Origin of the sequence: Cupriavidus sp. NPDC089707, assembly GCF_044748965.1 — a bacterium.
Classification (GTDB): Bacteria; Pseudomonadota; Gammaproteobacteria; order Burkholderiales; family Burkholderiaceae; genus Cupriavidus.
On the sequence record NZ_JBIVHB010000005.1, the window covers coordinates 144,732 to 201,108 of the forward strand.

Annotated in this window: 46 protein-coding genes and 1 pseudogene (1 of these 47 running past the window's edge); 37 read left to right on the forward strand and 10 right to left on the reverse strand. The window is 66.4% G+C overall.

Going from position 1 to position 56,377, the window contains the following annotated elements:
- On the forward strand, positions 1–796 hold the 3' portion of the coding sequence (dinB, locus tag ACIP1U_RS10765) for a DNA polymerase IV (RefSeq protein ID WP_400314586.1). It extends 293 nt beyond the left edge of the window; only the last 796 of its 1,089 coding nucleotides appear in the window; its start codon lies beyond the left edge, outside the window; the stop codon is at positions 794–796.
- A gap of 77 nt (positions 797–873) precedes the next feature.
- Here the strand turns inward: dinB and ACIP1U_RS10770 are convergent, their stop codons facing one another.
- On the reverse strand, positions 874–1,869 hold the full coding sequence (locus ACIP1U_RS10770) for a DUF2272 domain-containing protein (protein WP_400314588.1): 996 nt from the start codon (positions 1,867–1,869) through the stop codon (positions 874–876).
- Positions 1,870–2,119: 250 nt separating this feature from the next.
- Positions 2,120–2,398: an HU family DNA-binding protein gene (locus ACIP1U_RS10775; RefSeq protein ID WP_012354324.1), complete on the reverse strand. Its 279-nt coding sequence runs from the start codon at positions 2,396–2,398 to the stop codon at positions 2,120–2,122.
- A 1,024-nt stretch (positions 2,399–3,422) separates the two neighbouring features.
- Here ACIP1U_RS10775 and ACIP1U_RS10780 point away from each other — a divergent pair.
- On the forward strand, positions 3,423–3,926 hold the full coding sequence (locus ACIP1U_RS10780; RefSeq protein WP_400314590.1) for an SET domain-containing protein: 504 nt from the start codon (positions 3,423–3,425) through the stop codon (positions 3,924–3,926).
- Between the two features lie 13 nt (positions 3,927–3,939).
- Here the strand turns inward: ACIP1U_RS10780 and ACIP1U_RS10785 are convergent, their stop codons facing one another.
- The 4 genes from ACIP1U_RS10785 to phhA form a co-directional block, all read right to left on the reverse strand.
- Positions 3,940–5,610: a sensor histidine kinase gene (locus ACIP1U_RS10785; protein WP_400314592.1), complete on the reverse strand. Its 1,671-nt coding sequence runs from the start codon at positions 5,608–5,610 to the stop codon at positions 3,940–3,942.
- Positions 5,611–5,693: 83 nt separating this feature from the next.
- Positions 5,694–6,398: a response regulator transcription factor gene (locus ACIP1U_RS10790; RefSeq protein WP_400314593.1), complete on the reverse strand. Its 705-nt coding sequence runs from the start codon at positions 6,396–6,398 to the stop codon at positions 5,694–5,696.
- Between the two features lie 149 nt (positions 6,399–6,547).
- Positions 6,548–6,853, reverse strand: coding sequence for a 4a-hydroxytetrahydrobiopterin dehydratase (locus tag ACIP1U_RS10795; protein ID WP_029046489.1), 306 nt, complete (start codon positions 6,851–6,853; stop codon positions 6,548–6,550).
- Between the two features lie 144 nt (positions 6,854–6,997).
- A complete protein-coding gene (gene phhA / locus ACIP1U_RS10800; protein ID WP_400314595.1) occupies positions 6,998–7,933 on the reverse strand; it encodes a phenylalanine 4-monooxygenase in 936 nt (311 codons plus the stop codon).
- A gap of 170 nt (positions 7,934–8,103) precedes the next feature.
- On the opposite strand from phhA, the gene ACIP1U_RS10805 reads away from it, so the two are divergent.
- The 5 genes from ACIP1U_RS10805 to ACIP1U_RS10825 all read left to right on the forward strand — a co-directional run bounded on the left by ACIP1U_RS10805 (position 8,104) and on the right by ACIP1U_RS10825 (position 18,800).
- The gene (locus ACIP1U_RS10805) at positions 8,104–8,589 is read left to right on the forward strand and encodes an Lrp/AsnC family transcriptional regulator (protein WP_400314597.1); all 486 of its coding nucleotides are present in this window, start codon (positions 8,104–8,106) and stop codon (positions 8,587–8,589) included.
- A 131-nt stretch (positions 8,590–8,720) separates the two neighbouring features.
- Positions 8,721–14,822 carry an alpha-2-macroglobulin family protein gene (locus ACIP1U_RS10810; protein ID WP_400314598.1) on the forward strand — a complete coding sequence of 2,034 codons (6,102 nt, stop codon included), beginning with the start codon at positions 8,721–8,723 and terminating at the stop codon, positions 14,820–14,822.
- Positions 14,819–15,523, forward strand: a complete 705-nt coding sequence (locus ACIP1U_RS10815; RefSeq protein WP_400314599.1) for a lysoplasmalogenase — start codon at positions 14,819–14,821, stop codon at positions 15,521–15,523. Before ACIP1U_RS10810 ends, ACIP1U_RS10815 begins: the two co-directional genes overlap by 4 nt.
- A complete protein-coding gene (gene pbpC, locus ACIP1U_RS10820) occupies positions 15,523–17,787 on the forward strand; it encodes a penicillin-binding protein 1C (RefSeq protein WP_400314843.1) in 2,265 nt (754 codons plus the stop codon). Before ACIP1U_RS10815 ends, pbpC begins: the two co-directional genes overlap by 1 nt.
- A 59-nt stretch (positions 17,788–17,846) precedes the next feature.
- On the forward strand, positions 17,847–18,800 hold the full coding sequence (locus ACIP1U_RS10825; RefSeq protein WP_400314601.1) for a delta(1)-pyrroline-2-carboxylate reductase family protein: 954 nt from the start codon (positions 17,847–17,849) through the stop codon (positions 18,798–18,800).
- Positions 18,801–18,810: 10 nt separating this feature from the next.
- Here ACIP1U_RS10825 and ACIP1U_RS10830 read toward each other — a convergent pair whose 3' ends face one another.
- Positions 18,811–19,428, reverse strand: coding sequence for a TetR/AcrR family transcriptional regulator (locus ACIP1U_RS10830; RefSeq protein ID WP_400314602.1), 618 nt, complete (start codon positions 19,426–19,428; stop codon positions 18,811–18,813).
- Positions 19,429–19,584: 156 nt separating this feature from the next.
- On the opposite strand from ACIP1U_RS10830, the gene ACIP1U_RS10835 reads away from it, so the two are divergent.
- A complete protein-coding gene (locus ACIP1U_RS10835) occupies positions 19,585–21,555 on the forward strand; it encodes an alkyl/aryl-sulfatase (RefSeq protein WP_400314604.1) in 1,971 nt (656 codons plus the stop codon).
- 277 nt (positions 21,556–21,832) lie between these two features.
- Positions 21,833–22,561 carry an OmpW family protein gene (locus ACIP1U_RS10840; protein ID WP_400314606.1) on the forward strand — a complete coding sequence of 243 codons (729 nt, stop codon included), beginning with the start codon at positions 21,833–21,835 and terminating at the stop codon, positions 22,559–22,561.
- A 64-nt stretch (positions 22,562–22,625) separates the two neighbouring features.
- Here the strand turns inward: ACIP1U_RS10840 and ACIP1U_RS10845 are convergent, their stop codons facing one another.
- Positions 22,626–22,826 carry a heavy-metal-associated domain-containing protein gene (locus ACIP1U_RS10845; protein ID WP_400314607.1) on the reverse strand — a complete coding sequence of 67 codons (201 nt, stop codon included), beginning with the start codon at positions 22,824–22,826 and terminating at the stop codon, positions 22,626–22,628.
- A 186-nt stretch (positions 22,827–23,012) separates the two neighbouring features.
- Between ACIP1U_RS10845 and ACIP1U_RS10850 the strand changes: the two genes are divergently transcribed.
- From ACIP1U_RS10850 to ACIP1U_RS10860, 3 genes are all read left to right on the forward strand, one after another.
- Entirely contained in the window at positions 23,013–25,511 is a 2,499-nt protein-coding gene (locus ACIP1U_RS10850) for a heavy metal translocating P-type ATPase (protein WP_400314608.1), read from the forward strand.
- Positions 25,508–25,948: a Cu(I)-responsive transcriptional regulator gene (gene cueR, locus ACIP1U_RS10855; protein ID WP_400314610.1), complete on the forward strand. Its 441-nt coding sequence runs from the start codon at positions 25,508–25,510 to the stop codon at positions 25,946–25,948. Before ACIP1U_RS10850 ends, cueR begins: the two co-directional genes overlap by 4 nt.
- A gap of 80 nt (positions 25,949–26,028) precedes the next feature.
- Positions 26,029–27,006: a lysophospholipase gene (locus ACIP1U_RS10860; protein WP_400314612.1), complete on the forward strand. Its 978-nt coding sequence runs from the start codon at positions 26,029–26,031 to the stop codon at positions 27,004–27,006.
- Here the strand turns inward: ACIP1U_RS10860 and ACIP1U_RS10865 are convergent.
- Positions 27,003–27,890 carry a LysR family transcriptional regulator gene (locus ACIP1U_RS10865; protein ID WP_400314614.1) on the reverse strand — a complete coding sequence of 296 codons (888 nt, stop codon included), beginning with the start codon at positions 27,888–27,890 and terminating at the stop codon, positions 27,003–27,005. The two genes, ACIP1U_RS10860 and ACIP1U_RS10865, sit on opposite strands and share 4 nt — an antisense overlap.
- 194 nt (positions 27,891–28,084) lie before the next feature.
- Here ACIP1U_RS10865 and ACIP1U_RS10870 point away from each other — a divergent pair, with 194 nt between their 5' ends.
- From ACIP1U_RS10870 to ACIP1U_RS10930, 13 genes are all read left to right on the forward strand, one after another.
- The gene (locus ACIP1U_RS10870) at positions 28,085–29,653 is read left to right on the forward strand and encodes a CoA-acylating methylmalonate-semialdehyde dehydrogenase (protein ID WP_400314845.1); all 1,569 of its coding nucleotides are present in this window, start codon (positions 28,085–28,087) and stop codon (positions 29,651–29,653) included.
- Positions 29,654–30,443: 790 nt separating this feature from the next.
- Positions 30,444–32,108, forward strand: a complete 1,665-nt coding sequence (locus tag ACIP1U_RS10875) for a GMC family oxidoreductase (protein WP_400314847.1) — start codon at positions 30,444–30,446, stop codon at positions 32,106–32,108.
- 369 nt (positions 32,109–32,477) lie between these two features.
- On the forward strand, positions 32,478–33,254 hold the full coding sequence (locus ACIP1U_RS10880) for an ABC transporter ATP-binding protein (RefSeq protein WP_400314615.1): 777 nt from the start codon (positions 32,478–32,480) through the stop codon (positions 33,252–33,254).
- Positions 33,255–33,270: 16 nt separating this feature from the next.
- Positions 33,271–34,002: an ABC transporter ATP-binding protein gene (locus ACIP1U_RS10885; RefSeq protein WP_400314617.1), complete on the forward strand. Its 732-nt coding sequence runs from the start codon at positions 33,271–33,273 to the stop codon at positions 34,000–34,002.
- Positions 34,003–34,090: 88 nt separating this feature from the next.
- The gene (locus ACIP1U_RS10890; protein WP_400314618.1) at positions 34,091–35,299 is read left to right on the forward strand and encodes an ABC transporter substrate-binding protein; all 1,209 of its coding nucleotides are present in this window, start codon (positions 34,091–34,093) and stop codon (positions 35,297–35,299) included.
- Positions 35,300–35,524: 225 nt separating this feature from the next.
- The gene (locus tag ACIP1U_RS10895; protein WP_400314620.1) at positions 35,525–36,409 is read left to right on the forward strand and encodes a branched-chain amino acid ABC transporter permease; all 885 of its coding nucleotides are present in this window, start codon (positions 35,525–35,527) and stop codon (positions 36,407–36,409) included.
- A complete protein-coding gene (locus tag ACIP1U_RS10900; RefSeq protein WP_400314622.1) occupies positions 36,409–37,455 on the forward strand; it encodes a branched-chain amino acid ABC transporter permease in 1,047 nt (348 codons plus the stop codon). The genes ACIP1U_RS10895 and ACIP1U_RS10900 overlap by 1 nt, the downstream gene beginning before the upstream one ends.
- A 339-nt stretch (positions 37,456–37,794) precedes the next feature.
- Positions 37,795–38,349 carry a hypothetical protein gene (locus tag ACIP1U_RS10905; RefSeq protein ID WP_400314624.1) on the forward strand — a complete coding sequence of 185 codons (555 nt, stop codon included), beginning with the start codon at positions 37,795–37,797 and terminating at the stop codon, positions 38,347–38,349.
- Positions 38,350–38,410: 61 nt separating this feature from the next.
- On the forward strand, positions 38,411–39,169 hold the full coding sequence (locus tag ACIP1U_RS10910; protein ID WP_400314849.1) for a sulfite exporter TauE/SafE family protein: 759 nt from the start codon (positions 38,411–38,413) through the stop codon (positions 39,167–39,169).
- Between the two features lie 319 nt (positions 39,170–39,488).
- Positions 39,489–40,637, forward strand: a complete 1,149-nt coding sequence (locus ACIP1U_RS10915; RefSeq protein ID WP_400314625.1) for an ABC transporter substrate-binding protein — start codon at positions 39,489–39,491, stop codon at positions 40,635–40,637.
- A gap of 226 nt (positions 40,638–40,863) precedes the next feature.
- Positions 40,864–41,916 (forward strand): branched-chain amino acid ABC transporter permease, encoded by a 1,053-nt coding sequence (locus ACIP1U_RS10920; protein ID WP_400314627.1) that lies wholly within the window; start codon positions 40,864–40,866, stop codon positions 41,914–41,916.
- A 3-nt stretch (positions 41,917–41,919) separates the two neighbouring features.
- Positions 41,920–43,764 carry an ATP-binding cassette domain-containing protein gene (locus ACIP1U_RS10925; RefSeq protein WP_400314629.1) on the forward strand — a complete coding sequence of 615 codons (1,845 nt, stop codon included), beginning with the start codon at positions 41,920–41,922 and terminating at the stop codon, positions 43,762–43,764.
- 21 nt (positions 43,765–43,785) lie between these two features.
- Entirely contained in the window at positions 43,786–44,529 is a 744-nt protein-coding gene (locus ACIP1U_RS10930; protein ID WP_400314630.1) for an ABC transporter ATP-binding protein, read from the forward strand.
- Positions 44,530–44,784: 255 nt separating this feature from the next.
- Here the strand turns inward: ACIP1U_RS10930 and ACIP1U_RS10935 are convergent, their stop codons facing one another.
- Complete coding sequence (locus ACIP1U_RS10935; protein WP_400314632.1) at positions 44,785–45,723, reverse strand: LysR substrate-binding domain-containing protein; 939 nt, start codon at positions 45,721–45,723, stop codon at positions 44,785–44,787.
- Positions 45,724–45,902: 179 nt separating this feature from the next.
- Between ACIP1U_RS10935 and ACIP1U_RS10940 the strand changes: the two genes are divergently transcribed.
- The 12 genes and pseudogenes from ACIP1U_RS10940 to ACIP1U_RS10995 form a co-directional block, all read left to right on the forward strand.
- Positions 45,903–46,898 carry a tripartite tricarboxylate transporter substrate binding protein BugE gene (locus ACIP1U_RS10940; RefSeq protein ID WP_400314633.1) on the forward strand — a complete coding sequence of 332 codons (996 nt, stop codon included), beginning with the start codon at positions 45,903–45,905 and terminating at the stop codon, positions 46,896–46,898.
- Positions 46,899–46,901: 3 nt separating this feature from the next.
- Positions 46,902–47,771, forward strand: a complete 870-nt coding sequence (locus ACIP1U_RS10945; RefSeq protein ID WP_400314635.1) for an N-formylglutamate amidohydrolase — start codon at positions 46,902–46,904, stop codon at positions 47,769–47,771.
- 218 nt (positions 47,772–47,989) lie between these two features.
- On the forward strand, positions 47,990–49,948 hold the full coding sequence (mnmG, locus tag ACIP1U_RS10950; RefSeq protein WP_400314637.1) for a tRNA uridine-5-carboxymethylaminomethyl(34) synthesis enzyme MnmG: 1,959 nt from the start codon (positions 47,990–47,992) through the stop codon (positions 49,946–49,948).
- A gap of 21 nt (positions 49,949–49,969) precedes the next feature.
- Entirely contained in the window at positions 49,970–50,671 is a 702-nt protein-coding gene (gene rsmG / locus ACIP1U_RS10955) for a 16S rRNA (guanine(527)-N(7))-methyltransferase RsmG (RefSeq protein ID WP_400314639.1), read from the forward strand.
- Positions 50,672–50,756: 85 nt separating this feature from the next.
- Positions 50,757–51,530, forward strand: a complete 774-nt coding sequence (locus ACIP1U_RS10960; protein WP_400314641.1) for a ParA family protein — start codon at positions 50,757–50,759, stop codon at positions 51,528–51,530.
- A 20-nt stretch (positions 51,531–51,550) separates the two neighbouring features.
- Complete coding sequence (locus tag ACIP1U_RS10965; RefSeq protein ID WP_400314642.1) at positions 51,551–52,465, forward strand: ParB/RepB/Spo0J family partition protein; 915 nt, start codon at positions 51,551–51,553, stop codon at positions 52,463–52,465.
- Positions 52,466–52,786: 321 nt separating this feature from the next.
- Positions 52,787–53,290, forward strand: a complete 504-nt coding sequence (locus ACIP1U_RS10970; RefSeq protein ID WP_400314644.1) for an ATP synthase subunit I — start codon at positions 52,787–52,789, stop codon at positions 53,288–53,290.
- Positions 53,291–53,533: 243 nt separating this feature from the next.
- On the forward strand, positions 53,534–54,400 hold the full coding sequence (gene atpB, locus ACIP1U_RS10975; RefSeq protein ID WP_400314645.1) for a F0F1 ATP synthase subunit A: 867 nt from the start codon (positions 53,534–53,536) through the stop codon (positions 54,398–54,400).
- Between the two features lie 78 nt (positions 54,401–54,478).
- Positions 54,479–54,745 carry a F0F1 ATP synthase subunit C gene (atpE, locus tag ACIP1U_RS10980; protein ID WP_400314647.1) on the forward strand — a complete coding sequence of 89 codons (267 nt, stop codon included), beginning with the start codon at positions 54,479–54,481 and terminating at the stop codon, positions 54,743–54,745.
- Positions 54,746–54,844: 99 nt separating this feature from the next.
- Entirely contained in the window at positions 54,845–55,315 is a 471-nt protein-coding gene (locus ACIP1U_RS10985) for a F0F1 ATP synthase subunit B (RefSeq protein ID WP_116383842.1), read from the forward strand.
- Positions 55,316–55,317: 2 nt separating this feature from the next.
- The gene (locus ACIP1U_RS10990) at positions 55,318–55,863 is read left to right on the forward strand and encodes a F0F1 ATP synthase subunit delta (protein WP_400314648.1); all 546 of its coding nucleotides are present in this window, start codon (positions 55,318–55,320) and stop codon (positions 55,861–55,863) included.
- A 38-nt stretch (positions 55,864–55,901) separates the two neighbouring features.
- Positions 55,902–56,377, forward strand: a pseudogene (locus tag ACIP1U_RS10995) (F0F1 ATP synthase subunit alpha); the annotation flags it as partial.

Genomic DNA, 56,377 nt, shown 5'->3' on the forward strand with positions numbered 1-56,377 from the left:
TGCGATCTACCGCGAATACACCGAGCTGGTCGAACCGCTGTCGCTGGACGAGGCCTACCTCGACGTCAGCCTGTGCACGCGCCACGCCGGCAGCGCGACCCGCATTGCCGAAGAAATCCGCCAGCGCGTGCGCGACCAGGTCGGCGTGACCGTTTCCGCCGGCGTCGGGCCGAGCAAATTCGTCGCCAAGATCGCCAGCGACTGGAACAAGCCCGACGGGCTGTTCGTAGTCCGCCCGGCGGCGGTTGATGCCTTCGTCGCCGCGCTGCCGGTCGACCGCATCCACGGGGTCGGCAAGGTCACCGCCGCCAAGCTGCGGGGGCTGGGCGCGCAGACCTGCGGCGACCTGCGGCCGTGGTCGCCGGACCGGCTGCACCGCGAATTCGGCGCGTTTGGGACGCGGCTCTACAAGCTGTGCCGCGGCGTGGACGACCGCGAGGTCACGCCCGAGCGCGAGCGCAAGTCGATCAGCGTGGAAGAGACCTATGCCGACGACCTGCCCGACCTGCAGGCGTGCCTGGCCGAACTGGAGCCGCTGATCGCCATGCTCGAGGCGCGCATTGCCCGCGCGCAGGCGCACGGCACCATCGACAAGCTGACGGTCAAGCTGCGCTTTTCGGATTTCCGCCAGACCACGGTGGAATGCCGCGGCCATGCGCCCGACCGCGCTGTCTATGCGCGCCTGCTCGCAGAAGGCCACGCCCGGCGCGGGCTACCGGTGCGGTTGCTGGGGGTAGGGGTGGCGACCAGCGACCGGAATCAGTCGCAGCTCGAGCTGTTTGAGCTGTTCGAGTAACGCCAAACTATTCATTCGAATAATCATCGAGCGAATTTTCACCTACGAATGATTATTCACACCAATAAGCGTACCGCCTATTGCAGGTTGTTCCGCATCACCAGCAGCCAGGGCATATGCGAATTGGTTACGCCATCGATCCGCCCCGAATCGCCCAGTTCGATTTCCTCTATCGATACCGATTGCTGGACATTGCCGCCAATGGCACGCACCACCCGCGCCGCCGGATCGACGGCCACCACGATGTCGCAATGCATCGGCGTGGTGCCGAAGCCGATCTCGGCCACATCCTCCAGGTAGCGGTCGCGTCCGCGTCCGGAACAGACGATGTCGCCCGGGCGGGGCATGGCCGGAACGGGTTCGATGCGGAAGGCGGGACGGGCAAGGATGCCGTCGCGCGCATCGACCACGTACATCGAATGTGACTGGCCGGTCAGGAACTGCTGCTCATCCAGCCCGGCCTTGCGCAACACCCAGGAGATAAACACCGCCGACCAGGCCCACGCGCCTTGCGTGACCTGCCCGCAGCTGGGGGTTTCGCCGACGATGCCCCAGTAACGCCGGGCCAGCGTGCAGCCCGTCGGCGTGGCCTCCATGCCGGTGCCGTCCGGAAAGGTCATGCAATCGGCGCGCGGCCACTTGACGTTGTGGTTGTCGGTGTCGGCGCTGGTGCCGCTGGCGGGCGCTCCGGTATTGGCTTTGTCGTCGGGTTGCACCTCCGGCGGTTCCGGCAAGGCCGGGGGCAGTTCGGGCGCCGGCACCGGGCTGTAGGTGACGCAAGCGCTGTCGTCGCGGCCGAGGCGCACCACCTGCCCGCCCCAGCGTGCCCACTCCTGCGTGGCGATCTCGACGATGCGCTCGCGCGGTGTGGCGCCGGGCGTGGTGACCGGCCGCTCGTTGTCGGGCAGCGGGCGTGCCTGCGGGCGCGCGGGTTCGCTGACGGTGGTGCAGGCGCTCAGCAGCGCCAGCGCCGCGGCGGCGCAGATTGCTTGTGGAGAAACCTGTGGAATCCGCTGTGGAAAGCGCTGTGCATAACGCTGTGGAGATCTGCGGCGCAATGGACGGGCGAACATGAAAGCCCCACATGGCTCGGCGCCCTATCCGGCCCTGCATCGGCCTTGGCTGGACGCCCGTTGGAAGACCTGGCGCGCAACCGCTTCGGCAATGGCTTCGGCGATGCGGCGGATACTGCAGAAAACGTCGATCCCTGCTGTGGATAACGTCCCCCGCCTGGCGCTCACCTGCGCCCTGGTCGAAGCTTGCGGCCGGCGGCGGCATGGCGGGGTCAAACAAACACGGGCCGTGCAGTGCAGCCCGTCAGGCTCACTGGTTGACAGCGTCCTTGAACTTCTGGCCGGCCTTGAACTTCACGGTCTTGGCGGCTTCCACCTTGATTTCTTCGCCGGTACGCGGGTTGCGCGCCATGCGCTCGCCACGCTCGCCCTTGCTGAACGTGCCAAAGCCGATAAGGCTCAGCGTATCGCCCTTTGCCACGGCGTCCATGATGGCCGACAGGGTCACGTTCAGTGCCTGTTCTGCCTTGGCCTTGGTCAGACCGTCCACACCGGCTGCGATAGCGTCGATCAGTTCGGTTTTCGTCATGCTTCACTCCGTATCGAGTTGATAAAACACAGGCGTCCCGGTTGGCGGCAGCCAGGCTGGCACCGCCCCGGCAAAGACGCCGCGGGCCACATGATACCGTGTCGGACAAGGCGCACCGGGAACAGATTGTTACCTGCAGTTTTCCGCAAGGCCGCATCAGGCCGTGGCTGGCGGCAAATCGACGCGTCGACAAGGCAGGTTTCGAGCCCTGCCGTTGCGGCGCAAACGCCTCGCATCGAGCGCAGGGACGGCCACATGGCGCTGCACAGGCGTGCAGCTATGCCGCCACCTCAAGGGTAGCCCTGGGGGTCGGTATAACGCCATGAAGCGCTGCAAAGGCGTTTACAGGCCCTCTGGGATAGCAACAGCTGGCCGGGGGAGCCTCCTGCACGTAAACGCGCCTCCATGCGCGCAGGAGCCCACAGTTCAACTGCACTATGTTGCATCCGCCGGAGATCAGGGTCAGCACCTTGGCAGGCTCGGTATTCGGCTCGTGCATGCCTGGATCCGGTCGTCCAGCCACGTGTATACGGCAACCCTCCCGAGCGCCGGTATACGTCGGACTCTTGCCGCTGCCCTGTGCCTGTCTTTCGGTTTACATCTTTCTTTCATGTATACAGATAGTAGTAGTAGGTAAACATCGCCTCCATCTGTGGAAAACCACGTAAACGTCTTTGCCGTCAACGGTTTACGTATACGAGAAGTGGCCGTATCCGGTGTTGGTCGCAGTGGATGAATCAGCCTTAGGGATGAGGTCTTGCGGTAAACGCCTACGACTTATGCCTGAGGCATCCCCATGCCAGCCCCAGGCAGCCCACATCGAATCCGCGTGCTTTTCCACAGAAGGAGGCCGGGTTATCCACATGCGCGAGGCTTGCGTGATCAGGTCGTATACCCGCCAGGGCGCGTGCCGTGTAGGTGCGGCTAACCCCGGGGGTTGCGTATACGTGCCGCAGCCGCGCCGGTATCATGCGCGATCGCGGCGGAATGGCCCGCGCAGGCAATGACACGCACGGAAAGGCAAATGGCGGACAAGGCAAAGCACAAGGCAGCGGGCAAGAAGACAGCGAGCGACCGGATCGAGGTGCGCCAGTCAGGCGTGCACGGCAAGGGCGTATACGCGATCGCGTCCATCGCCGAAGGCGAGCGCGTGATCGAGTACAAGGGCGAGCACATCTCTTGGAAGAAGGCACTGGAGCGCCACCCGCACGATCCCAGCGATCCCAACCACACCTTCTACTTCAGCCTGGACGATGGCAGCGTCATCGATGCCAAGTTCGGCGGCAACCGCGCGCGCTGGATCAACCATGCCTGCGAGCCCAATTGCGAGGCGCGCGAGAAGAAGGGCCGCGTCTTCATCCACGCGCTGCGCGATATCTCCGAGGGCGAAGAGTTGTTCTATGACTATGGCCTGGTGATCGAGGCGCGCTATACGGCCAAGCTGAAGAAGGAATTCGAGTGCCGCTGTGGCAGCGCGCGATGCCGCGGCACCATGCTGGCGCCGAAGGACAAGAAAAAGAAGAAGTAAGGCTGGAGGCCGTTCAGCCGGCCGAATGGGTCGACCCGGCCGACCCGGCCGGCTCGCACGGGATCCGGATCACGAAGCGCATCACCGGCCGGCGCTCCGGCGTGCCCTCGGTGCCCTGCAGGCTGGCCGGCTGCCGTGGCACGTCCTCGATATGGATGGTGCCCTGGTGCAGGGTCACGATCTCGTGCACGATCGCCAGTCCGAGGCCGGCGCCGCCGCTCTGGGCCGCACGGTCACCGCGGAAGAAGCGCTTGAACACCTCTTCGCGCCGCTGCGGCGGGATGCCGGGCCCGTTGTCTTCGATCATCACCACCGCCATGCCGCGGTGACCCATGGCCTCGCCGCCGGCGCGCACGGTGATGCGGCCGCCGGCCGGCACATACTTCACCGCATTGTCGATCAGGTTGGACAGCGCCTCGCGCATCAGCAGGCGGTTGCCGCGCACGACCGCGGGCGTGCTGCCGGTGAAGGTTGGCCCGGGCAGGATCTCGAAACCCAGGTCGATGCGCCGCGCGAGCGCCTGCGGCACCCATTCGGCGCCGGTCTCGAAGGCAAGCTCGGCCAGGTCGAAGTGCTCCACCGGCCCCAGCCGCTCCAGCGACAGCCCAGGCTCGGCGCGCGCCAGCGACAGCAGCTGGTTCGACAGGCGCACCGCGCGGTCGGCGGCGGTCTGGACTTCGCGCAGGGCATGCCGGGCGACATCCGGCGAATCGGCTTCCATGGCGCGGTCGGCATGCAGCTTGACCGCGGTCAGCGGCGTGCGCAGCTGGTGCGCGGCATCGGCGATGAACTTGCGCTGCGCGTCGAGGGCGTCGCGCAGCCGCGCCAGCAGCGCGTTCAGGCCGCGGATCAGCGGCGCCACCTCGGCCGGCACCTGGGTTTCGTCCAGCGCCGCCAGCGAGCGCGCGGTCTGCCGGTTGAGCTTGTCGGCCAGGATCTGCAGTGGCACCAGCTCTTCCTTGAGCACGTGCGACAGGATCAGGCTGCCGACCAGCAGCAGCAGGATCAGCGGCACCGACACCGACAGCAGGATCTCGTTGGCGGCGGTTTCGCGCCGGTCCAGCAGCTCGGCCACCTCGACCACGATGGGCCCGCGCGCGGGCTTGCCGGCCTCGCTGGTGCCGAGCTCGTCCACCGCGGCGCTGGGCAGCATCACCGGCAGCCGCACCGCGCGCACCTGGCGCCCGCTGAACCAGGCGTAGAACAGCCGGGCATCATGCAGCGTGGTCTGGCCGGTGCCGTAACCGAGCCAGGTGTCCATGCCGCCGATCAGGCCATCGGGCCCGTGGATGCGCCAGTAGATGCGGTCGGTGCCCTCGGCCTCGACCAGCGTCTGCGCGATCATCGGGATATCCTGCTCCAGCCGCGGGCCGGCGATGCGGATCTGCTGGGCAATGTTGTTGGCCACGCCGTACAGCGCGCGGTCGAATACCTGCGTGGTGTAGTGCGCCGCCAGCCAATAGGACAGCGAGCCGCTGGTCAGCACCAGCGCGAACAGCGGCGTCGCCAGCGCGCGCAGCAGGTGTACGCGCAGGCTGATGTTGGAGCCGGGGCGGGTGGCCTGGCGCGTCGGCGCGGCGCCTGCGTTGTCAGTCGCGGCGGAGGATGGGAGCACGTTCCGCGTTGCGATGCGGGACGAAGTGCGCCAGGAAATCCGGGAGGAGGTGCGGGTGCGGGGCCACATTGCCAGCTGGGGCAGAAACAGGGCCGAGGATCAGGGCCGGGGATCAAGGCCGTTCGCGGGCGGCGCAAGCGGCAGGAACGCTTTCATTGGCCGGCGCGGATCTGCAGCAGGTAGCCGAAGCCGCGCACGGTCACGATCTCGACATCGCTGTCATCGAGCTTCTTGCGCACGCGGTGCACGTAGACCTCGATGGCGGTGTCGCCCACGGTATCGCCGCCTTCGCCGGCGGGGTGGGCAAAGGTGGCCAGGTGGTCCTGCAACTGCGCCTTGCTGACCACGCGGCCCTGGCGCTGCAGCAGCAGTTCTAGCACCGCGAACTCGCGCGGCGACAGTTCCAGCGGCCGGGCGTCGATGAACATGCGGCGGTCGTTGCCGGACAGGCGCAGGCGCCCCAGGCGCACGTCGCGCTCGGGCGCGGCCTCGCCGTGCTGGCTGCGGCGCAGCAGCACACGCACGCGCGCTTCCAGCTCGGGCAGGGCGAAGGGCTTGATCAGGTAGTCGTCGGCACCGGCGTTCAGGCCCGAGAGCTTGTCTTCCAGCTCGTCGCGCGCGGTCAGGATGATGACCGGGGTGGTGCGGTTGCGGGCGCGGTAGCGCGCCAGCAGGGTCATGCCGTCGATCCCGGGCAGGCCCAGGTCGAGGATGACCAGGTCGTGCTGCTCGCGCAGCAGGTGTTCGGTGGCATAGACGCCGTCGTGGACGACGCGTACCTGGTGGCCGGCGCGGGACAGGCCGGCTTCGACGCCGCTGGCAATCTGGCGGTCGTCCTCGATCAGCAAGATACGCATGGCGGCTCGGGCAGGAGGTTGGGCATGGCTGGAGAAGGGCCCATGCAGCACACGCTGGTGCGGGCCTGCCGCAGATTGTACTAGGCGCGGACGGCTGCTTCCTTACGCTTTGCCTACATCCGCCCGGATATCTGCTGCCGCGCCGGGTCTCAGTCCGGCACTACCAGCGCCGCGGCGGCGCGCTCGATAAAGTGGGCCAGGTCGATGTCGCGCTGCGTGAGGCCGTTGGCGTCGTGGGTCGACAGCGTGATGTCGACGCGGTTGTAGACGTTGAACCACTCGGGATGGTGGTCGGCCTTGTCTGCCTGGATCGCCACGCGTGTCATGAAGCCGAAGGCGGCGTTGAAGTCGTGGAAAGTAAAGCGCTTGAAGATCGCGTCGCGGTCCTGGACGGTGGTCCAGCCGGGCAGTTCAGCTAGCAGCGTGGCTCGGGCTTGCGGGGACAGAGGGGTCATGGTGGGCTCGATCTGGGTCTTGGGAAATCGGCAAGCAGCGTCCGGGGACGCCGCCAAAGCGGACAGCCGGCCCGCCCGCGCCGTGGCGGCGGGCATGCCGGCATTGTTTCACAAAGCGGGAAGCGGGGGCAGGCGCCCTTGGCGTCAGATGTCGTCGGTGTTGGCCCAGCCTTCGCGGGTGCCGACATGGATCACCTTATCGCCCGGCACCACGTCGCCGGCGCCCAGCGTGGGCTGCGCACGCAGTTCCTGGTACAGCGGGGCGAAGTCCGGCCGGGTCGCGTCGAACAGTTGCTCGAAGCTGTCGATCACGAAGTAGGTCTTCTGGAAGGTGTCGATGCGATAGCGCGTGCGCATGATGCGGCGCACGTCAAAGCCGATCCGGTTGGGGCTGGCCGAATCCAGGCTGTAGATCGATTCGCCCTGGCTCGACAAGATGCCCGCGCCGTAGATGCGCAGCCCTTGCCCGGTACGGATCAGGCCGAACTCCACCGTGTACCAGTACAGGCGCGACAGCATGTCGAGCGCGCCCATCCCGGCCGCCTTCAGGCCGCCCTTGCCGTAGGCCTCCATGTAGTCGGCAAAGACCGGGTTGATCAGCAGCGGCACGTGGCCGAACACGTCGTGGAAGCAGTCCGGCTCCTGCAGGTAGTCCAGCTGCTCTGGCTTGCGCATCCACCAGCTGGCCGGGAAACGGCGGTTGGCCAGGTGCTCGAAGAACACCTCGTCCGGCACCAGCCCGGGCACGGCAACAACCTGCCAGCCGGTGGCGCGCATCAGGGTTTCGTTGAGCTGGCCGAAATCCGGCACGCGATCCTTTTCCATGCCCAGCGTGGCCAGGCCTTGCAGGAATTCGTCGCTGACCCGGCCCTGCAGCATCGACGCCTGGCGCTCGTACAGCTTGCGCCAGATGGCGTGGTCGGTGCTGGTGTAGCGGTGCACCGGCTGCTCGATGGTGAAGTCAGGGCGCAGCGACTGGCCGGACAGCAGGCCTTCGTCGAACTGTTCCCGCAGCTTGTCGGTGAGGGTGCCCTGGAAGGCGGCGGGGGCTTCGGTGGGGGCCATGGCGGGTGTGGACATGGGTTTGTGTCTCCTGTTATGCGTGATCGCTGCGGCGCCGTGCAGCTTGAATGCGGATTCACTGCGTAGTTTAGTGAGGGTATGCCGCATATACACCGCAAAATCAGCTTGTCTTGGACCAATCGTGCGTGTAGCGTGCGTGATGCGACTAATCAATGCGGAATTTGTGTATGACTGCCATAAGCGCCTCTCTCGATCCTTTCGATCTGGCACTTCTGGCCGCTCTGCAGGCAGACGGCCGCTCCACCCACCAGCAGCTGGCCGAGCGCGTGCACCTGTCGCCGAGCCAGGTCGGGCGCCGCCTGGCGCGGCTGGAAGCCGACGGCGTCATCACCGGCTACCGCGTCAGCCTGTCAACCCAGGCGCTGGGGCTGGGCGTGCTGGTCTTTATCAGCGTCAAGCTGGCGCACCACGGCGACACCATCGTCGAGCGCTTTCGCGAGGAAATCCTGCTGCTGGAAGAGGTGCAGGAGTGCTATTCGGTGGCGGGCGAGGCCGATTACCTGATCCGCGTGGTCGTGCCGGACCTGCCCACATTGGCGGAATTCACCATGAAGCGGCTGATGCGGGTGCCCGGCGTGGAGAGCGTGCGTTCCAATATCGTGCTGACCGCGATCAAGTGCGAGGGGGCGCTGCCGTTGTCGCACTTGCGCTGAGTCGGCACTGATTCCGCGTTGAATCTTTTCCCGGGGCGCCTTGTGGGATTGCGTGCCAGTCTTGCACTCCTGTGGCGTGCGTGTCACCCTCGCCGGGTGCCAGAAAGTGGCGGAAAAGGGAGGATGGCAGGATGAAGGGAATCGTCGCCGGAGCCGATCGGAACCTTGGCAGGAGGCAGCCAGCGCGCGCATCAAGTGCTGCGGCATTGGCGCTCGGCGCCGCGCTCGTGCTGCTCGCCGGCGTCCAGCCCGCCGATGCCGCCCAAGTCACCCGCTTTTCACCGGAAGGTACAGTGGGGCAGGTCAGGCAGGTGGCGATCCGCTTTGACGAGGCCATGGTGCCGATGGGCGATGTACAGGCCGCCGCGCCCGCCGCGGTGTCCTGCACCGGCGCCAGTACCAGCGGCCAGGCTCGCTGGGTGGATGCCAGGAACTGGGTCTACGATTTCGCCAGCGATCTGCCGCCCGGGGTGCGCTGCAGCGTGCGCATGCGCGCCGGGCTGAAAAGCGTCGCCGGCACCGCCTATGCCGGCAAGCCGGAATATCGCTTCGAAACCGGCGGCCCGACCGTGATCGCCAGCCGGCCGTCCGGCGGCGAGATCGAGGAAGACCAGGTCTTCGCGCTGCGCTTCAACGGCCCGGCCACGCCGGCGTCGGTACGCGAGCACGCCTGGTGCCAGGCGCAAGGGCTGGGCGAGCGCATTCCGGTGCGGTTGCTCACTGGCAAGGAACGCGACGACCTGCTCGAGGCAATCCACTGGAGCAAGCTGGCCAAGCCGGCGCCCGATGCTGTCCATCTGCTTGCCTGCCAGCAACGGTTGCCGGCCGCGGCGCGCGTGCAACTGGTGCTGGGCGCGGGCATCGCCACACCGTCGGGGGTGGCCACGCGCGACGAGCGCCGCTTCGACTACACCGTGCGCGAACCCTTTACCGCTAGCTTCAGCTGCGAGCGCGAGCACGCGCAATCGCCATGCACGCCGCTGCGGCCGATGTCGGTCACGTTCTCGGCCCCGGTGCCGCGCAAGCAGGCCGAGCACGTGGTGCTGAAGACGCCGTCCGGCCCGCGCGCGCCGCAATTCGATCCCGACCTGGCGCCGGACGCCAGCGTCAGCGCATTGACCTTTGCCGCGCCGTTCGCCGAGAGGGCGCAATTCACCATCGAGGTACCGAAGGACCTGAAGGACGACAGCGGCCGCACGCTGTCCAATGCCGACCTGTTCCCGCTCAAGGTTGCCACGGCGTCCATGCCGCCGCTGGCCAAGTTCGCCGCCGCGCCGTTCGGCGTGGTGGAGCGCTTCGGCGAACTGCCGCGCGGCAAGTCGCCGGCGGATTATCCGCCGCTGTTGCCGGTGACGCTGCGCAATGTCGAGGCCGATCTTGCCGTGCGTGGCATCCAGGCGCGTGCCGGCACGGTAATGAAGCTGCGCGTGGACGACGATGCTGCGGTGATGCAATGGCTGGGCCTGGTGCGCCGCATGCATGAGTCCAGCTATACCCGCGGCGAGCTCGACGCGGTGCTGGCGGGCCGCTCGCCCTACCGCGTGAACAATCCGCGCAACGCGGTGTCGATCGAGACGCGCTCGGTGTCGTTGCTCGAGCGCGCGCCCGGCGTGCAGAAGCTGGCCGTACCCAAACCATCGGGCGACGGCCCGCGGCCGTTCGAAGTGGTCGGCATCCCGCTACCCGAACCAGGCTTCCATGTGGTCGAGATTGCTTCGCCGATGCTGGGCGAGGCACTGCTAGGCAAGCGCGCGCCGATGTATGTGCGCACCGCTGCGCTGGTGACCAACCTGGGCGTGCATTTCAAGCTGGGACGCAGCCTGGGCAATGAGGACGACGGCAGCCGCAGCGGCCTGGCGTGGGTCACGGCGCTCGACGACGGCAAGCCAGTGGCCGACGCCGCCGTCGCGGTGCGCGACTGCAGCGGGCGCCTGCTGGGCGAGGGCCGCACCGACGCGAGCGGCGTGGTGCGCTTTGCCAGACTGGAAGCCGTGCCGGAATCGAATTGCGACCAGAACGGGCTGTCCGGCTATTTCGTGTCGGCGCGCATCGCCGCCGGACATCCGCAGGCGCGTGGCAAGGCCGACATGGCCTTCGTGATGTCGGACTGGAACCGCGGCATCGAGACCTGGCGCTTCAATGTGCCCACTGATACCAGCATCGCGCCGACGGTGCGCGCGCATACCGTCTTCGACCGTACCTTGCTGCGCGCCGGCGAGACCGTGTCGATGAAGCACCTGATCCGCGCCGAGACCGCGCAGGGCTTTGCCTTGCCGCCGGCCAGCCGCCCGCTGCCGACGCGCATGGTGATCCGCCACGACGGCAGCGGCCAGACCTACGAAGTGCCGCTGCAGTGGCGCCAGACCGCCACGGGCGGGCGCAGCGCGGAAAGCACGTTCCAGGTGCCGCCCGCGGCCAAGCTCGGCGTCTATACCGTCGAGCTGGAAACACAGCAAACGCAGCAGACGCAGCAGGGTGGGGGCGCGAACGGCCGCAACGAAGGCTCGCGTACCTATCCCAGCGGCAGCTTCCGCGTGGAAGCGTTCCGGCTGCCGGTGCTTGCCGGCACGCTGCAACTGGCCGGCAAGGCCGGCGCCGCGATCGCGCCGGCCGAGCTGCCGGTCGGCGTGGAAATCCACTATCTGTCGGGTGGCGGCGCGGCCGGCTTGCCGGTGCGCGTATCGGCGCTGCTGCGCGACAAGAGCGTCAGCTTCCCCGGCTATGACGAGTTCTCGTTCAACCCCCCGCGTCCGCAGCGCGAAAGCGCCAGCGGCGACGAGGAAATGGATGACGCGGACCAGGCGGACAATGCCGACAGCCAGAAACTGGTGGCGGACAAGCTGCCGCTGACGCTGGACAAGAACGGCAACGGCACCGTCACGCTGCGCAAGCTGCCCAAGATCGACGCGCCGCGCGACCTGGTGCTCGAGGCCGGCTTTGCCGACCCCAACGGCGAGATCCAGACGCTGCGCCAGACCGTGCCGCTGTGGCCGGCCGGCGTGGTGGTCGGCATCCGTACCGAAGGCTGGGTCTCGGTGAAGCAGAAGCTGGCGGTGCACGGCGTGGTGCTGGATCTCAACGGCAAGCCGATCGCCGATGCCCCGGTCAAGCTCAATGCGCGCGCGCGCATCACCACCTCGGCGCGCAAGCGCGTGGTCGGCGGCTTCTACCGCTATGACAACCGCACCGAGACGCGCGAGCTTGGCACCGTGTGCGAGACCCGCACCGATGCGAAGGGCCGCGCGCGCTGCGAGGTGGCGCTGGAACAGGCCGGCCAGGTCGAACTGGTGGCAAGCGCGCGCGACAAGGAGGGACGCACCGCGCAGGCTGCTTCGACGGTATGGGTCACGCGCCAGGGCGAACTGTGGTTCGGCGGCGAGAACCACGATCGCATCGACCTGCTGCCGGAGAAGAAGTCCTACGCGCCGGGAGACACCGCGGTGTTCCAGGTGCGCATGCCGTTCCGCCACGCCACCGCGCTGGTGGCGGTGGAGCGCGAGGGCATTTACCAGACCCAGGTGGTCGAGCTGCATGGCAGCGATCCCACAGTGCGCGTGCAGGTCAAGCCGGAGTGGGGGCCTAATGTCTACGTCTCGGTGCTGGCGCTGCGCGGGCGATTGCATGAAGTGCCGTGGTATTCGTTCTTTACCTGGGGCTGGCGCCAGCCGGGCGAGTGGTGGCGCGCCTTCCGCAGCGAAGGCCGCGAATACGCCGCGCCGACGGCACTGGTCGACCTGTCCAAGCCGGCCTTCCGGCTGGGGCTGGCCGAGATCAGGGTGGGCAATGCCGGCCATCGGCTCGATGTCACGGTGACCCCCGACAAGACCACCTATCCGGTGCGCGGCAAGGCGCGCGTGGCGATCCAGGTCAGCTTGCCCGACGGCAAGCCAGCCGCCAACGGCGAAATCGCGCTGGCCGCGGTCGACCAGGCATTGCTGGAGTTGATGCCCAACACCAGCTGGGACCTGCTTGACGCCATGCTGCAGCGGCGCGGCTATGGCGTGGAAACGTCGACCGCGCAGATGGAAATCATTGGGCGCCGGCACTACGGGCGCAAGGCGGTGCCCGCCGGCGGTGGCGGTGGCAAGAGCCCGACGCGGGAACTGTTCGACACGCTGCTGCTGTGGAACCCGCGCGTGCAGCTCGATGCCGAAGGCCGCGCCAGCCTGGAGGTGCCGCTCAACGATTCGCTGACCAGCTTCCGCATCGTCGCCGTGGCCGACCTGGGCGTGGGCCGCTTTGGCACAGGCAGTGCCACCATTGCCGCCACGCAGGACCTGCAGGTGATCTCCGGCCTGCCGCTGCTGGTGCGCGAGGATGACCGCTACCGCGCCATGTTCACGCTGCGCAATACCACCAAGCGCGCCATGACGGTGCAGGCGAGCGCGCGCGCCACGCTGCTCGGCAGCGACGGCACGCTGCCCGCGCAGACCGTGCAGATTCCCGCGGGTGAAGCGCGCGAGATTGGCTGGGACGTGACCGCGCCCACGCTGCTGGCGTATGCGCGCAGCGGCACCGTGATGTGGGAAGTGCAGGCGAGCGAGCAGGGCGGCGGCAACGCCGGCGACCGCATCAAGGTCTCGCAGCAGATCGTCCCCGCTGTGCCGGTGACGGTGCAGCAGGCCACGCTGGCGCAGGTGGCGCCGTCGCTGTCGGTGCCGGTCAAGGCGCCGCCGGGGGCGCTGGCGGATCCTGCCGGCAAGGTGCGCGGCGGGCTGCAGGTGAACTTCCAGTCGTCGCTGGCGGGCGGCATGCCGGGCGTGCGCGAATGGTTCCGAAACTATTCGTTCACGTGCCTGGAGCAGCGTGCGTCTAAGGCGATCGGCCTGAACGACACGGCCGCGTGGGAGGCGCTGATGACGCAGTTGCCGTCGTACCTCGACGCCAACGGGCTGGTTTCGTACTTCCCGCTGGCTTCGGATAGCGACTACGGCAGCGAGGTGCTGACCGCTTACCTGCTGGCGGTGACCGACGAGGCCGCGCGCGCCGGGTTGGCGCTACGCATTCCCGACGCGCAGCGCGCGCAGATGGAGCGCGGACTGACCGACTTCGTCGAAGGCCGCATCCGCCGCGACAGCTGGTCGCCGGTGGGTGGCACGCAATACCTGGAGGCGCGCAAGCTGGCCGCGCTCGAAGCGCTGTCGCGTACCGGCCACGCGCAGGCACGTATGCTGGATGCGATCCAGGTCCTGCCGGCGCAGTGGCCGACCTCGGCGCTGCTCGACTGGACGCTGCTGCTGACGCGCATGGCCGATATCCCGCAGCGCGAGCAGCGGCTGGCCGAGGCGCAGCAACTGCTGCGCTCGCGCCTGATGGTGCAAGGCACGCGGCTGGCGTTCTCTACCGAGCGCAACGACAACTGGTGGTGGATGATGGCCGGCGGCGATACCAACGCCGCGCGGCTGCTGGCGCTGGCCGCTGAACTGCCGGGCTGGAAGGAAGATGCGCCGCAGCTGGCCACTGGCCTGATCGGCCGGCAGGTGCGCGGTGCCTGGGGCACCACCACCGCCAACGCGTGGGGCATGCTGGCGGTGACGCGCTTTGCGCAGGTGTTCGAGAAGACGCCGGTGGCGGGCAGCACGCGCGTCTCGGTAAGCAACGCTGCCGATACCACGCGCAGCTTCGACTGGGCGCGCGCGCAGCGCAACGACGGCGTGGCGCAGGGCAGCGTCGACCTGCCGTGGCCGGCAGGCGCCGACGGCGTGGCAGGCGGCACGCTGCAGGTCGAGCAGGCCGGCGCCGGCCGTCCGTGGGCGACGGTGCAGGCGCTGGCCGCGGTGCCGGTCACCGCGCCGCTGGCCGCGGGCTACCGCATCAAGCGCACCGTGACGCCGCAGGAACAGGCGGCGTCGGGCAAGTGGTCGCGCGGCGACGTGTACCGCGTCAAGCTCGAGATCGATGCGCAGGCCGACATGACCTGGGTGGTGGTCAGCGACCCGGTGCCCGCCGGCGCCACCATCCTCGGCAGCGGCCTGGGCCGCGATTCGCAGATCGCCACGCGCGGCGAGCGGCGCCAGGGCGTGGCCTGGCCGGCCTACACCGAACGCACGCCACAGGCGTATCGCGAGTATTTCGGCTACCTGCCCAAGGGCATGGTGTCGGTCGAGTACACGGTGCGGCTGAACAACGCCGGCGAGTTCTCGCTGCCGCCGTCGCGCGTTGAGGCGATGTATGCGCCCGATGTGTACGGCGTGGCGCCGAACGCGCGGCTAGTGGTCGGGGCACGCCCATGAGCTGGATCGCGCTGAGCATGCCGGCGCGGGTGCGCGAGTGGTGGCTCGCGGGCGCGCTGGCGGGCGTGATCTATGGCGCCTTGCTGGTGCAGGTGTCGATGGAGCTGCCAGAAGGCGCGCCATTGACCGGGCAGATCGCCATGCAGCCGCTGTGGAAGACCGCGATGGCGCTGCTGCTGGCGCGTGCCGCGTGGTTCCACCGGCCGCTGCCGGAACGGCGCTGGCTGGTGACGGCGCTGGTGTGCTCGGCCATCGGCGATTTCCTGCTGGCGGTGCCCGCGCTGTCGTTTTCGTTCGTGGGCGGGCTGGGTGCCTTCCTGCTCGCGCACCTTGCCTACCTGCGGCTGCTGGTGCCGCTGGCCGGCGACCTGCGCCCGCACCGGCTGATCGCATGCGGCGCCATGCTCGGCGTGGCCGGGACCATGCTGGGCCGCTTCTGGCCCAATCTCGGTACGCTGGCGGCGCCCGTGTCGCTGTACGTGGGCGTGCTTGCGGCGATGGCGTGCAGCGCGCTGGTGGCGCGGCTGCCGACGCCGCTGGCGGCGCTGGGCGCGCTGTGCTTTGCCGCATCGGACATGATGATCGGCATCGCGCGTTTCCTGGTGCCGTTCGAGACTTTCGCGCTGGGGATCTGGTGGACCTATGCCGCGGCGCAGGTGCTGCTGGTGGCGGGTATCGTGTCGGGACGGTCTCAGTCATGATGCGGCGCACCGCGCGACTGGCCTGGCTGGCGCTATTGCCGCTGCCGCCGCTGCTATGGAGCGGCCACGCAGCAGCGTTGCCGACCTTCACGCAGGTGCGCGACGACTGGCGCAGCGCCGACGTGGTCGTGCTGGACCGCCACGGCGAGGTCGTCGGGCGGGTACGCGACGACTTCCACGCGCGCCGCGGCGACTGGGTCACGCTGGCGCAGGCTTCGCCGGCATTGCGCACGGCCATCGTGCTGTCGGAAGACAAGCGCTTCTATGCGCATAGCGGCGTCGACTGGCAGGGCGTGGCCGCGGCGGCATGGGCCAACCTGTGGAATACGCGCACGCGCGGTGCCTCGACGCTGACCATGCAGCTGGCCGGACTGCTGGACGATGACCTGCGCCGGCCCGGCGCGGCGGCGCAGGGGCGCAGCTTTACGCAGAAGGTCGGCCAGGCGGCGGGCGCGGCGATGCTCGAGCGCAGCTGGAGCAAGGACCAGATCCTTGAGGCGTACCTGAACCTGGTGCCGTTCCGCGGCGAACTGGTCGGGCTGTCGGCGATGTCGCAGGTGTTGTTCGGCAAGTATCCGGAAGGGCTCGATGCGCGCGAATCGGCGCTGGCGGTGGCGCTGGTGCGCGCGCCCAATGCGCCGGCCGTGCAGGTGGCGCGCCGGGCCTGCGGCATCCTGCGCGAAATGCAGCTGCCGCGCCAATGTGAAGGGCTGGAAGGCTTCGCACAGCTGGCACTGCTGCGCACCGGGCCGGTGGCGCAGCGTAACGCCACGGCGTTGGCGCCCGCCACGGTGCAGCAGCTCGCCCCGCAGCTTGCCCCGCATCTCGCACGCCGCCTGGTCAGCGACGCGCGCGCGCAGCTGGCGCCGGGCGCGCTCATGCCCGCGCGCATCGTATCCACGCTCGATGGCCGCCTGCAGCGCGTGGCGGTAGCAAGCCTCGACCGGCACCTGCGCGAGCTGGCCGGGCGCCATGTCGAGGATGGCGCGGTGGTGGTGATCGACAACGCCAGCGGCGACGTGCTCGCCTATGTGGGTTCGTCCGGCGCGCTGTCATCGGCCGCGCAGGTCGACCACGCCGCCGCACTGCGGCAGGCCGGCTCGACGCTCAAGCCCTTCCTGTATGCGCAGGCGCTGGAGGAACGGCGCCTGACCGCGGCGTCGCTGCTCGACGACCGGCCGGTGAACCTGCCGGTGGGCGGCGGACTTTATGTGCCGCAGAACTACGACCACCGCTACGCCGGCTGGGTCAGCACGCGGGCGGCGCTGGCGGCATCGCTGAACGTGCCGGCGGTGCGTACGCTGGTGATGGTGACCCCGCACCGCTTCCACAAGCGGCTGGTGGCGCTGGGCCTGCCGCTGACCGAGGCGGGCGACTACTACGGCTACAGCCTGGCGCTGGGCAGCGCGGACGTGTCATTGCTGGCGCTGACCAATGCCTACCGCGCGCTCGCCGACGGCGGGCGCTATGCGCCGCCGCGGCTGCGCGAAGGTGCACCTGTTGCTGCGCCCGTCGCGGTCATGCAGCCGGCCGCGAGCTACGTGATTGGCGATATCCTCGCCGACCGTCACGCCCGGGCCCGCACCTTCGGCCTCGACAGCCCGCTGACCACGCGCTTCTGGACCGCGGTCAAGACCGGCACCAGCAAGGATATGCGCGACAACTGGTGCATCGGCTGGTCGCAGCGCTACACCGTGGGCGTGTGGGTCGGCAACGCCAGCGGCGCGGCCATGCGCGACGTTTCCGGGGTGTCCGGCGCGGCGCCGGTGTGGCATGAAGTCATGGAAGCGCTGCACCGCGCGCAAGGCAGCCGCGCGCCGGAGATGCCCGCGGGCGTGCAGCGCGTGGCCCTGAATTTCGATGATGGCCTCGAGCCCGCGCGGGAGGAGGTGTTTCTCGCCGGGACGGCCATCACGCGCGTCAGCGTTGGCAAGCCCGCGGCGGCGGGCGGCGCCGCGCCGGCGATCGCCAACCCGGCCAATGGCACCGTGTTCGCGCTCGACCCCGACATGCCGCCGGCGTCGCAGCGCGTGTGGTTCCAGGCGGAAGGCATCGCCGGCCAGTCCGCGCGCGCGGTTAGCTGGCGCATGGATGGCAAGCCGCTCGGCCGCGGCGCCGAGGTGGCGTGGCTGCCATGGCCGGGCCGCCATCAGGTGGAACTGCTCGACGCGGCGGGCAAGGTGGTGGACCGGATCGGCATCGAGGTGCGCGGCGCATCGGTGCGGGCGCCTTCCTCCGCGCCTTCCGAGGCTGCCAGGCGCTGACATCGCTGCGCGGGCCGTCCCGCATAATGACCGCTTCACCATCCAGCCGGAGCGCCCGCATGTCCCTGCTTCCTCTCGATGCCGCCAGCACCGCGGCCCGCCTGCCATATCCCGAACTGGCGCGCGCCATCGCCGACATGCTGGCCGAATTGCGCGACGGCACGGCCATGGCGCCGCCGCGCATCGCGCTGCCGGTGGGCGATGCGGAACACGGCGAGGGTACGTTGCTGGTGATGCCGGCGCGCAACCGCAACCTGGTGATGACCAAGAACATCACCGTGCACCCCGGCAACCCGGTGCGCGGGCTGCCCAATATCCTCGGCGAAGTGGTGGTGGCCGACGCGCATACCGGTGCGCGTCTTGCCATGCTCGACGGACCCACGGTGACCGGCCGGCGCACCGCGGCGGTTTCGCTGCTGGCGGCGCAATGCTTCGCCGCGCGCACCGATGGCGAACTGCTGATCGTCGGCGCTGGCGTGCAGGCGCTGACGCACCTGGAGGCCTTTGTCGCCGGGCTGGGCGTGCGCAAGGTGTGGCTGCAGTCGCGCACGCGCGGCAAGGCCGAGGCCTTGGCCGCGCAGGCGCGCACGCTGGGCGTCGACGCGGAAGTGACTGACACCGTTGCCGCGGTGCTGCCGCGCGTGTCGATGGTGGTCACGGTCACGTCCAGCCGCAGCCCGGTGCTGCCCGACCTGGACAGCGGCCTCTGGCGCGACGACCACTTCATCGCCGCGGTCGGTGCCTTCCGCCCCGACATGTGCGAGCTGCCGCCACAGCTGTGCCATGCGGCCGCGGACCATGGGCGCCTGCTGGCCGATACGCTGTTCGGCATCGAGGAAGAGGCTGGTGACCTGCTGCAGGCTGGCATCGACTGGGGCACCGTGCAGCCGTTCGAGACGGCGATCTTGCAGGCGGATGCCATCCGCGCGCGCGGTGGCAGCCCGCTGGTGTTCAAGAGCGTGGGCTATGCGCTGTGGGACCTGGCGGCGTGCGTGCTGGCCAGTCGCGCCTGACGCCGGCCGATCAGCCCGCCCGGGCGCGCAGCCAATCGCTGAACAAGGTACGCGCCGGCGCGAGGAAACTGGCAATGGGCTCGCTGCGGTCGCTGGCGTACCAGTGGACATAGCAGCCGTGCAGCGTCGCCACGATCAGGCGCGACATCTCGGGCGGCAGCGGCTGGCCCGGCAGTGACAGCGCCTCGGCCAGGTCGCGCACATGCGCGTCCCAGCTGTGCCGGATTTGCTCGCGCACGCTGGCCGGCACGCCGCCGGAGAACAGCAGGCCAAGCACCACGCCCTTGGCCTCGGGGTTGGCCGTGAAATAGTCGGCGAGTTCGTCGAACAGGGTTTCCAACCGCTGCGGCGGCGTCTTGCCGGCATGCCGGGCGACACCTCCCAGGTCATGTCCGAAGTCTTCGAACAGGCTGGTCGCGGCCTGCGCCAGCAGCATTTCCTTGCTGCCGAAGTGCCAGAGCAGGCTGCTCTTGGCCACCCCGACCTGGGCGGAGACCTGGTCGAGCGTCACCTCGGAGTAGCCATGTGCGCTGATCAGCTCCCGCGCGACGGCGAGAATCCGGTCGCGGGTTTCCAGGCCGCGGCGGTTCTTGAGCGCCGCGGGCGGGGATTTGGTGGTCGGGGGCATCGAAGACGGCATACGGGGCGGGGGCAGATTTCAGAATTTTCAGGCCGGCAGCGATTTGACAGTAGAGGAGTTCTGCCAGCAAACTCCATGATTGTACTGAACGTTCAGCACAATCTTGTGGCGCGACGTTGCTGACAGCGCCCAAAGGAGACCCGCATGCCGTACCCGACCTCCACTGCCGCGGCCTTCGCCGCAGCCCTCGTTTTCGCCGGCTCTTCCGGATCGTCCAACGCCGCTCCCACACCGGCCAACCCGGCCAGCGACGCCACGGCCCGCGCCCAGGCCGCCGTGCTGCAACAGTTGCCGTTCCAGAACCAGCGCGATTTCGAGGACGCACGCCGGGGCTTCATCGGCACCATCGACAGCGGCGAGATCCGCGATGCGCAGGGCAAGGTGGTTTGGTCGCTGGATTCGTACCGTTTCATTGACAAGGATGTCGCACCGGCGACGGTCAATCCCAGCCTGTGGCGGCAAGCCCGGCTGAACTTGAACCACGGCCTGTTCCAGGTGACCGACCGCATCTACCAGATCCGCGGTCTCGATATCTCCAACATGACGATCATCGAGGGCGACTCCGGCCTGATCGTGATCGACCCGCTGACCGCCACCGAGACCGCGCGCACCGGCCTGGAGCTTTACTACAAGCACCGCCCCAAAAAGCCGGTGGTGGCGGTGATCTACACGCACAGCCATGCCGATCACTTCGGCGGCGCCAAGGGCGTGATCAGCGAAGAGGACGTCAAGGCGGGGAAGGTCAAGGTGCTGGCGCCCGAAGGCTTCATGGAAGAGGCGGTCAGCGAGAACGTCTTTGCCGGCAACGCCATGAGCCGGCGCGCCCAGTACATGTACGGCACAACTCTGCCGCGCTCGGCCACCGCCCAGGTCGATGCCGGGCTGGGCAAGGCGGTGGCGCAGGGCACACTGACGCTGGTGCCGCCCACCGACCTGATCACCAGGACCGGCGAAACCCGCACCATCGACGGCGTGCAGATCGAGTTCCTGATGGCTCCCGGCACCGAGGCGCCCGCCGAGATGCTGATGTACCTGCCACAGTGGAAGGCGCTGTGCGCGGCCGAGGATGCCACCCACAACCTGCATAACCTGTACACCATCCGCGGCGCGCAGGTGCGCGACGCCAACCAGTGGTGGCGCGCGCTGGACGAGACCATCGACCGCTTCGGCAACCGCACGGAGGTGCTGTTCGCGCAGCACCACTGGCCGACCTGGGGCCGCGACAATATCGTCACCTACCTGGGCAAGCAGCGCGATGGCTACAAGTACATCCACGACCAGTCGCTGCGGCTGGCCAACCTGGGCTACGTGCCGGCGGAGATTGCCGAGCGCGTGAAGCTGCCGCCGTCGCTGGCTTCCGAATGGCACCTGCGCGACTACTACGGCACCGTCAGCCACAACGCCAAAGCGGTCTACCAGCGCTACCTCGGCTGGTACGACGCCAATCCCGCCAACCTGAACCCGCTGCCGCCGGAGGATGCCGGCAAGCGCTATGTCGAGTACATGGGCGGCGCGGCGCGCGTGCTGGAGCGGGCGCGCGCGTCTTATGCGCGCGGCGAGTACCGCTGGGTGGCCGAGGTGCTCAAGCACGTGGTCTTTGCCGACCCGAACAACCAGGCCGCGCGCCGGCTGCAGGCCGATGCGCTGGAGCAGCTCGGCTACCAGGCCGAGTCGTCGACCTGGCGCAACGCCTACCTGACCGGCGCGGCCGAACTGCGCGACGGCGCGCCTAAGTCCACGCGCCGCACCGGCAGCCCCGACGTGCTGCGGGCGATGACCGACACCATGTTCCTGGACTACCTGGCAATCAGCCTGAACGGCGAGCGCGCCGCGGGCAAGACCGTGGCGATCAACTGGATCCAGCCCGACACCGGCAAGCGCTACGCGCTGACCGTCGAGAACGGCGTGTTCCGCTACAAGGCAGGTGCGCAGCATGCCGCACCGCAGGCCACGCTGACGATGCCGCGCGCCGTGCTGACCGGCGTGCTGGCGGGGCAGACCACGCTGCAGGCGGAGGCCGGCCGCGCGAAGGTCGATGGCGATCCGCAGGCGCTCGCTGCATGGGTGGCGCTGATGGACAGGTTCGAGCCGAGCTTCGCCATCGTCACGCCCTGATCGCCTGGTCCCTCGCGAGGGAGGGACCAGGCGGGCGTTGTTGCGCAGCCGGCCCCTAAACCCTCGTATCATTCATGGTTTTTTCCGGCGCGCGGCATAAAGCGTTGCGCCGACGCAGCGTTTACCCTGCCTGGCCACGCTTCCAGCCGGGGTTTCTTAGTGGTTTACCCTTCCTTTAGGGGGCGTCCTCTACGAATCTGTATCGTCGGTGAAACAGTCCCGCTCCCACACGCCGGATAATGCATGCGGCAGTAAACGAATGAGGAGTAAGAGGACTATGAAATCGAACTACAAGAAGAAGATGCTGGCGGCCGGCGCTGTCATGGCGTTGGCAGGAGCCGCACAAGCACAGTCGGCGGGCAGCAATATCGTCAGCCTGGGCTGGTTCCGCGTGATGCCGAACAGCTCCGCCGACCCGATGACCGTCGACACTATCAACGGCCGCCCGGTCAACATGACCCGCCCCAACACCGGCGCCGACATCGAGACCGCCGACACGATCGGCCTGGCGTTTTCGCACTTCTTCACGGACAACATCTCGGGCGAGCTGGTCGCGGGCATCCCGCCCAAGCACGACGTCAAGGGCACCGGCGAGTACGCGCAGTACGGCAAGCTGGGCACGGTCAAGCAATGGAGCCCGGCGCTGCTGGTCAAGTACCATTTCTTCGACGCCAAGGCCAAGTTCCGTCCGTATGTCGGCATCGGCGTGAACTACACGTGGTTCACCGACGAAACCATCACCAACCAGCAGTTCGTCAATGGCGCGTTCGGCATTCCCGGCGCCAAGATGACCGCCAGCGCCAAGCCGTCGTGGAACCCGGTATTCAACATCGGCGCCAACTACGCCATCACCGATAACTGGTTCGTCGGCCTGTCGGTGTCGTACCTGCCGCTCTCGACTCGAGCCACCTTTACCACGCAAGGCGGACCGGTGACCATCGTGTCGCACACCAAGATCAAGATCGACCCGGTCGTGACATTCCTGAGCGTGGGCTACCGCTTCTGAGCACGGCGCCACGGCCAATGTAAAAGGGACGCCAAGGCGTCCCTTTTTGTTGCAAGCGTGCCGCTTACGACACCGACTTGACCGGATAGCCAGCCTCTTCAATTGCGTCCCGCAGTGCCTGCGTGTCGGCGCTGCTGTCCACGCGCACGGCGTGGGCCGGTACATCGGCGCTGACCTTTGCGGCCGGATCAACTGCCTGCACGGCACGCGTGATGGCGCCGACGCAATGGTTGCAGGACATGCCTTCGACCTGGAACTGGATCATGCTGGAAACCTCCTGAAGGGGATGACTGGCGGCACGGTGCCGCGACAGATGTAGTGTGAACCTTGCTATGGTGGGAAGCGCAAGAGGATTTTTAAGTGTCGCAAAAGCCATGCTGATTCACCCTTGACCTTCCCATGATGGTAAGGTCCATGATGCTGACATCGACACTGTGGATGATCCAGGACCATGACCAGTTCCAGCGCTGTGCTCGCTCCGCAACCCGCCAAGACCTTTGACGACGCGCCCGAATGGCGCCTGCCGGTCGAGGGCATGACCTGCGCCTCGTGCGTGCGCCGCGTGGAAAACGCGCTGGCGCGCGTGCCAGGCGTACGCGACGTGGCCGTCAACCTTGCCACCGAGGCCGCCACGCTGCGTGCCGACTCCGCTGCCGTGCTGCCGGCCGCCGCGCGTGCCGTGGCCGATGCCGGCTATGCGGTGCTGCAGGACACCGTCGAGCTGCAAGTCACCGACATGACCTGCGCCTCGTGCGTGACGCGCGTGGAAAAGGCCCTGCGCGCCGTGCCGGGCGTGGTGGAGGCGCAAGTCAACCTGGCCACCGAGCGCGCCACGGTCACGGTGCTGCGCGGCACCGCCGATGGCGCCGCGCTGGCTGCCGCCGTGGCTCGCGCGGGCTATGGGGCCACGCCGGCGGCTGGCGCTGAAGCCAGCGCAGCGGCTTCGGCGCAGGCCGCGCGCACGCCCGCATTCTGGGACGGCCCCTGGCCGGTGGCGATCTCGGCCGCGCTGTCGCTGCCGCTGGTCGCGCCGATGGTGCTGGAATGGTTCGGCGTGCACTGGATGCTGCCAGCCTGGGTGCAGTGGCTGCTGGCGACGCCGGTGCAGTTTGTGTTCGGCTGGCGCTTCTACAAGGCTGGCTGGAAGGCTGTGCGCGCGGGTGCCGGCAACATGGACTTGCTGGTGGCACTGGGCACGACCGCGGCGTACGGCCTGTCGCTGTGGCTGATGTGGCGCACGCCTGCCGATGCCATGCCGCACCTGTACTTCGAAAGCGCGGCGGTGGTGATCACGCTGGTGCGGCTGGGCAAGTGGCTGGAGACGCGCGCCAAACGCCAGACCGCCGAGGCCATCCGCGCGCTGGCGGCGCTGCGCCCCGATACCGCGCGCGTGCGCCGTGGGGGCCAGGAAGCCAGCGTGCCGCTGGCATCGGTGCGCGTCGGCGACGAAGTGGTGGTGCGCCCGGGCGAGCGCATCCCGGTCGATGCCGAGGTGATCGAAGGCAGCAGCCATGCGGACGAATCGATGCTGACCGGCGAGAGCGTGCCGGTGCCCAAGAAGCCGGGCGACCGGCTGACCGGCGGCGCGATCAACTTCGAAGGGCTGCTGGTGGCGCGCACCGTTGCCGTCGGCGCCGAGACCGTGCTGGCGCGCATCATCCGCATGGTCGAGCATGCGCAGGCGGCCAAGGCGCCGATCCAGCGCATGGTGGACCGGGTCAGCGCGGTATTCGTGCCGGTGGTGCTGGTCATTGCGCTGGTGACGGTGCTGGGCTGGGGCCTGCTGGGCGGAAACTGGGAAGCCGCGCTGCTCAATGCAGTGGCGGTGCTGGTGATCGCCTGCCCGTGCGCGCTGGGGCTGGCTACGCCCACCGCGATCATGGCGGGCACAGGCGCCGGGGCGCGTGCGGGCATCCTGATCAAGGACGCCGAGGCGCTGGAAGTGGCGCATCGCGTCAGCGTGGTGGCGTTCGACAAGACCGGCACGCTGACGGTCGGCAAGCCCGAGGTGGTGGCGCTGCATGCCGCCGATCCTGCCGATGCCGACGGCGGCGCGCTGCTGGCGCGTCTGGCCGCGCTGCAGGCCGGCAGCGAACACCCGCTGGCGCGCGCGGTGCTGGCCGCGGCGCAGGTGCGCGGCATCGCCATACCCAAGGCCGCGGACGTCCAGGCGCTGCCGGGCCGCGGCATCGCCGGCGTGGTCGATGGCCAGGCGCTGCAACTCGGCAGCGAACGGCTGCGTGAATCGCTGGGCGCGGAAGCGGGTACGCTGGCGCCGGTGGCGCAGCGGCTGCGCGACGAAGGCCGCACCGTGTCGTGGCTGGTCGAGGCCACGCCGCCGCGCGTCGTTGGGCTGGTTGCGTTTGGCGATGCGATCAAGCCGGGCGCGCCCGGGGCGATCGCCAGGCTGCGCGCGGCGGGCGTGCGCACCGTGATGCTGACTGGCGACAACGCCGGCGCGGCGGCGCGGGTGGCGCGCGAACTCGGTCTCGACGAAGTTCAGGCTGAGGTATTGCCCGAGGACAAGGCCGCACGCGTGCAGGCGCTGGGGCAGGGTGGCGCGGTCGTGGCGATGGTGGGCGACGGCATCAACGATGCGCCGGCGCTGGCGGCGGCCGATGTCGGCATCGCCATGTCCACCGGTACCGATGTCGCCATGCACGCAGCCGGCATCACGCTGATGCGCGGCGACCCGGCGCTGGTGGCCGATGCGCTGGTGGTCTCGCACCGCACCGTGCGCAAGATCCGCCAGAACCTGTTCTGGGCATTTTTCTACAACGTGGTCGGCATTCCGCTGGCGGCGGCGGGGCTGCTGAACCCGGTGGTGGCGGGCGCGGCAATGGCGTTCTCCAGCGTCAGCGTGGTCGGCAATGCCTTGCTGCTGCGGCGCTGGCATCCGCAGTCCGGCGCGGCGGCCGCGGCGGTTGCAACTCAGGGAGGCAAGCGATGAATATCGGCGAAGCGGCGCAGGCGTCTGGCGTGTCGGCCAAGATGATCCGGCACTACGAATCGATCGGGTTGGTGGCGGCGCCGCCGCGCACCGAGGGCGGCTACCGGCGCTATGACGAACGCGCGTTGCATACCTTGCGCTTCGTGCGGCGCGCCCGTAATCTGGGCTTCTCGCTCGACGAGATCCGTGACCTGCTGTCGCTGTGGCGCGACCGCGGCCGCGCCAGCGCCGACGTCAAGGCGCTGACGCTCAGGCATGTGGCCGACCTGGAGCAGCGCATCGCCGAGTTGGCGGCGATGCGCGATACGTTGCGGCAACTGGCGCAGCATTGCAGCGGCGACGACCGGCCGGACTGCCCGATCCTCGCCGATATCGCGGACGTGCCCGAGGCGGGCGGTGCGCGCAAATCGGCGCGAGAAGGGTATGGCTGTCACTGATCGCCTTGGGCGCAGTACGCAGGACGACAACAACAATGCCGGCGCTCGCGCCGGCGTGGCCGCAGGGGAGCGCGCAGCGCATGGCACAACCGACGACGGACGATCTCGCTTCCGCAGCCGCCGCTGCCGGGGCCGCGGAGGCCAAGGGCGCCAACGCAGGCCCTGAAGCCGCCATTGCGCACGCACCCGTGCAAAGCCGCCAGCGCATGCGTGACGGCACCGAGCTGCTGCTGCGCACCTGGCAACCCGACCCCGGGCGCTTTGCCGAGCCGCTCGGCTCGGTGCTGCTGGTGCACGGACTGGCCGAACACGCCGGGCGCTACCAGCACGTCGCCGACCTGCTCTGCGGATTGGGATTGCGCGTGCGTGCATTCGACCTGCGCGGACACGGCGCCAGCGGCGGTGCGCGCATGGTGGCCGATCATCCCGACATCTATCTCGAGGACCTGGCCGAAATCTACGACGCCGCGCTGCACGGCTGGAAAGAGTTGCCGATCCTGCTCGGCCACAGCATGGGCGGGCTGATCGCGGCGCGCTTTGCCACCGCGCGCGTGCGCCCGGCGCGTGCGCTGGTGCTGTCATCCCCCGCGCTGGCGCTGCGGCTGTCGCGGCCGATGCTGGCGCTGCACCGTGTGCTGCTGACACTGGCGCCGCGCCTGCGCGTGCCCAACCCGATCGACGCGCGGCTCCTGTCGCACGACCCCACCGTGGTGGCGGCCTACCGCGCCGACCCGCTGGTGCAGACCACCATCACAGCCAGCGTGCTGGAGAGTTTTATCCGCGGCATGGCGCAGGCACAGGCCGATGCCGCGCGGCTGGAGACACCGATGCTGATGCTGGTCGGCGGCGCCGACCGCGTGGTCGATCCGGCGGGCAGCCGCAGCTTCTTCGACAATGCGCCGCCCGACCTGCGCGATGAGGTCTGGTATCCGCACGGCTTCCACGAGATATTTAACGAAGCGCAGCCGCTGCGCGGCGAAGTGTTCGCGGCGCTGAGCGACTGGCTGCGGCGGCACCTGCAACCCTCTGCGCCGCCGTCCGGGTCACAGGCGGCCTAAGTCCGGAACACCGACTCCGCCACGCCGAACACCGCGGCCACCACCGGGTCGTCGCGGCGCGTCGCCAGGCAGACCAGCGTCAGCTCGGTCTGCACGGACATGCCCTCGACGATCGCCAGGCCGTGCGCATGCGATTCGCGCAGCGCAATCGAATCGCGTACCAGCGACAGTCCCACGCCGGAACGGACCAGGTCCAGCATCGATGCTTCCTGGTCCACGTGCGCCACCTTGGGTACGCCGGCTGCGTCGACACCCGCCTGCGCGAAGCGCTCGCACAGCAGGCGGTTATGCGCAGATTCTGGCGGCGTCCAGATCCACGGCAGCGTCGCCAGCTGCGCCCATGAGCGCAGCGCGGTGCGCTCCTTCCAGCCCTTGGGCGCGACCACGTAGTACGAGAACGGCGTCAGCGTCAGCGCATGGAAGCTCGCGTCGGGCGGCTGGCCGAGGTAGAAGCCGACATCGAGCGCCCCGCTGCGTACCTGTTGCAGCACCCACCCCGACATGCCGTGGCGCAGCTCGGTGCCGATCTGCGGGTGGCGCTCGACCAGTGTGCGCAGCATCGGCCCCAGCCGCGTGAATTCCGGGTCGAGGATGGTGCCGATCGCCAGCCGGCCGCGCACCGTGTGATGCATGGCATTGACGGTGTGCTGCAGGTCGCCCACGCCGTCGAGGATGCGCTCGGCCAGCGGCAGCAGCGCGGCGCCGTCCGCGGTCAGCGTCAGGCCGGCAGCGGTGCGTTCAAACAGTTTGATGCGCCATGCCGACTGCAGCGCCTTGAGCTGCAGGCTGACAGCAGGCTGGGTCAGGTGCAGCCGCTGCGCGGCGCGGGTCAGGTTGCCTTCGCGGGCGACGGCGACGAATGCGCGCAGGTGGTGGAGGTCCAAGGCAATGGGGGCGTTTCGATGGCGCGAGTTGTGCGGCGCAATATTTAGCGCGGCTTATATTGCGTTTGACGATAAATCATTGGACGGGGCGGTGCAACTGCACCAAGCTTGCGCTCATCCCGGCCCGCCGCGCCACGCGCGGCAAACGCGTGGCGGCGCTGTTATTACCGCGCTGTTATTACCGCGCGCCAATGATGCGGCCGATCCTCGATATCCAGTATCAAGCAGGAGTGGACGTGGAAGACATCCTTGCAGAAGCCAGCGCTGTGCAAACTACCGTTGGACATTTCATCGGGGGCCGGCAGACGCGTGGCGCGTCGCAACGCCTGGCCGATATCTTTAACCCTGCGATCGGCGAAGTTGCCGCGCGCGTGGCGCTCGCCACCGCGCAGGACGTAGCCGATGCCGTGGCCGCCGCCAAGGCCGCCTTTCCCGCATGGTCCGAGACCCCGCCGCTGCGCCGGGCGCGCATCCTGTTCAAGTTCAAGGAGCTGCTCGACCAGCACCATGACGACCTGGCCGCGCTGATCACGCGCGAGCATGGCAAGGTGTTCTCGGATGCCAAGGGCGAGGTCACGCGGGGCATTGAGGTGGTGGAGTTTGCCTGCGGCATTCCCAACCTGCTCAAGACCGATTTCACCGACAACATCGGTGGCGGCATCGACAACTGGAACCTGCGCCAGCCGCTGGGCGTGGTGGCGGGGATCACGCCGTTCAACTTCCCGGTGATGGTGCCGATGTGGATGTTCCCGGTGGCGCTGGCGTGCGGCAATACGTTCGTGCTGAAGCCGTCTGAGCGGGATCCGTCTCCGAGTTTGCTGATTGCGGATCTGCTGCGCCAGGCTGGCTTGCCCGATGGCGTGTTCAACGTCGTGCAGGGGGACAAGGAAGCGGTCGATGCGCTGCTGGCGCATCCGGATGTGCAGGCATTGTCGTTCGTTGGCTCGACGCCGATTGCCGAGTACATCTATACGGAAGGGACGAAGCACGGCAAGCGGGTACAGGCGCTGGGCGGGGCCAAGAACCACCTGGTGGTGATGCCTGATGCGGATCTCGACCAGGCGGTCGATGCGCTGATTGGTGCGGCCTATGGCTCGGCGGGAGAGCGCTGCATGGCGATCTCCGTGGCCGTGGCGGTTGGCGATGTCGCCGACAAGCTGGTGCCGCGGCTGGCGGAGCGGGCGCGTGCGCTGAAGATCCGCAACGGCATGGAGTCGGACGCGGAAATGGGTCCGCTGGTGACCGGGGCGCACAAGGCCAAGGTCGAGGGCTATATCGCCAAAGGCGTGGAAGAGGGCGCGACGCTGGTGACCGATGGGCGGGGGCACAAGGTCGACGGGCATGAGAACGGGTTCTATGTCGGCGGCACGCTGTTCGATCATGTGAAGCCCGACATGACCATCTACAAGGAAGAGATTTTCGGCCCGGTGTTGTCGGTGGTGCGGGTGCATGACTTTGCCGAGGCCGTTGCGCTGATCAATGCGCATGAGTTTGGCAATGGGGTGTCTTGCTACACCAGCGACGGTGGGATTGCGAGGGCGTTTGCGCGGCAGATCCAGATAGGTATGGTTGGGATTAATGTTCCTATCCCTGTTCCTATGGCCTGGCATTCATTTGGTGGATGGAAGCGGTCGTTGTTTGGGGATCACCATGCCTATGGTGAAGAAGGGGTGCGGTTCTATACGCGCTACAAGAGTGTGATGCAGCGCTGGCCGGATGCTATTGCCAAGGGGGCGGAATTTACGATGCCGGTGGCTAAGTAAATGTTGGTTTGATCTTTGTGTTGGGTTGCGGCTGGCATCAAGTGGCTATTTGATGCGCCCGGTTCCGCCCTAAAGGGCGGGTAACTTTTTGTCCAAGCGACAAAAAGTCACCAAAAAGCGCGTTTACGGCCCTGCGGGCGGCCACTCTTATCGTAGTGAGCGACGGCTTTCGTACGGGGCTGGGCTTCGTTGCAGGGCAGGACTGCCTGACGCCGTGGTGCGCCACGGTGGCTCTGGATTGACGCGGTTTTTGGACGAGCCCAGAGCTGTGGGTGGCCCCTGCTGCTGACGTCAACGCAGGAACGCCTACGGCTGCGCTGCGCGCGGGTCGTAGGTGACACGCTGTGGCTGGTCGATTGCTGGTTATTTGTTGTGGTTGTTCGGCTTTGCGTTGGACGCCGGCGAGCGTAGCGAAGCGGATCTGTGCTCGAGCGCCTGACCTAAGATGCTGCCTGCGCGCAGCGCAGCCGAAGGCGTTCCTGCGTTGACGTCAGCAGCAGGGGCCACCCAACAGCTCGGGGTTCGTTCAACAACCGCGTCAATACGCGTCCACGGTGGAGATCTATGCGGCAGGCAGTCCAGCAAACTCTGAAGCAAAGCCCCGTACGAAAGCCCCGGCACACTACGATAAGAGTGGCCGCCCGCCCAAGGCAGTAAACGCGCTTTTTGGTGACTTTTTGTCGCTCGGACAAAAAGTTACCCGCCCTTCAGGGCGGAACCGGGCGCATCAAATATCCACCAGATGCCAAGCCGTCAGGCACCGAAGATCAAAATGCAAACCAAACCCGCCATGGAGACATTCGACTACATCATCATTGGCGCCGGCTCAGCCGGCTGTGTCCTGGCAAACCGCCTGACCCAGGATCCTGACATCAACGTCCTCCTGCTGGAAGCCGGCGGCAAGGACGATTACCACTGGATCCACATCCCGGTAGGCTACCTGTACTGCATCGGCAACCCCCGCACGGACTGGCTCTACCGCACCGAAGCCGAAGCCGGCCTGAACGGACGCTCGCTAGGCTACCCCCGCGGCCGCGTGCTGGGCGGATGCTCTTCCATCAACGGCATGATCTACATGCGCGGCCAGCGCGAAGACTACGACGACTGGGCCAGCCTGTCCGGCGACGACGGCTGGAAATGGGACAACGTGCTCCCGCTGTTCAAACGCTGTGAAGACCACCACCGCGGCGCAAGCGAATTCCATGGCGCCCACGGCGAGTGGCGCGTCGAAGCGCAGCGGCTACGCTGGGACATCCTCGAGCGCTTTGCCGATGCGGCAGAACAAGCCGGCATTCCGCGTACCGACGACTTCAACCAGGGCGACAACTTCGGCGTCGGCTACTTTGAAGTGAACCAGCGCCGCGGCATCCGCTGGAACACCGCCAAGGCCTTCCTGCGCCGCGCGTCGGAGCGCCCGAACCTGACCATCGTCACCGGCGCGCAAGTCAGCGCGCTCACCTTCGACGGGCGTCGCTGCACTGGCGTGCAATACATAGGCGGCGGGCAGCCGCATGACGTGGCGGCGCGGCATGAAGTCATCCTCTCTGCCGGCGCGGTCAATACGCCGCAGTTGCTGGAGCTGTCCGGCATCGGCCAGCCGGAACGGCTGCGCGCACTCGGCATCGACGTACGCCACGCCTTGCCCGGCGTGGGCGAAAACCTGCAGGACCACCTGCAGCTGCGCACCGTGGTCAAGGTCAACGGCGTGCGTACGCTCAACACGCGTGCCGCCAGCCTCTGGGGCAAGTTGTGCATCGGCGTTGAGTACGCCTTCAACCAGAGCGGGCCGATGAGCATGGCGCCGTCGCAGCTGGGGGCCTTCGCGCGCTCGGATCCGTCGCAGGCGCGGCCCAATGTGGAGTACCACGTGCAGCCGCTGTCACTGGACAAGTTCGGCGACCCGCTGCATGCGTTCAATGCCTTCACCGCCAGCGCCTGCAACCTGCGGCCGACCTCGCGCGGCAGTGTGCATGCGCGCAGCGGGGATTTCCGCGACGCGCCGGTGATCGCGCCCAACTACCTGTCGACCGACGAAGACCGGCGTGTCGCCGCCGATTCGCTGCGTCTGACGCGCCGCATCGTGGCGTCGCCGGCGCTGGCGCCGTACCAGCCCGAGGAATACCTGCCGGGTGCGGCGTTCCAGACCGACGAAGAACTGGCCGAAGCGGCCGGCAGCATCGGCACCACCATCTTCCATCCCGTCGGCACCTGCAAGATGGGACGCGGCGACGACGGCATGGCGGTGGTCGACAACCGGCTGCGGGTGTTCGGCATCGAGGGACTGCGCGTGGTCGATGCCTCGGTGATGCCGCTGATCACCTCGGGCAATACCAATTCGCCCACCATCATGATTGCCGAACGCGCCAGCGACATGATCCGCGAAGACCGCCGGCGGGGTGCGGGAGCAGCGGATGTGATGGCGCCAGCGCCACTGGCCGCGGCGGAAAGTGCCTGAAGGCGGCGCGCGCAGGCTGTGCAGCATGGGAAATCGGGGCGGGAAAGGGGGGCAGGCGCCAGGTGGCGTTTGCTGATCATGTGCGCCTGCAAAAAAACTGACACTTGGTTCATGTTTCATAGTGCAAACCCCGATGTTTTGCGATGCAACAGGCGCACACAATAGACGCCTCGGAGGGTGCGCGGGCTGCACATTGTGCGAGCCCTTGCTCTCCGGCGGGAGCCGCCCCGCAAAGCCATAACAAAGACTCCGCAGCACGCCGAAACCACGGATGTGCCTGACGGACGCGGCACAGGGCCTACAGGCCGGTTCGGACCATCAGTCAGTGCCGGGCATCACCCGGCGTACAACGAAGGGCGGGCAGGAGACATGAACCAGCAGGAAACTATCCTGGAAACGCGGAACCTCACCAAGGAGTTCAAGGGGTTCACCGCGGTGAGCGACGTCAACCTACAGGTGCGCCGCGGCTCGATTCATGCATTGATCGGCCCCAACGGCGCAGGCAAGACCACTTGCTTCAACCTGCTCACCAAGTTCCTGGAGCCGACCACCGGCACCATCGTATTCAACGGCATCGACATCACCCGCGAGAAGCCCGCGCAGATCGCGCGCCGCGGCGTGATCCGTTCGTTCCAGATCTCGGCGGTGTTCCCGCACCTGACGGTGATGGAGAACGTGCGCATCGGGCTGCAGCGCCAGCTTGGCACCGCTTACCAGTTCTGGCGCAGCGAGCGCTCGCTCGATGTGCTCAATGACCGCGCCATGGAGCTGCTCGAGCAAGTGGGGCTGACCGAGTTCGCGCAGACACTGACGGTGAACCTGCCGTACGGGCGCAAGCGCGCGCTGGAGATCGCCACCACGCTGGCGATGGAGCCCGAGCTGATGCTGCTCGACGAGCCCACGCAGGGCATGGGCCACGAGGACGTGGACCGCGTCACGCAGCTGATCAAGAAGGTCTCGGCAGGGCGCACCATCCTGATGGTCGAGCACAACATGAGCGTGGTCTCGTCGATCGCCGACAAGATCACCGTGCTGCAGCGTGGCGCGATCCTGGCCGAGGGGCCTTACGCCGAGGTGTCGAAGGACCCGCGCGTGATGGAGGCCTACATGGGCACGGCCGATGCCGAGCTGCAAGGCGCGCACTGAAGCGGGGGACGATACGATGAGCACGAACAACACACCCGCACTCGAAATCAAGGGCCTGCAGGCCTGGTACGGCGAATCGCACATCCTGCACGGCGTCGACCTCACGGTGAACCGCGGCGAAGTGGTGACGCTGCTGGGCCGCAACGGCGCGGGCCGCACCACCACGCTGCGCGCGATCATGGGCCTGACCGGCGCGCGCAAGGGTTCGATCAAGGTCAACGGCAACGAGACCATCGGCCTGCCGACGCACAAGATCGCGCACTACGGCATCGGCTACTGCCCCGAAGAGCGCGCGATCTTCTCCAGCCTGTCATGCGAGGAGAACCTGCTGCTGCCCCCGCAGCTCAAAGGCAAGGCGGGTGAACGCAACAGCGGCATGAGCGAGGCCGAACTCTACGAAATGTTCCCCAACCTGAAGGAGCGCCGCCAGAGCCAGGGCACGCGACTGTCGGGCGGCGAGCAGCAGATGCTGGCGGTGGCGCGCATCCTGCGCACCGGCGCCAACCTGCTGCTGCTCGATGAAATCTCGGAAGGGCTGGCGCCGGTGATCGTGCAGGCGCTGGCGCGCATGATCCGGATGCTCAAGCAGAAGGGGTACACGGTGGTGATGGTGGAGCAGAACTTCCGCTTCGCCGCGCCGCTGGCCGACCGCTTCTACGTGATGGAGCACGGCAGCATCGTCGAACGCTTCGATGCCAGCGAACTGCAGGCAAAGATGCCGGTGCTGCATGAACTGCTCGGGGTCTGATCCCGGGATCTGAACGATACCCGGATCGTTGATTGCTGTTTGGCAGGAACGGGTGGCGCATCGCCGCCGCAAATCAGGAGACAAAGAGATGAAAAAGACTCGGCTCGCGGCCGCGATGGCGGCTATTGCCATGGGTGCGGTTTCGTTCGGCGCTGCCGCGCAGGTATCCGGCGACACTGTGAAGATCGGCTATATCACCGACATGTCTGGCCTGTACGCCGACATCGACGGTCCCGGCGGCCTGGAAGCCATCAAGATGGCGATCGAGGACCGCGGCGGCAAGGTGCTGGGCAAGCCCATCGAGATTGTTTCCGCCGACCACCAGAACAAGGCCGACATCGCCGCCTCCAAGGCGCGCGAATGGATGGACCAGCAGGGCCTGGACATGCTGCTGGGCGGCACCAACTCGGGCACCGCGCTGGCGATGAACAAGGTCGCTTCGGAGAAGAAGCGCGTCTACATCAACATCGGCGCCGGCACCGCGCGCCTGACCAACGAAGAGTGCTCGCCGTACACGGTGCACTACGCCTATGACACGGTGGCGCTGGCCAAGGGCACCGGCAGCGCGGTGGTCAAGCAGGGCGGCAAGTCGTGGTTCTTCCTGACCGCTGACTACGCCTTCGGCCACTCGCTGGAAAGCGACACCGCCGCGGTGGTGAAGGCCAACGGCGGCACGGTGGCGGGGCAGGTACGCCATCCGCTGTCGGCGTCCGACTTCTCGTCGTTCCTGCTGCAGGCGCAGTCGTCCAAGGCGCAGATCCTGGGTCTGGCCAACGCCGGCGGCGACACCATCAATTCGATCAAGGCGGCCAAGGAATTCGGCATCACCAAGTCGATGAAGATCGCCGGCCTGCTGATGTTCATCAACGACATCCACAGCCTGGGTCTGAAGAACACCGAAGGCCTGCTGATGACCGACAGCTGGTACTGGGACATGAACGATGACACCCGCAAGTTCGCCAACCGCTTCTTCGGCAAGATGAAGAAGATGCCGAGCAGCCTGCAGGCCGCGGATTATTCGGCGGCCAGCACTTACCTGAAGGCGGTGGAAGCAGCCAAGACCGACGATCCGGACAAGGTCATGGCCGAGCTGAAGAAGATGAAGATCAACGACTTCTATACCAAGGGCTATATCCGCCAGGACGGCCGTGGCATCCACGACATGTACCTGATGCAGGTGAAGACCGCGGCCGAGTCGAAGAAGCCGTGGGATTACCTGAAGGTGGTGGCGACCATCCCGGGCGACCAGGCATTTACGACGGTGGCCGAGTCGAAGTGCGCGATGTTGAAGAAGTAAGAGCCGTCGACACTGCGACGGTTTGCTCCCCTCTCCCGCCTGCGGGAGAGGGGCAGGGGGAGAGGGCAGGCGCAGGCAGGAGCGCGGCGCAATCAAACTTCCGGCAGCGGTCCTGAGGCTCGCATGCGCCGGTGTTGAAGTCGGCAGCCCCTTCCGCGCCGGCCCTCTCCCCCAACCCCTCTCCCGCGCACGGGAGAGGGGGGTCACCACCAGCAATTGACGCTCATGGACATCTTTGGAATTCCCCTGCCTGCCATGCTTTCCCAGCTGTTGCTGGGGCTGGTGAACGGCGCCTTCTATGCGATGCTGAGCCTGGGCCTGGCGGTCATCTTCGGCCTGCTCAACGTCATCAATTTCGCGCACGGCGCGCTCTTCATGCTGGGTGCTGTGCTGGCCTGGATGGGTATGGAGTACGCCGGGCTCAACTACTGGGTCATGCTGCTGCTGTCGCCGCTGGTCGTTGCCGCCCTCGGGGTGGTGATCGAGAAGACCATGCTGCGCTGGATCTACAAGCTCGACCACATCTACGGCCTGCTGCTGACGCTGGGGATCACGCTGGTGATCGAGGGCATCTTCCGCTCCGCCTACGGCGTGTCAGGGCTGCCGTATTCGACGCCGGACGTGCTGCAGGGCGCGACGGACCTGGGCTTCATGATCCTGCCCAACTACCGCGCATGGGTCGTGGTGGCGTCGCTGGTGGTGTGCTTTGCGACCTGGTACGTGATCGAGAAGACCAAGCTGGGCGCCTACCTGCGCGCCGGCACCGAGAATCCCAAGATGGTCGAGGCCTTCGGCGTCAACGTGCCGCTGATGGTGACGCTGACCTACGGCTTCGGCGTGGCGCTGGCCGCGTTTGCCGGGGTGCTGGCCGCGCCGGTGATCCAGATCTCGCCGCTGATGGGGCAGAACCTGATCATCATCGTGTTCGCGGTGGTGGTGATCGGCGGCATGGGTTCGATCATGGGTTCGATCCTGACCGGCCTGGGGCTGGGCGTGGTCGAGGGCCTGACCAAGGTGTTCTATCCTGAAGCATCGTCGACCGTGGTGTTCTTCATCATGGTGATCGTGCTGCTGCTGCGCCCGGCCGGGCTGTTCGGGAAGGAGAAGTGATGAGCGTACCAACCACATCATCGACGCAGCCCGCGGTGGCTGCCAACGCGGGCCAGGCAGGAAAGGGACAGGGCGTGCAGAAGAAACTGTTGTACGGATTGCTGCTGCTGGCGCTGATCGTGGCGCCGCTGGCCGGTGCCTATCCGGTGTTCGTGCTCAAGGTGCTGTGCTTCGCGCTGTTTGCGTGCGCGTTCAACCTGCTGATCGGCTATACCGGGCTGCTGTCGTTCGGCCACGCGGCCTTCTTCGGCGGTGCCGGCTACGCGGCGGGCCATGCCATGAAGGTCTGGGGCGTAACGCCGGAGATCGGGCTGATCCTGGGCACGGCCACCGGCGCGCTGATCGGCTACGTGGTCGGCTCGCTGGCGATCCGCCGACAGGGCATCTACTTTTCGATGATTACGCTGGCGCTGGCGCAGATGCTGTTCTTTATCTGCCTGCAGGCGCCGTTCACCGGCGGCGAGGACGGGCTGCAGGGCATCCCGCGCGGCAAGCTGTTCGGCGTGCTGCCGCTGTCGGATGACCTGACGCTGTACTACGTGGCGCTGGTGATCATGGTCGCGGCCTTCGCGCTGATCGTGCGCACGGTGCACTCGCCGTTCGGCCAGATCCTGAAGGCGATCAAGGAGAACGAGCCGCGCGCGATTTCGCTGGGCTACGATGTCGACCGCTTCAAGCTGACGGCCTTCGTGCTGTCGGCCGCGCTGTCGGGCCTGGCCGGGTCGATCAAGGCGCTGGTGCTGGGCTTCGAGACCCTGACCGACGTGCACTGGTCGATGTCGGGCTCGGTGATCCTGATGACGCTGGTGGGCGGCCTGGGCACCTTGTCGGGCCCGATCGTCGGCGCCTTCGTGATCGTGGCGCTGGAGAACAAGCTGGGCGACATCGGCAGCTTCCTGGCTTCAGCCACCGGCCTGCAGTGGTTCAACACGCTGGGCGAGTCGGTGACGATGGTGACCGGGGTGATCTTCGTGATCTGCGTGCTGACCTTCCGCCGAGGCATCATGGGCGAACTGCTGGCCCGGTTTGGTCGCAAGCACGAGTGATCGTGGGGCGACATGCCCGAATCTGGGGCTAGGGTTTTTTCTAGCTTGTCCTCGGTGCACCGCTTCGTTACATTCCATATACGGTTTTCGCAGGTTAAATGGAGGCGGAAGCGAGGAGACGACAGGCGCGCACCCGGTGTCGGGTAGCAGCGTTATAAAATAAAGGGCGTTGCCGGGTGATCCTCGGCAACGCTTTTTTCATTGGTGCTTCGCCCACGGCAGTAAGCCCCTCAATTCCCCCTCTGTGCCGCGCTCGCCTCATTTTGGGGCAGCCATGCCGGATTGGCATCACTCCACTCCCCGCCGCATGCGACAATGCGGGCGCTTCCGTTGCCCGCCATGCCTGCCTATCCCCCTGATTCCCAAGATCCGCCGCCACCGGACAGCTCGGATCGTCCCGACGCCGCGCCGCAACGCCCCATACCGCAGTTGTGGGTACGCGCGGGCCAAAGTGCCGACGGCGCCATGCTGGAGGCCTGGCTGGCAGCCGTGCAGCCGATGCCGGTGCCGGCGGCCAGGGCACGGCGGCTGATGCTGGATGCGTTGCTGGCGCAGTCCGGACGCGGGATCTGCCTGCTGGCCCATGGCGCCGCGCCGGACGATGTGCTGGCTTGCCTGCCGGTGGTGCTGGTGCCGAGCCTGGAGCTGGCCGGTCTGGCCGCCCTGGCTACGGAATGGTGGGTACGGCCCGGCCTTGATGCCGGCATGGCCCGCGCCTGCCTGGACGCCAGCTGCGACACGCTGGCCGACTGGGGGCGCGCCCATGGCATCCGCCATGCGCTGCTCACCCCGGCGCTGGCCGGCGCGCACGGCGGCGCGCCGCCCGGCTTTGCCCCGCATGCCGGCGGCATGTGGCTGCGCAGCCTGGTGCCGGCGGCCAAGGTGCTCGGCTGAGCCGAGGCTGACGCGTCTCGTCTTTCCTCCTCCCGTTTTTCCTTTTCCCGTTCCCGCAATGATGGAGTTCGCATTCCTGGCGGTTGCCGCCTTTCTCGCCGGCATGATCGACGCGGTCGCCGGCGGCGGCGGCCTGGTCCAGATCCCGGCGCTGTTCTCCGCCTATCCCGGCATGGCGCCGGCAACGCTGCTGGGGACCAACAAGGTAGGCTCGATCGCCGGCACCGCCAACGCCGCGCTGCGCTACGGCCGCAGCGTGCGCATCTACTGGGGCGCGACCGCGCCGGCGGTGGTGGCGGCCTTTGTCTTCTCGATGGCCGGTGCGTGGGCGTTGACCATGATCCCGGCCGAGCCGATGCGCAAGGCGCTGCCGTTCATCCTGGTGACGCTGCTGGTGTATACGCTGGCCAAGAAGGACCTGGGGGCAGAGCATGCGCCGACGCTGAAAGGCGGCCGCGAACGGTTCGCGGCCTTGCTTGCCGGCGCGGTGCTCGGTTTCTACGACGGCGTGTTCGGCCCCGGCACCGGCAGCTTCCTGATGATCGTGTTCGTGCGCGTGTTCGGCTATGACTTCCTGCACGCCGCGGCGTCGACCAAGCTGGTCAACCTCGCCACCAACCTGGCGGCGTTGCTGCTGCTCGCCAGCAAGGGCCATATCTGGTGGCAACTGGGGCTGGTGATGGCGGTGGCCAATGTCGCCGGCAGCCAGGTGGGCAGCCGGCTGGCGTTGCGCCATGGCAGCGCGTTCGTGCGCAAGGTGTTTATCGTGGTGGTGAGCGCGTTGATCCTGAAGACGGCGTGGGATGCCTTTGCGCGCTGAGCGACTGGGCGCGGCGCTTGATGCGGGTTAATCCTGCTTTTCGCGTCAAGTCGCTGTGATAGACTCGATTCGCATTCCCGACCGCGCGGTCGGCGAATGACAGAAGCGTCAATTCCGGGGTGAAGGGCCGGTTCGCCAGGGGCGAGCGGGTTCTCGGCGTGGACGGGAAATGGGGAACGATGTGTCATCGTTCCTGGCAGTAGCGCAGGTGCCGGCGATGTGCCTGCGTCAGGCCCGAGGGGTCGGAAAAAAATGAATGGGCATCCGCCGGTGGACGTTGGACGGATGCCTTTCCGTTTCAGGAACCGAAGGAGACAAGATGGATTTCAAGCGCGCCAGCCTGCTGGCAATCGCGGCGGCCTGCCTGGTTGCCGGTGCCGCCCAGGCGCAGGTCAAGGTTGGGGTCACGGTGTCGGCAACGGGTCCGGCGGCATCGCTGGGTATTCCGGAGAAGAACACCTTCACGCTGATGCCGAAGGAAATCGCGGGCAAGAAGATCGAGTACATCGTCCTGGACGACGCTTCCGACACCACCACGGCGGTCAAGAACACCCGCAAGCTGATCAGCGAAGACAAGGTTGACGTGGTGGTCGGTTCCACCGTGACGCCAAACTCCCTGGCCATGGTCGACGTGGTCGCCGAGAACGATACGCCGATGATCACCATGGCCGCGTCGGCCCGCATCATCGAGCCGATGGATGCCAAACGCGCCTGGGTCTTCAAGACCCCGCAGAACGACTCGCACATGGCCACTGCCATTGCCGAGCACATGGGCAACAACAACGTGAAGACGGTGGCCTTCATTGGCTTCGCGGACGCCTATGGCGACAGCTGGGCGCAGGAGTTCGCCAAGGTGGCGGAGATGCGCAAGATCAAGGTGGTTGCCAACGAGCGCTTTGCCCGCACCGACACCTCGGTGACCGGCCAGGTGCTGAAGATGATGAGCGCCAACGCCGACGCCGTGCTGATCGCAGGCTCGGGTACGCCCGCGGCGCTGCCGGCCAAGACGCTGAAGGAGCGCGGCTACAAGGGCAAGGTCTACCAGACGCACGGCGTGGCCAACGCCGACTTCCTGCGCGTCTGCGGCAAGGATTGCGAAGGCACGTTCCTGCCGGCCGGCCCGCTGCTGGTGGCCGAACAACTGCCCGACAGCAACCCGGTGAAAAAGCCGGCCATGGCCTACAAGACTGCCTACGAGAAAGCCTTCGGCGGCCAGGTCTCGACCTTCGGCGGCCATGCCTGGGATGCGGGCCTGATCCTGCAGCACGCCATCCCCGAGGCGCTCAAGAAGGGCCAGCCCGGCACCAAGGAATTCCGCAAGGCGCTGCGCGACGCCATGGAGCAGACCAGGAACCTGCCAGTGTCGCACGGCATCATGAACATGAGCGCCACCGATCACCTCGGCTTCGACCAGCGCGCACGCGTGATGGTGCAGATCGTCGACGGCAAGTGGAAGCTGCTGAAATAAGCCGCTGCACAAAATTCCTGAGTGACAGGGAAGCAAGGGTGAAGCAGGGCGCATGGGTTTTGCCATGCGCCTTTTTTTCTGCCGTACCGCAATACCTAGGGTTGCCGAGTATTTCCGCAATGGGTAACCCGTTTACCATTTCGTAAATTCCACCGCGTCCCACCGCGCGCAGCACCCTGTCGGCCCCCTTCGAAGCAGGCAGGTATTCCAACGATACGGGGAGACAATGGACCTATCTATCGCCGCCATCCTGGCGCAGGACGGCATCACCTCGGGCGCGATCTACGCGCTGCTGGCACTGGCTCTTGTGCTGGTGTTCTCGGTGACGCGCGTCATCTTCATCCCGCAAGGGGAGTTCGTTGCCTACGGCGCGCTGACGCTGGCCGCGATGCAGGCCGGGCATGCGCCGCAGACCAGCTGGCTGCTGCTGGCCATGGGCGCGCTGACGTTCGTCTATGAAACCGTGACCGTGCTGCGCAGCGCCGAGCTGCGGCGCACGCTGGGGCAGCGGCTGGCGGTGCTGGCCGGCAAGTACCTGGTGTTCCCGCTGGCGGTGCACTGGGTGGTCCAGCAATACGGCGCGCAGCCGCTGCCGATGGTCGCGCAGATTGCGCTGACGCTGCTGGTCATCATCCCGCTCGGGCCGATGCTGTACCGGCTCGCTTACCAGCCGCTGGCCGAGGCCAGCACGTTGGTGCTGCTGATCGTATCGGTCGGCGTGCACTTCGCGCTGGTGGGGCTGGGGCTGGTGATGTTCGGCGCGGAGGGCTCGCGCACCACGGCGTTCTCGGAGGCGCGCTTCGAAGTGGGCGCGCTCAGCGTCTCGGGCCAGAGCCTGTGGGTGGTGGGCGTGTCGGCGCTGCTGATTGGTGCGCTGTACTTCTACTTCGAGCGCACGCTGCAGGGCAAGGCGCTGCGCGCGACCGCGGTGAACCGGCTGGGGGCGCGCCTGGTCGGCATCGGCACCACGCAGGCGGGACGGCTGTCGTTCACGCTGGCCGCGGCAATGGGCGCGCTGTGCGGCGTCCTGATCGCGCCGCTGACCACGGTGTACTACGAGTCAGGCTTCCTGGTGGGCCTGAAGGGCTTTGTCGGCGCCATCGTCGGCGGGCTGGTCAGCTATCCGGTCGCAGCACTGGGTGCGCTGCTGGTAGGCCTGCTCGAATCCTATTCGTCCTTCTGGGCCAGCGCGTTCAAGGAGGTCATCGTCTTCACACTGATCATTCCGGTGCTGCTGTGGCGCTCGCTGACGAGCAAGCATGTCGAGGAGGAGGAATAAGCCATGACCATGCTGACCGACAAGCAAGCGGCGGCCGCGACCGGCGCCGAGGCCGGCAGCCGCGCGCGGCTAAGCCGCAACCGGCTGCTGGTGCTCGCCTTCATCGTCGTGCTGGCGCTGCTGCCGGTGCTGCCGACGCCGGAATTCTGGATCACGCTGGGCAACTACATCGGCCTGTACGGCATCGTCGCGATCGGGCTGGTACTGCTGACCGGCGTGGGCGGCATGACATCGTTCGGACAGGCCGCGTTCGTGGGGCTGGGCGCGTACAGTACCGCGTACCTGACCACGCAGTTCGGGCTGTCGCCGTGGTTCGGGCTGCTGGTGGGGCTGGTGATCACGGTGGCGTCGGCCTATGTGATCGGGCTGATCACCATGCGCATGTCCGGGCACTACCTGCCGCTGGCGACGATTGCGTGGGGCCTGTCGCTGTTCTTCGTGTTCGGCAACCTGGAGTTCCTGGGCAAGTATGACGGCATCAGCGGGATCCCGGTGTTGTCGCTGTTCGGCATCGAGCTGCAGTCCGGCCGCTCGATGTTCTACCTGATCTGGGCGGTGGTGCTGCTGGCCGTGCTGGCGACGCAGAACCTGCTGAACTCGCGCCCCGGCCGTGCCATTCGCGCGCTGAAGGGCGGCGGCGTGATGGCCGAGGCGATGGGTGTGAACACCGCATGGATGAAGGTGGTGATCTTCGTGGTGGCGGCGATCCTCGCGTGTGTGTCGGGCTTCCTGTACGCGCATCTGCAGCGCGCGGTGAACCCGACGCCGTTCGGGCTGAACTACGGCATCGAGTATCTCTTCATGGCGGTGGTGGGTGGCGTTGGCCACGTGTGGGGCGCGGTGCTCGGCGCCGGCATCCTGACCATCCTGAAGGACGTGCTCCAGGGTGTGCTGCCGAAGCTGCTCGGGGCCGACGGCAACTTCGAGATCATCGTCTTCGGCGTGCTGCTGGTGCTGTTACTGCAATACGCGCGCGATGGCATCTGGCCGTTCCTGCGCCGGCTGTTTCCGTCGGGCCCCGCGGTGCTGGCGCCGGCGCAAGCCGAGGCGCTGGCTGTGCGCCAGAAGCCCGAGGCAGGCGAGCTGATCCTCGACGTGCGTGCCGCGCGCAAGGAGTTCGGCGGGCTGGTTGCGGTCAACGATGTCAGCTTCCAGGTGCGTGCGGGCGAAATCATCGGCCTGATCGGCCCCAACGGGGCCGGAAAATCCACCACCTTCAACCTGGTGACGGGTGTGCTGCCGGTCACGCGTGGCGAGGTGCGCTATCGGGGTGAGGTGATCTCTGGCCTGCCGTCGCGCGAGATCGTCAAGCGCGGCATTGGCCGCACCTTCCAGCATGTGCACCTGCTGCCGACTATGACGGTGCTGGAGAACGTTGCCATCGGTGCACACCTGCGTGGCGACTTCCGCGCGCAAGGCGGTGTCTCGGCGGCGATCCTGCGCATGAACAAGGTCGAGGAAGAGAAGCTGCTGTTCGAGGCGAAGCGACAGCTGGAACGCGTAGGCCTGGCCGACTGCATGTACATGGAGGCGGGCAGCCTGGCGCTGGGCCAGCAGCGCATCCTGGAGATCGCGCGCGCCCTGTGCTGCGACCCCGCGCTGCTGCTGCTCGACGAGCCGGCGGCGGGCCTGCGCTACAAGGAGAAGCAGGCGCTGGCCGACCTTCTGCGCAAGCTAAAGGGCGAGGGCATGAGCGTGCTGCTGGTCGAGCACGACATGGACTTCGTGATGAACCTGACCGACCGGCTGGTGGTAATGGAGTTCGGCACGCGCATTGCCGAGGGTGTGCCCGAGGAAGTGCAGAAGAACCCGGCCGTGCTGGAAGCCTACCTCGGTGGCGTGGAGTAACGGAGCGACAGAGAAAGCGACATGAGCCTGATTCTGGAAGTGAAGGACCTCCACGTCCGCTACGGCAAGGTGGAAGCGGTGCACGGCGCCAACCTGAAGGTGGAAGCCGGCAAGATCGTGACGGTGATCGGCCCGAACGGCGCTGGCAAGTCGACGATGCTCAATGCGATCATGGGGGCGCTGCCGGTCATCGGTTCGGCAAGCGGCGCGGTCAGCTTTCTTGGCCACGACATGGCGGGCATCCCGGTGGAGGGCCGCGTCGCGCGCGGCATGTGCCTGGTGCCGGAGAAGCGCGAGTTGTTCGCGTCGATGACGGTCGAGGATAACCTGCTGCTCGGCGCGTTCCGCCGCAAGCGTGCCGGCGAGAAAAACTACCTGGACCAGATGGACGTGGTCTACGACTTGTTCCCGCGCCTGCGCGAGCGTGCGCGCCAGGATGCCGGCACGCTATCGGGTGGCGAGCGCCAGATGCTGGCGGTGGGGCGCGCGTTGATGGCCAAGCCGCAGTTGCTGATGCTGGACGAGCCCAGCCTCGGGCTGGCGCCGCTGATCGTCAAGGAGATCTTCCACATCATCAGCAACCTGCGCCAGACCGGCGTGGCCACGCTGTTGATCGAGCAGAACGCGCGGGCGGCGCTGCAGGTAGCGGACTATGCCTATGTGATCGAGACTGGGGATATGTCGATGGAGGGGCCGGCCGGCGAGTTGGCGGCGAACCCGAAGGTGATTGAAACGTATCTTGGATTGGTGAAAAAGGCCGCTTAATCCATAAGGATGATAGCCGGATGAATGAGGGCCCGCTTAGGCGGGCCCTTTTTCATTTCTCATGTGAATAACTTTGGGGATAAGTGGTTTTGGAGCCCTGTTTTCTGATGTCTGAGGTAGCGGCGCAGGGTGGGATACGTTTTGATTCGTTGAATAAATTAAGGACTTCGTGAATCTGCCTTTGCTATCGATTCAATTGATGATTCTGGCATTGATATTTGCAGAAAGAATATATACCTCTGCATGTTGCTGAGTTTATTTTTCATGAAAATGTTTTTGAGTGTCCTTGAAAGCTTCTTGCTGCGCAGTCTCCAACAACCAGTCGCGGAACCGGTTTAACGCCAGATGGTCACGACGTTCTCGCGGCGCGCACAAGAAATAGCCCCGTTGCAGCGAAATCGGCAAATCAAACGGCGCAAAAACACGTCCCGCAGCAATTTCGTCTCTCACGAGGCATCGCTGCAACACCGCGACCCCCATATCGGCACGAACAGCCTGGATCAAGATCGATACCTGGTCGAACGCTGTGGATAACATCGGCGCAGCGGTGGGTACGCCGGCCGCTCGCAGCCAGTTCTGCCAGTTGGCCGGCGCGGACGTGTGATAGAGCAGGGGTTCCTGCAACAACTCCGCCGGCGTCTGCCAGCGCCCGGCCTCGCGGCGTGCACGGGCGCGGTCCGGATGACAGACCGGAACCATTTCACGCCCGATCACGTAGTCGACCTGCAGACCCGGCCACTTGCCCGCTTCGCCCGCCAGGATGGCGGCGTCGGGTGTAGCCCCCGAGAGATCTTCATCACGCTGGTACGGAACGAAGTCGAGGTGGATTTCCGGGTAGCGCCGATGGAAATCCGGCAGCCGCGGCACCAGCCACACGCTTGCAAGCGTCGGCACGACCGATAGCGTCAGGCGGTGGCGTCGGTCGCCGGCCAGCAGCGCGGCGCTGGCGTTCTCGATCGCAGCCAGCGGCTCGGCGACGGCATCGAGCAGCTGCCGGCCGGCATCGGTCAACACCAGCCGATGTGCGTTGCGCTGGAGCAGCGGCTGGCCGAAGTGTTCTTCCAGCCGGGCGATCGCCCGGCTGATCGCGCCCTGGGTGACGCACAGCGTGTCCGCCGCACGGGTGAAGCTGCCCAGCTTTGCCGCGGCGGCAAAGGCATGCAACTCGGACATCGATGGGGAACGCAGCCGCATGGGGCAGGGTACAGGCAAGGAGAGGGGAGGGCGGGCCTGCGGGATGCGCCAAGGTATATTCCGGGCGCCTTCAGGATGATCTTTGGTAATGCAAACGTGCAATATAGTCGTTTGTGCGCAGCCGGTAAACGCCCGACACTCGCTCCGTTCCTTCCCATAAAACAACAGGAGAAAGCCCCATGAACCGAGCCACGATGACGCGCCGCCAGCTGATGCTGTCGGGCGCCGCAGCCGCCGCCACGCTGGTATTTGCCGGCAGCGCTTTCGCACAGGCGAACTATCCGACCCGCCCGATCCGTTTGATCGTGCCGTTTGCCGCAGGTGGATCGACCGACCTGTCGGCGCGACTGGTGGCCGAATTCGCCGGGCGCGAGTTGGGCCAGTCCATCGTGGTGGAGAACAAGGGCGGCGCCGGCGGTTCGCTTGGCATGGAGCAGGTGGCTGGCTCGGCACCGGACGGCTACACCATCGGCATGGCCACGGTCAGCACGCACGGCTCCAACCCGGCTGTTTACCCGAAGCTGAAGTACGACCCGATCAAGGACTTCGCCCCGGTGACCAACGTGGTTGCCATTCCCAGCGTGTTCGCCGTACACCCGAGCGTGCCGGCCAAGACGATGCAGGAGTTCATCGCCCTGGCCAAGGCCAGTCCGGGCAAGTACAGCTTTGCCTCGCCGGGTGCCGGCTCGCTCGGCCACGTCAACATCGAAAACTTCATGATGCTGGCCAAAATTGACCTGCTGCACGTGCCGTACAAGGGGGCGGGCCTGGCGCTGAATGACGCCGTGGCGGGGCAGGTCAATGCCATTACCGACAACCTGTCGTCTACGCTGCCTCACGTGAAATCCGGCAAGCTGCGCGCGCTGGCGGTGCTGGGCGCGTCGCGCTCGGCACAGCTGCCGAACGTGCCGACGTATGCCGAGCTGGGCTTCAAGGACATGGGCGATGGCGGCTGGTTCGGTATTGTCGCCCCGGCCGGAACGCCTCCCGTGATCATCACCAAGCTGAACCAGGCCATCCACAAGGCAATGCTGAACCCCGAGTTCAAGCGCAAGGTGGAAGAGTCGGGCGGCACGCTGGTGCCGACCACGCCGGAGCAGTTCAAGGCGCAGATCCAGCAAGCGATGGCGCGCTATGCCCGCGTGGCCAAGGCTGCCGAGATCAAGCTGGACTGAGGCATGGCTGAAGCGAATAACCAGGGCGCGCTGCCGCCGGTCATCGTGCGGCTGCCGGAAGGGGAGGCGCTGCCGCTGGTGTGCGACTCGCCGCATAGCGGCACCGTGTACCCGGCTGATTTCGGCGCAGCCATTCCTGCGGCACGGCTGCGCGGCGGTGAAGACACGCATGTCGATGCGCTGTGGGCTGCGGTGCCAGCAGTAGGTGGGACGCTGCTGGCGGCGACATTCCCACGTGTCTATATCGACCCGAACCGAATGGCCGACGATATCGACCCGGATCAGTTGGACGGACCGTGGCCAACGGCGCTGGCGCCGGGACCGAAGACCAGCCTGGGCTACGGCCTGGTGTGGAGCCGGATCGATGCGAACACCCCGATCTACGACCGCCGGCTGTCGGTGGCGGAAGTGCAGGGGCGTCTGGACCGCTATTACCGCCCGTACCATGTGGCGCTCGCCGAGGCTGTGGAGGGCACTTACCGGCGTTTTGGGGCGGTCTGGCACCTGAACCTGCACTCGATGCCGAACAACGCCTATGAGCGCCTGAAGATCGACAGCCCGCACCCGCTGGCGGACTTCGTGCTGGGAGACCGGGATGGCACTACCTGCGAGCCGGGGCTGGTCGATCTGGTCGAGCGCGAGTTGCGCGGTATGGGCTACACGGTGGCGCGCAACGACCCGTACAAAGGCGTGCAACTGATCGCCCAGATTGGGCGGCCTGCCGAACGGCGTAGCAGCCTGCAGATCGAGATCCGCCGCCCACTCTATATGGACGAGAAAACGCGGGAGCGGAATGCCGGGTTCGATACCTTGCAGCGCGACCTTGGCAAGCTGACGGGGCTGGTGGCAGCGTATATCTGCTCCAGCCTCTGAGCAGCTTGTTCCACGTGAAACATTGGCCGGGCCTTGTGCCCGGTTTTTGTTTCACGTGGAACATTTCAGTGCACCAGGACGTCGCTTGACGGCCACGGGCAGGTATCGCAAGCGCCATGTTTCACGTGAAACATGGTGTCGGCCGAAAGGCGGCCAGTCGATTGCCGCTATAATTTCGCATTCCCGTTTTTCCCGCAGCCTCCCGGAGGAGGTGTCCCATGCTTTACCCAAAAGAATTCGATGTCATCGTCGTCGGTGGTGGTCACGCCGGCACTGAAGCAGCACTCGCGGCCGCGCGTATGGGCTGCCAGACGCTGCTGCTGACCCACAACATCGAGACGCTGGGTCAGATGAGCTGCAATCCGTCTATCGGCGGTATCGGCAAAGGACACCTGGTCAAGGAAGTGGACGCGATGGGCGGCGCCATGGCGGCCGCCACGGATGAGGCCGGCATCCAGTTCCGCATCCTCAACTCCAGCAAGGGACCGGCGGTGCGCGCCACGCGCGCGCAGGCCGATCGTGTGCTGTACCGTAAGGCGATTCGCACCCGTCTGGAAAATCAGCCGAACCTGATGCTGTTCCAGCAAGCTGTGGATGACCTGATGGTCGAGGGCGACAGGGTGGTTGGTGCCATGACGCAGGTTGGCATTGCCTTCCGTGGCCGTGCCGTGGTGCTGACCGCGGGCACCTTCCTGGACGGCAAGATCCACGTTGGGCTGGATAACTACACCGGCGGCCGTGCAGGTGATCCGGCAGCGGTTTCGCTGTCGGCGCGCCTGAAGGAGCTGAAGCTGCCGCAGGGCCGCCTGAAGACCGGCACGCCGCCGCGCATCGACGGTCGTACCATCGACTTCTCGGTGATGGAAGAGCAGCCCGGCGACCTGGACCCGGTGCCGGTGTTCTCCTTCCTGGGCCGACCGGAGCAGCATCCGCAGCAGCTGCCTTGCTGGATCACCCATACCAACAGCCGCACGCACGACATCATCCGCGGGGGTCTCGATCGTTCGCCGATGTACACCGGCGTGATTGAAGGAGTAGGGCCGCGCTACTGCCCGAGCATCGAGGACAAGATCCATCGCTTTGCCAGCAAGGAAAGCCACCAGATCTTCCTGGAGCCGGAAGGGCTGACCACAAACGAGTTCTACCCGAACGGGATTTCGACCAGCCTGCCGTTCGACGTGCAGCTAGAGCTGGTGCATTCGATCCGCGGCCTGGAGAACGCGCATATCCTGCGCCCTGGCTATGCCATCGAATACGACTACTTCGATCCGCGCGGCCTTAAGTCATCCCTGGAGAGCAAGGCGATCCGCGGTCTGTTCTTTGCTGGCCAGATCAACGGCACCACCGGCTATGAAGAAGCGGCAGCGCAGGGCTTGCTGGCCGGTATCAACGCCGGCTGCTATGTGCGGGAACGCGATGCCTGGACGCCGCGCCGCGACCAGGCCTACCTGGGTGTGCTGGTCGATGACCTGATCACGCGCGGCGTAACCGAGCCGTACCGCATGTTCACCAGCCGCGCTGAATTCCGCCTGAGCCTGCGCGAGGACAACGCTGACATGCGGCTGACGGAGATCGGCCGTGAGCTGGGTGTCGTTGACGATGCACGCTGGGATGCCTTCAACCGCAAGCGCGATACTGTTTCACGTGAAACAGAGCGCCTGAAGAGCACGTGGGTGAACCCGGGCATGCTTCCGCCGGAAGACGCCGTGCCGCTGCTGGGGAAGCCGATCGAGCGGGAGTACAGCCTGGCCGACTTGCTGCGCCGGCCGGAAGTCCGCTATGAGGCGCTGATGGCGCTGCAGGGCGGCCGCCATGCGCCCGAAGCACCGCTCGACGCCGATGCCATGCTGGCTGACCAGATCCGTGAGCAGATCGAGATCGGCATCAAGTACCACGGCTACATCGCCCGTCAGGCTGCCGAAGTCGACAAGCTGGAAGCCAATGAATCGACTCGCCTGCCTGAAAATCTCGACTACACCGAGGTACGCGGGTTGGGCTTCGAGGTCAGCCAGAAGCTGAACCAGCATCGCCCGGAAACGCTGGGCCAGGCATCGCGCATCTCTGGCGTGACCCCGGCGGCGATCTCGCTGCTGCTGGTACACCTGAAGAAGAAGGGGCTCGGCCGCACGCGCGCCGAGTCGGCGGCTGCTGGCGACACCTCGGAAGAGGCGGCCTGAGTGGCGGGCGCTCGACACACCATGACGGACGACGCCACGCAGCGTCGTCGTCTTGAAGCCGGCCTCGCCGAGATCGGGCTGGTACTGGCACCGGCACAGATCGACAGGCTGTTCGACTACCTCGCGCTGCTGCGCAAATGGAACAGCGTCTATAACCTGACCGCAATCCGCCATCCTGATGAGATGCTTACGCATCACATGCTGGATTCGCTGGCTGCAGTGCCCGCACTGGCCGCCGCCGCGCGTTTTGCAGAGGTAGGTATGCCCGCGCGGGGCAGGGTGCTGGACGTCGGCTCCGGCGGCGGCATGCCCGGGCTGCCGTTGGCGATAGCGTGTCCCGACGTGTCGGTGCTGATGGTCGACATCGTGCAGAAGAAGACAGCGTTTCTGACGCAGTGCCGCGCCCAGCTTGGTCTGGCCAACGCCGCGGCACACTGGGGCCCGGTGGAGAAGCTGGAAGACGCAGACGGCTTTGCCGTGATCACCTCGCGCGCCTTTGCCGAACTGACCGACTTCGTGAACCTGTCGGGCCAACTGCTCGCGCCGCACGGCAAGCTGATCGCCATGAAGGGTGTTTATCCACAGGCTGAGCTGGACCGGATGGCAGCCGCCGGGCTGATGGCCCACTGGCAAGTCGATGATGTACCGCGCCTCACCGTGCCGGGACTGGATGCTGAGCGCCACCTGGTGGTGCTGTCGCGGCGCGCAGGCGCGCACGCATGACTTACGCCGCGGCGCTGCAAGCAGCGTCGCGAACTGCCGGCCAAGAGGCTGGCCGGATGATTTGACGCAGGAGCCTCAGGAGCATATGGCCAAGGTATTCGTGATTGCAAACCAGAAGGGCGGGGTGGGCAAGACCACCACCACGGTGAACCTCGCCGCCGGCCTGGCCGCGCAGGACCAGCGCGTGCTGCTGGTCGACCTGGATCCGCAGGGCAATGCCTCGATGGGTTCGGGCATCGACAAGCAGGCGCTGGAACACAGCGTATACCAGGTGCTGGTTGGCCTGGCCAGCGTCCCGCAGGCGCGCCAGAAATCCGAGACCGGCAGGTACGACGTACTGCCGGCCAACCGAGAGCTCGCTGGTGCCGAAGTCGAACTGGTCGAACTCGATCAGCGCGAGCGCCGGCTCAAGCAGGCCATAGATGAAGTCGACGACGAGTACGACTTCGTGCTGATCGACTGCCCGCCGTCACTGTCGCTGCTGACGCTGAACGGGCTGTGCGCAGCGCATGGCGTGATCGTGCCGATGCAGTGCGAATATTTCGCGCTCGAAGGGCTGTCCGACCTGGTCAACACCATCAAGCAGGTGCACGCCAACCTGAACCGCGAGCTCAAGGTGATCGGCCTGCTGCGCGTGATGTTCGACCCGCGCGTCACGCTGCAGCAGCAGGTGTCGGCGCAGCTCGAATCGCACTTCGGTGACAAGGTGTTCAAGACCCTGATCCCGCGCAACGTGCGCCTGGCTGAGGCACCGTCCTATGGCATGCCGGGCGTGGCCTTCGATCCGTCATCCAAGGGCGCCAAGGCGTACCTGGACTTTGGCGCCGAGATGATCGCGCGCGTCAGGCAGCTGGGCTGAAGCTGAAGGAGGCATTGACCATGAGTACCGCAAAGACGCCGGCAAAGAAGAAGGGCTTGGGCCGTGGCCTGGAAGCGTTGCTGGGCGGTCCCGCCGAGATCGTCGAGACCGCGAAGCAGGAGGGCGCGCCCAGCGTGTTGCACGTGGACCAGTTGCAGCCGGGCAAGTACCAGCCGCGTACGCGCATGGACGAAGGCGCGCTGCAGGAGCTTGCTGCAAGCATCCGCGCCCAGGGCCTGATGCAGCCGATCCTGGTGCGGCGCGTGGGCGAGCCGGATCGCTACGAGATCATTGCCGGCGAACGCCGTTACCGCGCGTCGAAGCTTGCGGGGCTGGACAAGGTGCCGGTGCTGGTCAAGGACGTGGCCGACGAAGCCGCGGCCGCGATGGCGCTGATCGAGAACATCCAGCGTGAAGACCTGAACCCGCTGGAAGAAGCGCAGGGCATCATGCGCCTGATCCGCGAGTTCAAGTTTACGCACGAGCAGGCCGCCGAGTCGGTGGGGCGCTCGCGCAGCGCCGTGTCCAACCTGCTGCGCCTGCTGAACCTGGCGGCGCCGGTGCAGACCATGCTGATGGCGGGCGATCTCGACATGGGCCACGCGCGCGCGCTGCTCGCTGTCGACGGCGCCAACCAGATCACGCTGGCGAACCAGGTCGTGAACAAGCGGCTGTCGGTGCGCGAGACTGAAAAGCTGGTGGCATCCACCCTCAAGCCGTTCGACCTGAAGTCGCTCAAGCAGAAGGGCGTCAGCAACATCCGCGACGTGGCGCGGTTGGAAGAAGAGTTGTCTGATGCGCTGGGACTGTCCGTGCAGATCAAGCTGAGCGCGCGCGGTAAGGGCCAGCTCACCATCCACTTCAGCAACAACGATGCGCTCGAGGGCGTGCTCGTGCGCTTGCGCGAGGCCCGCGAAGGGCAACAGGCAGCCTGAAAAAGCGGGCGATAACCGGCCATTGCAGGGATGACTGTTGCATCGATGCAGCAGTGGCCGGACCGATTATCGGTATGCGTGCAGCGTACCCGGTAATCGACCATCATGCGCAGGGTCCGCTGCGCAATCCAATTACGTCAAACGTCATTGCCGCGCAATTTTCGGAAAGTCATCATGCAATCGTGATGGCAACCGTTGTGCGCAATGCACTGCAAGCTAACTGTAAGCAGATTGACGCGAATCAGTAGTTCCCCTTAAAATCGTGCGGTTTGAATTCTGGTCGGGCCGATAAGTTCCGGCCTGGAATGAGGCAGGCAGGTAGTGGTTCGAGACCGTCAGCAGCGCAGCGCTGGTTCCCGTCAGGAAGATGACTGGGACGACTGGAAAGAAGGCGCAGACCGTGAAGAGGAAGCTGTCGATCCGCTGTCGCACGCCGATGCGGTGAAGCTGCTTGGAGAACGCGCGCTGCGTCCTTCGCGCATGACCCCGGGCAAGGTTGTCCTGGCGCAGGTGATCGTTTCCCTGCTGTCGGCATTGTGCTGGGCGTTGTTCGGGAAAGAGGCGGGGCCGTACGGCTGGTCGGCGCTGTTCGGCGGCATGGTGTGCTTCGTGCCGAGCGGATTCTTCGCGTTCCGGCTGTGGGTCGCGCGGGATCGTGCATCGATCGGCGGGCTGGTCCTCGGCGAGGCGATCAAGGTATTTGCCACCGTGGCCATGCTGGTGCTGGTGGTGGTGCTGTACCGGGATCTGCGTTGGGTACCGATGCTGGTCACGTTCCTGCTGGCGCTCAAGACTTACTGGGTGGTGGCCCTCGCAATGCGCTAGGCCGCTGCACAAAACAGGTGCTTCATCCGCAGGTGGGGCACCGAAACGGAATATCAAGATGTTTCCGTGGCGGTTTCACCGTGGTTTCACAGCGGTGACACTGGATACGGTCAAGGTTGGAAACCCTCTTGCATCGCGGTGACCGGCGAATCCGCCGAAGGCAATGCAAGACGCGTACCGGGCGCTGCACAGAAGTAGCGGCGCGCGGCCTGAAGATTTCGCAATATACCGTTCGACTCGACAATGGCAGAAGCTACCCAAAGCGCGGAACACGTGCTGACACCCTCCGGCTATATCGCCGAACACTTGCAGAACTTGAACTCGGTCGGCGGCAAGCAGTCGTCGGTGGTCGATTTCTCCGTGATCAACTATGACACGGTGTTCTGGTCGGTCCTGTGCGGCGCCATCGCCGTGCTGTTCCTGTATGCCGCCGCGCGCCGCGTCACCTCGGGCGTGCCGGGCCGCTTCCAGGCTTTCGTTGAAATGATCGTCGAGATGGTCGACGACCAGGCCAAGGGAATCATTCACGGCGACCGGTCGTGGATCGCTCCGCTGGCACTGATGGTGTTCTGCTGGATCACCATGATGAACGCGATCGACTTGATCCCGGTGGACTGGGTCACGGGCCTGAATCATGTCCTGGGCATCTTCCACATCCATCTGCCCCACCACCGCGCGGTGGCCACGGCTGACCTGAACGGCACGCTGGGCATGTCCTGCGCCGTGCTGGTGCTGATGATCTACTACAGCTTCAAGATCAAGGGCGCGGGCGGCTTCATGCACGAACTGTTCTCGGCCCCGTTCGGCGCCAAGTGGTACCTGGCCCCGTTCAACCTGGTCCTGAACCTCATCGAATTCCTGGCCAAGGCCGTTTCGCTCGGCATGCGGTTGTTCGGCAACATGTACGCCGGCGAACTGGTGTTCCTGCTGATCGCGCTGCTGGGTTCCATCTGGACGTTCGGTGCTGACCTGTCGGCGCTGGGCTTTGTCGGCCACGTCCTTGCCGGCGCGGTCTGGGCGATCTTCCACATCCTGATCGTTCTGCTCCAGGCTTTCATTTTCATGATGCTGACGCTGGTGTACATCGGCCAGGCTCACGATCACCACTGATCGCCGCAGGTTTAAAGTTTTAGGTTTTTGGTTTTTTAATTTTTTGGTTCTAAGTCTCTCTAAATTAAAGGAGTCGTCATGCAAGAATTTCTCGCCAACATCCAGGGTCTGACCGCCATCGGTATCGGCATCATCATCGGCCTGGGCGCAATCGGCGCCTGCCTGGGTATCGCCCTGATGGGTGGCAAGTACATCGAAGCCTGCGCACGTCAGCGCGTTGTGTTGTGGCGGGTGGAATCCAGGTGGTTCGTGCTGGCTGGCCTGATCGACGCGGCATTCCTGATCGGCGTGGGTGTTGCAATGCTGTTCGCCTTCGCCAACCCGCTGCTGGCTGTCATCAAGTAATTCTTTTCGGTCTGCATGATGCTGACGGGCGGCGCGGGCCACCAGCCTGGCCGCCTTTTGTGCATTTATCTGTAGTTTGATTACCGAAAGGAACACACCATGAATCTGAACGCAACGTTTTTTGCGCAGATGGTCGTGTTCTTCATCCTGTGGTGGGTTGTTGCCAAATTCATTTGGCCGCCGCTGGTGAAGGCGCTCGACGAACGCGCAACGAAGATCGCCGATGGCCTCGCCGCTGCCGAGAAGGGCAAGGCCGAGCTTGAACTCGCCAACAAGCGTGTGGACCAGGCCATGGCCGAAGCCCGCACCGAAGGCGCTCAACGCGTCGCTGACGCCGAGAAGCGCGCCCAGCTGACGGCCGACGAGATCAAGCAAAACGCCCAGGCAGAAGCCGCACGCATCATTGCCCAGGCCAAGGCCGAAGCCGAACAGCAGGTTACCCGCGCGCGCGAAGAACTGCGCGACCAGGTCGCCGTGCTGGCCGTCAAGGGTGCCGAGCAGATCCTCAAGCGTGAAGTGAACGCGCAGGTCCACAACGACCTGCTCAATCAACTCAAGGCTGAGCTCTAATCATGGCTGAAACCGCAACCATTGCCCGTCCCTACGCTGAGGCGCTGTTCCGCGTCGCCAGTGATTCGAGCGCAGGCAACCTGGGTGCATGGTCCGAGCTGGTGTCGGAAATGGGGCAGGTTGCCGCCAATGCCGACATGAAGGCGGTCGCCGACGATCCGAACGTTCCCGGCGACAAGCTGGCCGAACTGTTCCTGTCGGTGCTGAAGTCCCCGGTCAGCGACGAGGCACGCCGCTTCGTCAAGCTGCTGGTGGAGAACGGCCGCCTGTCGGTGATGCCTGACATCGCCGAACAGTTCCATGCGCTCAAGAACGCCCGCGAAGGGTCGTCCGACGTTGAGATCACCAGCGCTTTCCCGCTGGAAGATGGTCAGCTGAACGACCTGGTCGCCGCACTCGAACGCAAGTTCGGCCGCAAGCTGTACGCGCAGGTGGCGGTGGACCCGTCCCTGATCGGCGGCGTCAGCGTCAAGGTTGGCGACGAAGTGCTCGACACCTCCGTGCGTGCGCGCCTGGCAGCCATGCAAACCGCGCTGACCGCCGCCTGAGCGGCCGTCCGACGGATTGAAGAATTAGGAGCATTGTGATGCAACTGAACCCCTCAGAAATCAGCGAGCTGATCAAGACCCGCATCTCGGGTCTTGGCGCCGAAGCTGAAGTGCGCAACACCGGCACGGTGATTTCCGTGACCGATGGTATCTGCCGCGTGCATGGCCTGTCCGGCGTGATGCAGGGCGAGATGCTGGAATTCCCCGGCAACACCTTCGGCCTCGCGCTGAACCTCGAGCGCGACTCGGTCGGCGCCGTGGTGCTGGGTGAGTACGAACACATTTCCGAAGGCGACACGGTCAAGTGCACCGGCCGCATTCTGGAAGTGCCGGTGGGCAAGGAACTGCTGGGCCGCGTGGTCAACACGCTGGGCCAGCCGATCGACGGCAAGGGCCCGATCAACGCCAAGGAATCGGACGTGATCGAGAAGGTGGCTCCGGGCGTGATCGCACGTCAGTCGGTGAGCCAGCCGGTGCAGACCGGCCTGAAGTCGATCGACGCGATGGTGCCGAT

Bases quoted from the DNA above. Each gene is read 5' to 3' on its own strand.
- ACIP1U_RS10770 (WP_400314588.1), bottom strand. From the start codon at position 1,869: ATGTTCGCCCGTCCATTGCGCCGCAGATCTCCACAGCGTTATGCACAG.
- ACIP1U_RS10775 (WP_012354324.1), bottom strand. From the start codon at position 2,398: ATGACGAAAACCGAACTGATCGACGCTATCGCAGCCGGTGTGGACGGT.
- ACIP1U_RS10780 (WP_400314590.1), top strand. From the start codon at position 3,423: ATGGCGGACAAGGCAAAGCACAAGGCAGCGGGCAAGAAGACAGCGAGC.
- ACIP1U_RS10785 (WP_400314592.1), bottom strand. From the start codon at position 5,610: ATGTGGCCCCGCACCCGCACCTCCTCCCGGATTTCCTGGCGCACTTCG.
- ACIP1U_RS10790 (WP_400314593.1), bottom strand. From the start codon at position 6,398: ATGCGTATCTTGCTGATCGAGGACGACCGCCAGATTGCCAGCGGCGTC.
- ACIP1U_RS10795 (WP_029046489.1), bottom strand. From the start codon at position 6,853: ATGACCCCTCTGTCCCCGCAAGCCCGAGCCACGCTGCTAGCTGAACTG.
- phhA (WP_400314595.1), bottom strand. From the start codon at position 7,933: ATGTCCACACCCGCCATGGCCCCCACCGAAGCCCCCGCCGCCTTCCAG.
- ACIP1U_RS10805 (WP_400314597.1), top strand. From the start codon at position 8,104: ATGACTGCCATAAGCGCCTCTCTCGATCCTTTCGATCTGGCACTTCTG.
- ACIP1U_RS10810 (WP_400314598.1), top strand. From the start codon at position 8,721: ATGAAGGGAATCGTCGCCGGAGCCGATCGGAACCTTGGCAGGAGGCAG.
- ACIP1U_RS10815 (WP_400314599.1), top strand. From the start codon at position 14,819: ATGAGCTGGATCGCGCTGAGCATGCCGGCGCGGGTGCGCGAGTGGTGG.
- pbpC (WP_400314843.1), top strand. From the start codon at position 15,523: ATGCGGCGCACCGCGCGACTGGCCTGGCTGGCGCTATTGCCGCTGCCG.
- ACIP1U_RS10825 (WP_400314601.1), top strand. From the start codon at position 17,847: ATGTCCCTGCTTCCTCTCGATGCCGCCAGCACCGCGGCCCGCCTGCCA.
- ACIP1U_RS10830 (WP_400314602.1), bottom strand. From the start codon at position 19,428: ATGCCCCCGACCACCAAATCCCCGCCCGCGGCGCTCAAGAACCGCCGC.
- ACIP1U_RS10835 (WP_400314604.1), top strand. From the start codon at position 19,585: ATGCCGTACCCGACCTCCACTGCCGCGGCCTTCGCCGCAGCCCTCGTT.
- ACIP1U_RS10840 (WP_400314606.1), top strand. From the start codon at position 21,833: ATGAAATCGAACTACAAGAAGAAGATGCTGGCGGCCGGCGCTGTCATG.
- ACIP1U_RS10845 (WP_400314607.1), bottom strand. From the start codon at position 22,826: ATGATCCAGTTCCAGGTCGAAGGCATGTCCTGCAACCATTGCGTCGGC.
- ACIP1U_RS10850 (WP_400314608.1), top strand. From the start codon at position 23,013: ATGACCAGTTCCAGCGCTGTGCTCGCTCCGCAACCCGCCAAGACCTTT.
- cueR (WP_400314610.1), top strand. From the start codon at position 25,508: ATGAATATCGGCGAAGCGGCGCAGGCGTCTGGCGTGTCGGCCAAGATG.
- ACIP1U_RS10860 (WP_400314612.1), top strand. From the start codon at position 26,029: ATGGCACAACCGACGACGGACGATCTCGCTTCCGCAGCCGCCGCTGCC.
- ACIP1U_RS10870 (WP_400314845.1), top strand. From the start codon at position 28,085: ATGCGGCCGATCCTCGATATCCAGTATCAAGCAGGAGTGGACGTGGAA.
- ACIP1U_RS10875 (WP_400314847.1), top strand. From the start codon at position 30,444: ATGGAGACATTCGACTACATCATCATTGGCGCCGGCTCAGCCGGCTGT.
- ACIP1U_RS10880 (WP_400314615.1), top strand. From the start codon at position 32,478: ATGAACCAGCAGGAAACTATCCTGGAAACGCGGAACCTCACCAAGGAG.
- ACIP1U_RS10885 (WP_400314617.1), top strand. From the start codon at position 33,271: ATGAGCACGAACAACACACCCGCACTCGAAATCAAGGGCCTGCAGGCC.
- ACIP1U_RS10890 (WP_400314618.1), top strand. From the start codon at position 34,091: ATGAAAAAGACTCGGCTCGCGGCCGCGATGGCGGCTATTGCCATGGGT.
- ACIP1U_RS10895 (WP_400314620.1), top strand. From the start codon at position 35,525: ATGGACATCTTTGGAATTCCCCTGCCTGCCATGCTTTCCCAGCTGTTG.
- ACIP1U_RS10900 (WP_400314622.1), top strand. From the start codon at position 36,409: ATGAGCGTACCAACCACATCATCGACGCAGCCCGCGGTGGCTGCCAAC.
- ACIP1U_RS10905 (WP_400314624.1), top strand. From the start codon at position 37,795: ATGCCTGCCTATCCCCCTGATTCCCAAGATCCGCCGCCACCGGACAGC.
- ACIP1U_RS10910 (WP_400314849.1), top strand. From the start codon at position 38,411: ATGGAGTTCGCATTCCTGGCGGTTGCCGCCTTTCTCGCCGGCATGATC.
- ACIP1U_RS10915 (WP_400314625.1), top strand. From the start codon at position 39,489: ATGGATTTCAAGCGCGCCAGCCTGCTGGCAATCGCGGCGGCCTGCCTG.
- ACIP1U_RS10920 (WP_400314627.1), top strand. From the start codon at position 40,864: ATGGACCTATCTATCGCCGCCATCCTGGCGCAGGACGGCATCACCTCG.
- ACIP1U_RS10925 (WP_400314629.1), top strand. From the start codon at position 41,920: ATGACCATGCTGACCGACAAGCAAGCGGCGGCCGCGACCGGCGCCGAG.
- ACIP1U_RS10930 (WP_400314630.1), top strand. From the start codon at position 43,786: ATGAGCCTGATTCTGGAAGTGAAGGACCTCCACGTCCGCTACGGCAAG.
- ACIP1U_RS10935 (WP_400314632.1), bottom strand. From the start codon at position 45,723: ATGCGGCTGCGTTCCCCATCGATGTCCGAGTTGCATGCCTTTGCCGCC.
- ACIP1U_RS10940 (WP_400314633.1), top strand. From the start codon at position 45,903: ATGAACCGAGCCACGATGACGCGCCGCCAGCTGATGCTGTCGGGCGCC.
- ACIP1U_RS10945 (WP_400314635.1), top strand. From the start codon at position 46,902: ATGGCTGAAGCGAATAACCAGGGCGCGCTGCCGCCGGTCATCGTGCGG.
- mnmG (WP_400314637.1), top strand. From the start codon at position 47,990: ATGCTTTACCCAAAAGAATTCGATGTCATCGTCGTCGGTGGTGGTCAC.
- rsmG (WP_400314639.1), top strand. From the start codon at position 49,970: ATGACGGACGACGCCACGCAGCGTCGTCGTCTTGAAGCCGGCCTCGCC.
- ACIP1U_RS10960 (WP_400314641.1), top strand. From the start codon at position 50,757: ATGGCCAAGGTATTCGTGATTGCAAACCAGAAGGGCGGGGTGGGCAAG.
- ACIP1U_RS10965 (WP_400314642.1), top strand. From the start codon at position 51,551: ATGAGTACCGCAAAGACGCCGGCAAAGAAGAAGGGCTTGGGCCGTGGC.
- atpB (WP_400314645.1), top strand. From the start codon at position 53,534: ATGGCAGAAGCTACCCAAAGCGCGGAACACGTGCTGACACCCTCCGGC.
- atpE (WP_400314647.1), top strand. From the start codon at position 54,479: ATGCAAGAATTTCTCGCCAACATCCAGGGTCTGACCGCCATCGGTATC.
- ACIP1U_RS10985 (WP_116383842.1), top strand. From the start codon at position 54,845: ATGAATCTGAACGCAACGTTTTTTGCGCAGATGGTCGTGTTCTTCATC.
- ACIP1U_RS10990 (WP_400314648.1), top strand. From the start codon at position 55,318: ATGGCTGAAACCGCAACCATTGCCCGTCCCTACGCTGAGGCGCTGTTC.